Raw genomic sequence first — 57,671 nt, 5'->3', positions numbered from 1 at the left:
AATCCAAAAAGCCAATGCGGCAAATATTGAAATTGAAGCAAATTTTGTTAAGTCGGTGGATTATCCAAATGCAATTTTGGAACGAAATTATGATCTAATATTGTATGGATTTGACTATGGTTATGATAGGGATCCATATGTTTTCTGGCATGGAAGCCAATCGGATGCGATGAATTTGGCGGGTTATAAAGATAAGAGTTCGGATATTCTTTTGGAAGATGCGCGGATGATTTCGGATTCTGTTGCCCGAAATGCTAAATATGATCAGTTTTTTGAATCGGTTAAAAACCAGAATCTGATTGTATTTTTTCCATATTCAAAGTACAATTTTTCAGTAAAATCGAATATACATGGAATAGGGAACATCAGGGCAAATAAACCACAAGACATGTTTGCAAATATTACGCAGTGGTTTATCACCGAAAGGCGTGTGTCAAAATAAGGGCGCGTGGTGGAATGGCAGACACGCAGCGTTCAGAACGCTGTGAGAGCAATCTCGTGGAGGTTCAAGTCCTCTCGCGCCCACCATCCAAAATTTTAAGCGAATATAATTGAGACAGGCAGCACCCTGTCTTTTTGATTCGTCTCGGCTAATAATCATTTAAGATTCGTGTTATTATTTGTAGAGTGAACAATACAGTTATCAAAACATCTGGGCTAACAAAAATATTCGGAACAAAAAAAGTTGTTTCCGGCATTTCTTTTGAGGTTTTAAAAAATACAATTTTTGGCATTCTTGGCCCAAATGGTTCGGGCAAAACGACCACGCTTAGAATGTTGGCGACAATTCTTTCGCCCACCAGTGGCTCAATAGAAATTGAAGGTCTAGACTATATAAATAATGCTCAAGAGATTCGCCAAAATATTGGATACGTGCCGCAAAAAGATGCTCTTTACTTGAACTTGTCGGTTTGGGAAAACGTTGATTTCTTTTTTAGTGCTTATAAATATGACGGCAATAGAAATGAAAGAATCTCCGAAACTCTGAAAATGGTTGATCTTCTTGGTTCTAAAGCTAAGCTTGTAAAAAATTTATCTGGCGGAATGGCTAAAAGATTATCAATCGCTTGTGCGATAGTACATAAACCCCAGATACTTTTTTTTGATGAGGCAACGATGGGGCTCGATCCGGTTGCCCGGGAGAAAATTTGGCAGCTGACTTTTGAATTGAAAAAAACAGCGACAATCATCACCACTACACATTATATGGATGAAGCCCAAACTCTGTGTGATCAATTGATAATTCTGCGCGAAGGAAAAATAATTATTGAGGGAAGTCCAGAACAAATAATTGCAAGGCACAGGGCGAAGAATCTACAGGAAGTACTAGCAAACATTTAGGAGTTTTGTGTTAAAAATTGCACTTTATGAGTTGAAAAAATTTGTAAGAGACAGGCGGTGGTTTCTTCTTTTTCTTACCCAGCCGATAATAGTCGTGATTTTTCTCGGGCTAGTAACTTGGCAGGAGCCAAAAGATATCAGGGTGTCATTATTTAATGTCGACTCGAATAAATATTCTGAAGAAATCGTCCAGAATTTAGAAGATGAGGAGAGGATAAATTTTTCATCCGAATCCAGTGAAAAGGAGGCTTTGGAGGGGGTAAAAAACGATAAATTTCGCTCAGCGGTCATTGTCGATATTGCAGAGGAAGAGAATCTGATTAAAGGGAAAATTCGGATTGTTGAAAATTCAACAGTGCCTGATCTTAGCGGTAGGGTCAAAATGCTTGTGGTCGATGCTGTGGAGGGCTCGCTCGCTGGTTTTGCTGGGCAAAATGTCAAAGTCCAGGCGGAAGGCAATTTACAGAAGCAAATTGAAACAATTATCCATGATCCTGAACAACTCAAACTTGTTACAAAAAATCATACCAGCATAAGCATTGAAGAAGATTCAATCAGGATAGCGGAAGAAAAAAATACCACAAAAAGCCTTAAATATTTTGACTATTTTCTTTCTGCCCTGATGGTTCTTTTGATGATAATCAATGCGATAAACTTATCAACGATTTCAATCACCAGTGAGCGGTCTGAGGGGACATTTGAGCGTTTTTTTGTTACTCCTTATCGTAAATCGCAGATGATTTTCGGAAAGTTTATCGCTTTCTCGTTTGTTGCGATCATTTTGTCGGTATTGGTGATATCAACTTTAAAAATATTTTTTGAAGTTTCTCTTGGTCCGATTTGGTTGGTCGGGATAATTATGTTTATTACTGCTGAAACGGCGATTGCCTTGGGGATTCTGATTTCGGCAGTGACTCATTCTCTGCAAGAATCGATTCAGGTCGGGGTAATAGTGTTCTATTTGACCCTAATTCTAACCCCGTTTTTATTTCAATCTGAGACCATACACCCTTATATCAAAAATATTTCGTTGATTGTGCCATTTACATATTCAATCAGGGCGATGCGCGAAGTTAACTTGCTCAATATGGAGTTTTTTGATGTTTGGCCAAATTTATTAATACTAATTGGTTTTCTTGTTTTGTTTATTTTGCTGGCAATCAACTTCTTGAGGAGAAAAGCCGAATAGTGTATTTACTTCCGTAATAATTTTTGATATACTTTGCTTATAAATTATTAAGCTAGCTTGAATAGATATTTAGATATTCTCGGGCTGGCCGAGAATTTTCATTTTATGGGCGGATGGTGGAATTGGTAGACACGCAGCCTTGAGGTGGCTGTGGGAGCAATCCCGTGGAGGTTCAAGTCCTCTTTCGCCCACCACCCCATATCGTTCATTCGAAGAATGAGCTATGTGGGGTATTGGATAGTTTAAGGACTTGAAAGCCGGAATTCCGACGGGAATGAGGCGGGGTCGAGCACAAAATTAGCAGATTTTAATGCGTGACCAAGTCCTCTTTCGCCCACCAATAATACAAAGAGGCTCTATGCTTTTTGTAAAAACCTATTTAGATAAAAGCACGATAGATGGGATTGGTCTTTTCGCTGGCGAAGATATTAAAAAGGGAACCAAAGTAGTTGACTACAGCCCAAAACTTGATGTGATTCTGACTCAAGAAGAATTCGGAAATTTGAGACCAGGTGAGCAAGAATCATTTCGACATTTTGGCTACTTGTCAAAGCATACTGGCAAATGGCACTCATCCTTCGATAACATTCGCTTCTGTAATCATTCCAAAGATCCCAACGTCAAGATGCAGGGCAATGAGTATTTCGCGATCGAAGATATTAAAGAAGGGCAAGAGATAATATGTGATTACGAAGAATTTGAGAAACTGCGAGTTGATGTGAAATAAGTTTCAAAGGGGCGCTTAGCTCAGTTGGTTAGAGCGACTCGTTTACACCGAGTAGGTCAGGGGTTCGACTCCCTTAGCGCCCACCATTAGACTCGTTTCACTCGAACCAAAGGGTACCCGTTGGTTCTTGTCAAGGAGCCTTAAATAACCAAGGTTTTTATGGATTTTTCGAAAATTTTTAACAGCGATTATTTGTTCAAATCTGCCCCAGCGGAGAGTCGCTTGAACTTGTATTATTTGATAATATTTGTTGCGCTTATTGTATTCGCAATTCTAATTAAATTTTCGAAACAAGATAGGAAAATAAAAAACAGGCAATTCTACATATATTTAACGGGCGGGATATTGGGATTGATTTATGTTTTTGCTCGGCATGAGGGCCTTCCTTATTTATCAGCCAGAATTGTGTTGCTTGTGATCATTGCCGGTCTCCTTGCCTCGTTGACTTATTTAACAATTTGGATGGCAAGGTATATCCCAAAGATGAATAATAAAAAATTTGCCGAGGAAAAATATCAAAAATATTTACCCAAGAGCAAAAAAAGGAAATAAACACACGCCGATCTTGTTCATTTTATTTATAATTAATGTGTTAGTTGGGAGAGTAGATGAAAAAAGTTGTAGCGGATGAAGAATTGGTAGAAGCAGAAGTTAAAAAAGAGAAAAAAGAAAACAAAAAAACAGATGAAAATTCAATGAAAGCGCTCATGGAAGAGATGGGCGACGACATTTTACCATTTGTTGAAGGAGATATGGTTGAAGCCAAAGTTCTTGCTGTTGGAGGAAACAGAATTTGGGTTGATGTGATGGGCCAATCACTTGGTTTTATTCCCGAAAAAGAAATTACCTCAAAAGCCGGTCTTGCTAAGGGCGATGCCGTTTATGCCTCAGTTATCTCCATGGACAACGAAGAGGGTAATGTGGTGCTCTCTATGAAGCGGGCTGACCGGGAAAAATATTGGCTTGAAATGCAACAGAAATTTGAATCTGGAGAACCGGTTGCAATTCAGATTGTTGATGCGAATAAAGGCGGCCTCATGACCGATATTGGCGGGATTCAGGGATTTTTACCAGTGTCTCAACTCTCACCAGCCAATTATCCACGAGTTTCCGGTGGTGATAAAGACGAAATTTTGAATCGATTGCGACAATTTATTGGTACCGAACTTATGGTTAAGGTTATCAATTGCGATAAAGAAAATAATAAACTCATTTTCTCCGAAAAAGCAGTAAGGGCCGAGGAAGTTAAAACTAAAATTGATAAATATAAAGTTGGGGATAAAGTTGCTGGAAAAATCACAGGAATTGTGGACTTCGGCTTGTTTGTGAGTTTGGATCCACAAATTGAAGGACTGGTCCATATTTCCGAAGTGTCATGGAGCAGAGTCTCCGACCTTTCTAAACTTTACAAAGTCGGCGACGAAGTTAAAATTATGATTATTGGGGTAGATGAAGGTAAAATTTCATTATCAATCAAACGTTTACTTCCGGATCCATGGGTAGAAGCCGCCTCCAAATTTAAAGTGGGCAGTGAGGTCAAAGGCACTATTACAAAGATTACACCATTTGGTGCCTTTGTTTCTCTGGGAGATGATATCGATGGTCTTGTCCATGTTTCTGAACTTTCTGACGAACATATCGTTGATCCAGGAGAAGTGGTTGAACTTGGCAAAGAATACACATTCAAGATAATCTCTATCGAGCCAGAAAGCCATAGGTTGGGCTTGAGCTTGAAAGATTTAAAATCAAAAAAATCTGAAAAGAAAGAAGAATCAGGGGAAAAAGCTGAAAAGAACGAACCAGCTGGTGATAAAAAAACCGAGAAAAAAACAAAAGGGAAGAACAAAGAAGAATAATTCCTAAGTTTCTAGTGACTAACTAGGTGGAGGAGCCATGCAAATAACATATTTGGGCAAGGAAAAATTTGAAATTAAGACAAAAGATGCTGTGATAGCATTGTCTGATAACATCAATATTGATGGATTTGAAATCTCAGGTCCGGGTGAATATGAAAGAAAAGGTGTATTTGTTCAGGCAATCAAGCCGAATGGAGATGGTTGCGTTTTTGTACTTCATGCCGAGGCGATGGCGATCTGTTATGGCGGAAGACTAAAGGCAATGATTTCTGATGAAGCGATTAAGGAGATTGGGGATATTGATATTTTAATACTCCCCTTAGGAGAAGATGGCACTCTAGATATGAAAGATGCCAGTGCATTGATTGCTAAGATTGACCCAAGGACTGTTATTCCTATGCTTTACTCTGATATTTCAGAGTTCAAAAAAACCGAGGGAATTGTTGAAGAAGATATTGATACGCTCAAAATTAAAAAACTTGATTTGCCGGACGAAGAGCGAAAGTTTTTTATCTTACGACCCAAACCATAAATTAAATGATTAAAGTTGAACTTGCTCAAAAACTTGGTAAGCTAATCGCCGAGGGATCTAATTTTCTGTTGATCGGGCATGAAAATCCGGATGGAGATGCCCTCGGTGCCTTATCTGCTTTTGCCAGTTATTTGAAAGCGCTCGGGAAGTCTTCTAGGATTGTAGTAGCTACTGATCCCTCTCCAATATTTTCTTTTATTGAAAATTTTAGCGAGATTAGATCAGATTATTTGTCTGGGGATTATGACGCGATCATTCTTTTGGATAATGGTGATTTAAAGAGAACCGGGTTTTACTCTAGAATTCTATCTGCGAAGAAAAATAATGTACCGCTGGTTAATATTGACCACCACATTCAAAATGATATCTGGAAAATTGCAAAAATTAACATCGCGAATCCTGATGCGTCTTCAACCTGTGAGCTTTTGTATGATCTTTTCATACTTTGGGGCGTGGATATTGATCGCGACATGGCAACTTCGCTTTTAACAGGAATTTATTACGATACGGGCGGATTTCAGCACCAAAACACCACAGAGAAGGTTTTGCTAATTGCGTCTGAACTGATGCACAAAGGGGCAAAACTGAAAGAAATTGCAAAAAGTTTAACTCAATCAAGATCAATCTCGACCTTAAAACTTTGGGGAATCGCCTTGTCGAGAATGACTACAAAGAAAAATTTGGGAATTGTATATTCTTTTTTAACTAGAACCGACATCGAAGAGGCGCGAGCGACAGACGAGGAGGTTTCTGGAATTGTAAATTTGATAAACTCAACAGATGGAAACAAGATGGCAATGTTGATTTATGAGACCTCTGATGGTAGATTAAAGGGCAGCCTTCGAACGGAGCGCAATGATATCGATGTGGCACAGATCGCAGGATTATTTGGTGGCGGAGGCCATAAGCGAGCATCAGGATTCTCGATTGAGGGGAAAATCGTGAAGAAAAAAGAAGGTTGGAAAGTTGAGTAGATTAGTGCTTTAAAGTAAAATATTAATATTGATGTGCCCGGATGGCGGAATTGGTAGACGCGTTGGACTTAAAATCCAATGATGGTAAAACATCGTGCCGGTTCGACCCCGGCTCCGGGCACCAGAAATCTGCATTAATTAAAACAAGTGCAGATTTTTGTGTTATTCTTGTGCTGAGCACCGATTCCTACATGGAGGGAATATTATGATGAGGTTCCTGCACCTGATGGGAGGGCTGATGTTTGTTTCGGGCGCAGCTGTCGTCCTGGTAGGCAGCATTTGGAGTGACGGGTCGCGGCAGTGGCTGGAACATCATCTCCTGGGTCCGGTAGTGATGCTCACCATTGGTCTTGCGCTGATCTTTGTTGTCGTCGGAGACGGCAAGAGGGCAGCGACCAAATCCTAGGCGAGCATACGGGGAGGGCTGGGCGGCTCCCGAAAAGTTCGGGAGCCGCCAAGTGATATTTGATTTAAGTCTTATCTTTTCTTTGGGTCTTATCTGTGGTAATATTTTAGTCGATAGTTAGGATTTTGTAGTTTACAGCGGACCAATAGCTAAGACTACTAAGCATGGATAAGAGACTTATTGCAGAGGGGTTCGATGAAAAAAAAGACGAAAGTAAATTTACTTGTAATTATTGGCTTGATTTTAGTCATGCTTGTAGCTGGATTCTTTTATTTGCCGGGGATGTTGGCCGACACGATAGTGCCGCTTAAATACGAGAATTGGATTGTTCAGTATTCTCGTGCTTATGGAGTTGATCCGTCGCTTGTAGCCGCAGTAATTATGCAGGAGTCACGATTTAACCCGACTGCTCAATCAAGCAAGGGCGCAAAAGGGCTTATGCAGTTTATGCCGGGCACTGCGAATACCATGGCAAAAGAAGTGGGTATGACAAATTATGATATTTTTGATCCCGAAACTTCGATCAATTTTGGCGCTGCCCATATTCGCGATCTTTTGGTAAAATACAGCGGTAATATCGACGCGGCTTTGGCAGGATATAATGCGGGAACTGGAAATGCTGACAAATGGATTGCTTTAGGGATTCTCGGTAATATTCCTTTTAAAGAGACAAGAAATTACGTTTACAACGTTAAAAAATATCAGCAAATTTATGCCACAATGTATGCAGACCAACTAGGGCTTCGCGATGATCCAAAATATGCTGTGAAAGTCGAACAAAAAACCACGGATGTTTCCAGCTCTTTCTGGACGATGTTTTTCAAGAATCTGTTTGGTAAGGTCGGAGAAGAAGCATCAACACAGGCGAATTAAATAACTTATGACTGCGAAAGAACTAAGAAAAAAATATCTCGAATTTTTCAAAAAGAAGGGGCACGAGGTGCTTCCTTCTGCTTCTTTGGTGCCGGAAAACGACCCGACGGTTCTTTTCACCACCGCCGGCATGCATCCGTTAATTCCATATATTATGGGCGAGAAGCATCCGGGCGGCAAACGGCTGGCTTCGGTTCAGAAGTGTATACGCACTGGGGATATCGAGTCCGTAGGCGATGAGTCTCATTTCACTTTTTTTGAAATGCTTGGTAATTGGAGTCTGGGTGATTATGGACGCAGAGAAGCAATTGAATGGAGCTATGAATTTCTGACCAAGGAGCTCAACATTGACCCAAAAAATCTAGCCGTCACCTGTTTTGAAGGAATGCCAGGTGTGGACGCTGACTTGGAATCAAAAAAAATTTGGATGGGTTTGGGAATTTCAGAGTCTCGCATCAAGCTTCTGGGAAAAAGCGATAATTTTTGGGGGCCACCCGGAATTGAGGGACCATGCGGGCCAGATACGGAGATGTTTGTCTGGACGGGTGGAGGCAATGCGCCGGAAGAATTTGATCCGGAAAATTCCGGTTGGCTCGAAGTCTGGAATGATGTTTTCATGGAATTTCGAAAAGTTCTGACAGAGAAAGGCAAAGAAGCATTGGCGTCTGGTGGCGAATTCATCGAGGAAGAGCATTTCGAATACGTACCGCTTGATCAGAAAAATGTCGATACCGGCATGGGTCTCGAACGTATGACAGCGTATTTGGAAGGCAAATCAGATGCCTATCAAACGGACTTATTCCGACCGATTATCGAAAAAATTGAAGAACTATCGAACCTAAAATATGGCGATAAATCGGATGAAGAATATATAGCAGAGGACAAACGATGCTGGGTTGACGTAAGAAAAAGCTTTCGTGTTTTGGCCGATCATATAAGGGCGGCGGTATTTATATCGTCAGAAGGAATAATCCCGTCCAATGTTGACCGGGGGTATGTTTTGCGCAGAATCATTCGAAGGGCTGTTCGGTACGGCTGGCTTCTAAATATTAAAGTTTCGTTGATTTCTCTAATTGAAAAAGTGATTGAGATTTATTCGTCAGAATATCCTGAAATTACCCGAGGCGAGATTATCAAAAATATCACTGCGGAAGAGGAAAAATTCGCCAAGACAATTCAGTCCGGTTTGGCAAGGGCGGGCAAGATTTTCGAATCAAAGAAACCAATTTCGCAAGAAGAATACGCAAAGATAATGGTTCTTCCGGATAAAGGAGATATTTTGGGAGATATCTATTCAGGCGATTCTTCCGAAATGGTGAACGAGATCTTCAAAAAACACAATATCAATGCCACAAATAAAGAAATTCACGCAGCCTATTTATCAGGAAAAGAAGCATTCGACTTATACCAAACTTACGGATTCCCACTCGAGCTAATTACTGAACTTTCACAGGAAGAGCATCTTTTTGTTGACAGAGAAGGATTTAGATCCGAGCTCGCAAAACATCAGGAGCTATCCCGTACCGCGTCGGCCGGGATGTTTAAGGGTGGGCTTGCGGATGACAAGGAGGCAACAGCGAAGTTGCACACGGCAGCGCATTTGATGTTGGCAGCGCTTCGCAAGGTACTTGGCGATCATGTGGTACAAAAGGGTTCGAATATTACATCGGAACGTTTGCGATTTGACTTTTCACACTCGGAAAAAATGACGCCGGAGCAAATCTCCAAAGTTGAAAATTTAGTTAACGAACAAATTTCAAAAAATATTCCTGTTGACATGCAGGAAATGAGCCTTGAAGATGCCAAAACTTGTGGGGCAATGGGGGTATTTGAGGCTAAATATGGCGATAATGTTAAAGTCTATACGATTAGTCCCTCGGCTCGCGGTGCTCGCTCGGGATCACGCGAAACTATAGTTTCGCGTGAAATTTGTGGTGGACCGCACGCATCAAATACCGGCGATCTCGGGCATTTCAAAATTACGAAAGAAGAATCATCAAGCGCTGGGGTGCGTAGAATTAAGGCTATTCTAAGCTAAAATTTTTCCATATGAAATACTTGGGCTCATGAGCCTTTTTTTGTTTTACAAACGTTAGCAGCCCGCCCTCGGAAGGGTGGGCTGCAGGCTGGTGAGGTGAGCGTCCGGGTGTCCGGCGGGCGGATTTCCCGCTGGTAGTGATCTCTCTATCTGAAGTTCGGGACTGGCAGCTCTGGCCTCGTGTTGGAAGTGGATCGCCACCAGTGTGCCAATGAGCACTACGATGACAATCACCAGAATCGCGGGGCAGACTCCTTTTCTGTTATCCATCGGCATACATAACCTTCCCGATTGCGGTATCAGACTCGATGACAATATAGCTATTTATGAGCTATTTGGCAATTCTTATGAAAGAATATATAATAATCTTAAGCAGGATCACTGTGTTGTTTTCATATCAAGTTGAGGGGCAAACAAATTGGGACTATTTAACCGCAAAAATAAGAAGAATTATGCTGTTTCGCTCGATATTGGGACTGAATTTGTCAAGGTCCTGATTTTTCGTGTTGAGGATGATAGAGCCTATGTTGTAGGCGTTGGTAAGGAACGCCAGAAGCTTTCCGATATGCAGGGTGGGCGAGTCACAGATATTGCAGGCGTAATTAAAAATTGCGAGAAGGCGCTAGATAAAGCTATTGAGGAAGCAGGTGTCGCACCGCGCCAATGCATTATCGGCATTGCCGGCGAGTTGGTAAAAGGCACAACAACCACTGTTCATTACCGTCGCGAGAACCCACAAGAAAAAATTACCCTTTCCGAACTCCGCGAAATTATTGACCAAGTACAGCGCAAAACTTTTGAAAAAGCCCGTGCGACTTTAGCTTGGGAAACAGGTCATTCTGAGCTTGATGTAAAATTGGTTAACTCAGCCGTTGTGGATGTGCGGATTGATGAATACAAAGTTACCAACCCAATCGGTTTTCAGGGTCGTGATGTTTCGGTAGGAATATTCAATGCTTTCGCACCAATCGTTCATCTGGGTGCATTGCAGACCATTGCTGAAGGGTTGGACCTCGATCTACTAGCAATAACATCCGAGCCATATGCAGTAGCTCGTTGTGTCGGGCTTGAAGAACTTACCGATTTTTCTTCTATTTTTATTGATATTGGCGGTGGGACTACCGATATCGCCGTAGTTCGAGCAGGGGGAGTGGAAGGCACAAGGATGTTTGCAATTGGAGGGCGGGTATTTACCAAATCTATTGCTGATGCGCTTCAAACCGATTTTGAACAAGCAGAAAGCATTAAGCTTCAATATTCGAGCGGAAAAATCAAAGAAGGAAGCGAAAAATCTGAAAAGATCAAAAAAGCGATCGAAAATGATTGTGATGTCTGGCTTGCCGGAGTCGAATTGGCATTGGAAGAATTCTCTAATGTCGATCTTCTACCATCAAGAATTCTTTTATGCGGCGGCGGTTCGATGCTTCCGGAAATAAAAGAATATCTTGAGAAAAAAGCATGGGTGAAGCGCCTGCCATTTGCCCGCCAACCGAAAGTCGATTTTATTAAACCGGGACAAGTTCTGAACGTTAAGGATGAGACGGAAAAATTAGTCGGAGCGCAGGACATTACTCCAATGGCAATGGCGAATTTAGCAATTGATTTTGTCGGCGAAGAAAAGTTGGTAGATGGGATTTTGGATAGAGTGATCGAAGGAATACGATCGTGATTAAGAATAATGTATCATGCTTCATGTATTCCAAACCTTGATACCTGATACATAATACTTGATACAATTAACAGAAACTACGAATATATTAGGCTTCATGTTATATTATTTAGGAAGAATTAATTTTACTCCACATCGATGAACGAAATCATTTATCTAGAACCTGACGACGATATTGCAAGCGTAATTGGCCGGATCAAGGAAATCGATGCCGATGGCGTTTCTTTGATGGTCCCGCGCGGAGGGACAATTGCTCAAAGTATCGTGAACTTGAAGCTTCTGAAGCGCGAAATTGAAAAGCAAAATAAGATTATCTCACTTATTACCGGTGATAAAATATCACGCAATTTAGCTTCGCAAGTCGGCATAACGATTTATTCTTCAGTAAACGAAGCGCGTGCTGCGAAACCAGAAAAGCCCGTCCCGGTAACATCGGAAGAATCTGATTCGGACGAGGGAGTTATTGAAGCTGCATCATCCGAAGAAGCGGCGGCTGGGTTTGTGGTAAACAGATATGACAAAGGCAGTGATGAGCAGGAGGAGCAGAAAAACCTGGAAGATAGCCTGGGTGAAGAAAAAACCGCAGCAAAGGCTGATCCCGCCAAGGCAACTGAACCCAAACCAGAAGGGTTAGAGCGCGAAAAAAAGGACACAGAACCAATCAAGCCCGATAAAAATGAGGAAATTAAAAAAAGTTCCGAAACAATTATTACTTCAAATTCAATGCGCAGAAGGCCGGAAATTTCGCACGGAGAGACGCCTATTTCAAAGCCCAAGAAAATTGGATCAAGGAAAAAGCCACTTTTGATTATTTCGGGAGCATTTCTCATTTTGGCAATAGTGCTTTCGTATGTTTTTTTGCCATACGCAAATATTGATATCAAACTGGCCAGCACGGACTTTGCGAAGGATTTCACATTTTCAGTCGACAAAGCCATTACAGATGTTAATTCTGCCGACTCCTTAATTCCCGGAACCATGCAAGATACGCAGGGTGATCTTTCGAAGGATTTCAACACCACTGGGACGAAAGATGCCGGAACAAAATCTTCTGGTGATATTGTCTTTTATAACGCTTATTCTTCTACCGATACGCAAGCAATTGCAGACGGATCAGTTGTCTCGTCGCAAGGTTTGCAGTTTGTCACCAATGGGGCTGTCACAATACCGGCAGCAACTTCAGCCCTGGTGAATGGAAAAGTAGTCGTAACTCCAGGGCAAGTAAAAGGACATGTCACTGCTCGTGAGTCGGGTGATAAATACAATTTGACTCCGTCGAAATTTACTATCGAGTCATTTTCTGGCGACAAAAGGATGAATATTTATGGCCAAACAACCGCTGCTTTGTCCGGCGGGACAACCAAAACAATTAAAATTGTCTCAGCCGGCGATATTAAAAATGCCACCGATTCTCTAACAAAAGACCTTTTAGCCCAACTTTCAGATCAAATCTCAACAGAAATAGCGAAAGATAATGCCAATTTCCTAAGTACGACCGCATCCGGGGAGCAAGTTGCCCTAGAAGCTTCGGCGAAAGAAGGCGATGAAGCAGAATCATTTAATATGAAACTCACTCTAAAGGTTTCCGGAATTAGTTTTTCCGAGACAGCCCTAAAGAGCATGCTATCCGATAAGGTTGTGAATGAAATTGGGTCAGATCAAATGATTATAAATGATCAGAATACCAAGATTGATTTCAGCGCTGGCTCCTACGACAAAGACAAGGGGGTTGTTGGCATGTCAGCAAAATACAGTACAAAAATCGGCAAAAAAATAAATTCAGGCGATATCAAAAATAATATTAAAAATAAAAAATATGGCACAGCACGAAGTTATATTCTTGGGATTAGTGGCGTAAACGATGTTGATCTTAAAGTTTGGCCGAGTTTCTTAGCGCGAATTCCATTTATTTCCAGCAGAATTAAGGTTACTTTTGGATATCAAGAATAGGCAATCAGAGAGATTTGTGCAGGAATTCATGGTCTAAATTTTTATGAAGTCGAATGGTTTCTTTTGTTTTATTGTGTAGATCTGCGTGACTTTTCTGTGATAGAATTACCTTATGAAAATTTTAGCAATCGATTATGGCGAAAAAAGAATAGGGCTGGCAACCGGAGAAATGTTTTCAAAACCTTTTGGTACGGTTGAAAATATCGGTAATTTAGAAAAAGCCGCCGACAAAATTGCTCAAATTTGTGCTACGGAAGAAATTGAAAAAATCATCATCGGTTTACCAGAATATGATGATGGTGGAGAACCCGAAATTGTCGGCAAAATAAAGAGTTTTGGAAACCTCTTATCGAATAAAACAGAACTTGATTTGGTTTTTGAGCCGGAGAATTTTACTTCGCATGAAGCCGAAAGAATTCTTTCGGAAAAGGGGATTGATTTCCGCCACGACAAGGGAAAAGTTGACGAAATGGCAGCCGCCTTGCTTCTTGAACAATTTTTAGAACACAATAAATGAGCAAATATTTCAAAACAATTCTTCTATACATTTTTTTTGCGTTACTAATATTAGCGCTTTTGGGTATTGTTTATTTCAACTACATAATCAGAACTCCTGTGGGGTTAGACTCAACCAAACAGATTTTTGAGATTCCTGATAAAACTGCCACGATCGACGTGGCAGACAATTTGTTGGACAAAAAATTGATCAAATCAGATTGGGTTTTCGTAATTTATGTCAAACTAACCCACAAAACATTGCGAGCCGGATCATATCTTCTGTCGGAAGATATGTCGATCAAAGATATTGCAACGAAAATTTCATCTGGTGATACTGCGATTAGAAAAATTACAATTCCGGAAGGCTGGCGAGCAGAGCAGATTGCCCAATATCTTTCTGAAAAAAAATATGTTAACTATGCCGATTTTATGGCGCAAGCTTACGGATATGACGGCAAGCTATTTCCGGATACCTATTATATCTCTGTGAAGTCAACGGCTTCAGATATTGTTAGAATAATGAATGATAATTACAATGAACGAACGAAAAGTTTAAATTTAACTGATTCGGATTTAATTTTGGCTTCAATTGTTGAGCGTGAAGCAAAAAAAGACGCCGACAGGCCAATTATTGCCGGAATATTCAAAAATCGATTGAATATTGACATGAAGCTTGAGTCTAACCCCACGGTCCAATATGGGTTTGATTCGATGCAAATAGAAAATGTCGGTACGAATAACGGCGCGTACGATTTCTGGGACTCAACGGATGGTAGGGCGTTTAGCACGATTAATTCTCCTTTTAATACTTATCTATATGCCGGATTGCCGCCGGAGCCAATTTGCAATCCTGGGCTTAAAAGCATTGAAGCGGTAATAAATTATACTCATTCAAATTACTATTATTTTATTACTGACGACGATGGTACCCTTCATCCGGCTGCAACCGCCGCCGAGCACCAGGCGAATGTGAACAAATATCTCCGATAGTACAATTACTCCATAATTCTGCTTCGTGGGGTGCCTCGCGAGGTTTGATTTGCATTTTTGGCAATGTTCATTTATTCTAATTTTAGACACTTTGGATGGGGGTCAATTTTTTGTGTATACACAAAAAATAATTCGAAATTCAAAGATCAAAAATAAAAATGGTAATCAAAAACTATTAATGAAATAAATTCCCTTAATTTTGAGATTTGAATATTTTTTATGAAAAATCCATTAGACATTATTTTTAATCGCTTCTCTCATGATATTGGCATTGATCTTGGCACTGCCAATACTTTGGTGTATGTGAAAGGTGCTGGCATTGTAATTCGTGAACCTTCGGTAGTTGCGATCAATAAAAATACTAAAGCAATACTGGCAGTCGGCGAAGAAGCGAAAAGGATGGTTGGCCGTACTCCATCGCATATTGTGGCGATTCGTCCGCTGGTTGATGGTGTTATTTCTGATTTCGAAGTGACGGAGCAAATGTTAAAATATTTTCTTGATAAGGTTCATCGCGATAAATTTTTTCTTCTACCGCGTCCACGAGTAGTTGTGGGTATCCCATATGGGGTGACTGAAGTTGAGCGAAGAGCTGTTGAAGAAGGAGCTATAAATGCGGGTGCGCGTGAAGTGTATCTGATTGAAGAGCCGATAGCGGCAGCAATTGGGGCAAGGCTTCCGGTACAAGATGCATCCGGCACAATGGTTGTAGATATCGGTGGCGGAACCACTGAAGTCGCAGTAATTTCGCTTGGCGGAATCGTTGCTTCACGTTCTCTTCGCGTAGCCGGAGACGAACTAAACGAAGATATTATTCAATATGCCCGCGATCAGTTTAATTTATTGGTCGGAGAACGCACAGCGGAACAGATAAAAATAAAAATCGGTTCAGTCGTGCCACTTAAAGATAAACTGGAAGCGCGCCTCAGGGGACGCGACTTGGTTTCTGGTCTGCCAAAAGAGATTATTGTAACTGCTGATCAAATGCGGGAAGCAATGAAAAAATCCGTTCGAATGATAATTGATAATATAAAATCAACTATGGAAGAAACCCCACCGGAACTTTTGGCTGATATAATGGATAAAGGTATTATCCTGGCTGGTGGTGGAGCGCTACTTAAGGGAATCGATGCACTGATTGCTGAGGAAACACATACCATTGTCCATATTGCAGATGATCCTCTTACTGCGGTTGTAAGGGGAACCGGTATAGTTTTAGAAGATCTAGACGTCCTTTCCGGCATTTTGTTGCCTGCGGAATTTAGATTGCGTTAGAGGGTTTATGAGGAGGAATAAAAACATTTTAGTGTTTGTTGCGGCGCTGGTAATTCTTCTTGCCATTGTTCCATTTACACGAAAAAAGATCAGTGTTTCGTTTTCGTATGTATTTTCCCCGATGATTGGAGCAATTTCGCATTCTTCTTTTGCAACGCGAGGCTTGTTTCATGGAATAAGTGAAATTTCTGATCTCAAAAAGATTAATGCAGAATTAACCAACAAACTTTCTCAGGCAGAAATTGATAAAAACGAACTAAATGAACTTAAGATTGAGAACGAAACGTTAAAAAAACAACTTGGGTTTGTTGAAGCGCATCAAAATCGAGAGCTTATCCCGGCAAAAATTATCGGCAGGGATCCAATATCTGCGCTGGATTACATTGTTATCGATAAAGGCAGCGATGACGGTGTAGGTTTGGGCCTCGCGATAATTACTGATGGTGCCCTGGTTGGAAAAGTATCCGAAGTCAATGCTAAAAGTTCAAAAGTAATGTTAATAACCTCAAAGGATTCGATAGTGCAGGCAATGTTGCAAGATTCACGCGAGGTAGGGATCCTCACGGGCGGTTTGGCGGGACTTTCTCTTGACAACATTCCCCAAGATATTGCGACCAATAAGGGTGAGATGGTTATAACATCCGGTTTGGGTGGGGATTTAGAACAAGGGCTCATGATTGGCTCTGTTTATGGAGCTACCTCTGGCAGCGCAGACATTTTCAAGACATTGAGCGTACAACCGATTGTTGATTTTTCGAAATTAGAAATAGTGTTTGTATACAAATGACGATACTTACTTACATTTTTTTGGGTATCACAGCACTGATAGCAACACTTCTTGATATTTCGTATTTTTCTTTTCTCTCTGTCGCTGGCTCGTCAATTCTTCTTGTCTTTATAATCCAACTCATTCTTGCGGCGTTGGATCTTAAATATTATTCAATTATCTTTGCGTCATTTGCGGTCTTGTTTTACGCCGGGTTGTCTTCTGTTCCGATTCAATACATCCTCATTTTATTTATAATTATTCCCCTTCTAATTTTTTATCTTAGGCAAAAAATCAGATTTGATTTGACGTATTTCTCATTCTTGTTCATTATTGTTGGCTCATGTGCAGTTTTTCAAATCCTTTTGATAATCCTGGAATTAAATTTTTCAATTCAATCATTTCTATCTGCACTTACTTTTATAGTAGTGAATTCTCTTGCGGGCATTGTTGTTTTCTCAATAGCAAAAATAGTAGCCCAAAAATTAAAACTGGTTAAAGACTGATGGACATATTTGGTAATGCCTCAAATCTCAAAGGGGATAAGAATGTTCGTAGGGTTGAGATCAAAGATGAGCCTGAATTTTCTTTGGTAGAAGAAAATGAAATCGGGTCGCTGAACTTAGAAACGACCAGGCCAAGATTGACAATTTTAAAAATAGTCACGATCGGAATTTTCTTAATAATCGCATCAAAGTTATTTTTATCTCAGATTGTCCAAGGCAAATCGCTCATGGGTTTAGCAGAGGGGAACAGAATCCGTCCTCGGGTTATTTCCGCGACAAGGGGTCTTGTAACTGATTCCAGCGGCAATCCACTTGCAAAAAACGTGCCTACTTTCGATTTGGCTGTGTACCCTTCTGACTTGCCGAAAAAACAGGATGATCGGGACAAGGTATATGCAAAACTTGCAGAAATTTCCGGAGTAGACAAGGATTCGATCAAAAAAACATCTGAGGGAAATGGTCTTTTGTCTTTGGATGAAGTGGTAATCAAACAAAATCTTGGGAGAGAGGAGGCGCTAATTGATGAACAAAAAGTGGCTGGTCTTGAAGGAGCCTTTGTTGCCCAGCGCGCTTCGCGAAATTATGTTAATTTGCCAGGTTTATCTCATATTTTAGGTTATACGGGAAAGGTATCTTCTGATGATCTTTTGGATCATCCGGAATATTTGAATTCAGACTGGACAGGCAAAGCAGGAATTGAAAAAACATATGATGAGTATTTGAAAGGTAAAAATGGTGTGGAACAAATCGAGGTTGATTCGACAGGCCGGATCAACCGCGTGCTGGTTGATAGTGATAACAGGGAACCGGTCTCTGGCGATAATGTACAGCTGTTTCTGGACTCTGGCCTTCAGCAGAAATCTTATGAATTTCTAATGCAAGGAATCGAGCAAGCCAAGCAAAATACCGGAAACACAAACATCGATTCCGGGGTAGTGATTGCAATGAATCCCCAAAATGGAGCAATCCTGTCGTATGTTTCGGTACCATATTACGATAATAATTTGTTTGTAAATGGCATATCTAATTCTGATTATCAAAATCTATTAAACGATCCGGCAAAACCACTTTTGGACCGCGCAGTAAATGGCATTTATCCCCCCGGTTCGATTATTAAAATTGTGATGGCATCGGCTGGCCTTGCGGAGGGCTCGATCAATGTAAATACATCTTTTGACACTCCACCAGCAATTACAATTGGAGAATGGAATTTTCCCGACTGGAAAGACCATGGGGTAACAAATATAATCCGCGCGATTGCAGAATCAAACAATATATTTTTCTATGCTATCGGAGGTGGTTTCGACAAAATTAAGGGCCTTGGGATTGATACAATGAAATTTTGGTGGCAGAAATTTGGCTTAGGTGAAGAAACGGGAATTGATTTGCCATCAGAAGCAAGCGGGCTTTTGCCGGATGAAGCCTGGAAGCAAAAAACTAAAGGAGAAGATTGGTATATTGGCGATACATATCATGCAGCAATCGGGCAGGGCGATTTATTGGTAACGCCGATTCAAATGGCCAGGGCCACAGCCACTATTGCGAATGGTGGAAAATTACTTCATCCGCAATTCGTACAAAAAATTACTGATCCGTCAGGTAATGTTGTTAAAGAATTTAGCCCACGTGTGGAAAATCCTCAAGTTGCACCCCTAAGTGTAATTAAAGCGGTTCAGGAAGGCATGCGAATGACTATCACCGGAGGATCGGCAACAAGCGTATTTGGTTCGAATTTTCCTGTTGCTGTTGCCGGAAAAACTGGAACAGCGCAATTTTTTGGAAACCAGAAGACTCATGCTTGGTTTGAGTGTTATGCCCCATATGATAATCCCTCGATTGCCCTGATAGTTTTGATAGAAGGTGGAGGAGGTGGAAATGAGGTATCCGCTCCGGTCGCAAAGAATATTCTAAATTATTATTTTACGAGATAATCTTTTAAGATAAGAATTATTTTTGCGAAACATTACTATCTATTGACATACAATCAAAGTTCGCATATTATGAAAAAACTAAACAGAAAGATAGCTCATATTGTCCCGTCCTAACCAGCGGGATTCTGTTTATCACTATCTTAAAAATGTGATTGAATTCTGGTAAAATTACAAAGGTTAACAAGGGAGAACCGATGGAAAAAGAAATTTACCTTACGCCAGGGGGCTTGGAAAAATTAAAATCTGAGCTTTCTGGTATTGAAAATATTAAGCTTAAAGAAATTGCGCAAAAAATTGCTGATGCGCGCGATCTTGGCGATTTATCGGAGAATGCCGAATATCATGAAGCGAAAGAACAGCAGTCATTTTTAGCAGGGCGCGCAGCCGAGCTCAAATATAAAATTAAGCACGCAAAAATAATCGAAAAATGTTACAAGAACGGGGTGGTTGCTGTTGGTTGTGCTGTAACCCTGACCTCTGATGGTAATGAGATTAATTTTGAAATTGTCGGTAGCGACGAATCTGATCCTTCAAACGGAAAGATTTCATCGGATTCACCCATTGGGCGGGCACTTATCGGTAGTAAAGTGGGAGAGAGTGTGAAAGTCCAAACCCCGGCCGGCGAGAGGTCATATAAGGTAGTTGAAATTAAATAGGCTTTTTGAAAAATATATTAAACAAAAATCTCTCACTGCGAGAGATTTTTGTTTAATCAGACTCAATATTGTGGTATAAAATAAAAGAGGGATTCAAAGTAACAATTTTTTAAATTAAAACCATATCAGGAACAATCATGGCAAAAGAAATCGGGGCGACCGAGCGTGAAATTATTACAGAAAGAATCAAAAAAATAAAAAAGATCGAAGATCTCGGTTTTCTTGCCTATCCTGAAAAATCAAAAAAATCATACTACAATTCACGAATTAGGGAAATTAAAGAGGAACTTCTTTCCTCGCATCAAGAAATTTCCGTAGCAGGGAGAATTACCGGCTTGCGCGGACATGGCAAATTAATTTTTTCCGATATTTCAGATGAAAGCGGAAAAATTCAGGCAGTTTTCAAGGCTGACAATTTGTCTTCCGAGGAGTTCAAACTTGTTTCCTTGTATGATCTTGGTGACATTGTTGAAGTTTCGGGAAGTTTGTTTCTAACCAATGCGGGAGAATTATCAGTAGAAGTCAAAAAGACAAAAATTCTAACCAAGGCAATACGTCCCTTTCCGGAAAGTTTTTATGGGCTTAAAGATACAGAAACCCGATACCGCGAGAGATATCTTGATCTTGCGATAAATCAGGATGTCAAAGATAAGTTTTATATTCGTTCAAAAGTAATTTCTTCGATTCGTGAATTTTTGGTTGAAAAGGGTTTTTTGGAAGTTGATACTCCAACGCTTCAGCCGATTGCCGGTGGTGCTTCAGCGAAGCCTTTTGTTACGCATTACAATGCGTACGATCGGGATGTTTTTCTTCGAATTGCTCCGGAGTTATATCTAAAACGCCTGTTGGTAGGCGGATTCGAAAAAGTATTTGAATTTGCACGCTGTTTTCGAAACGAAGGTGTGGATGCCACGCATAATCCGGAATTTACAAACCTAGAATTTTACTGGGCTTATTCGGATTATGAAAAATTGATGGATCTGACCGAGGAATTGATCCGCCATGTCATAAAATCCATAAACAATGGCAAGCTTGAGCTTGATATTTATGGCAATAAAATTGATTTTTCAAAACCATTTAAGAAAATTACTTTCAAAGAATTGACAGGGGGTAAAAATACCGACGAGGCTTTCAAGGAAGGGTTGATGAAATTGATTGAGCCAACATTTGTGACGAATCACCCGACCGATCTTATTCCTCTGGCCAAGAGAAATGAAGAAAATCCTGATGTCGTCGATTCTTTTCAGCTTGTTATTGGCGGTTTGGAACTTCTGAAGGCGTTTTCGGAGCTCAATGATCCGGTTGACCAGCGCAAAAGATTTGAGGATCAGATGAAACTTCGGGAAAAAGGTGACGAGGAAGCACAGGAGCTCGATGAAGATTTCTTGAAAGCTATTGAATACGGTATGCCGCCAGCAGCTGGCTGGGGCATGGGAATCGATCGATTTGTGCGCGTATTAACTTCATCTCAAACATTGCGCGAAGTTTTGTTTTTCCCATTTATGCGACCGGAGCTTGTTAAATCCACCGAAAATAAACTAGCCATTGTTGTTTTGAACAAAAATGCAGGCATGAACGAGTGGCAAGAAATGAACACGATTGCACATTTATCAGCTTCATTTGCGGGGAGGGTTGGTAAAGAGATTTTTACAACAAATTCGATTGAGACAAAAGACGGAAAATCGCTTCCATTAAATCCTAAACACGCCATAGTCATTAAGGGTGCTGGCAATAGCGAAGAGTTGGTTGACCTTTTGGAAACCGCGAGAGCAAGAAAGCAATTATCATATGTTTTTACTCGCGAAATGCTGGATTCGACCAACGATAAAAAAATTTCCGAGATCACCGCATCGAAAAATGAGAATGAAATTGAATTTTTGGGCGTTCTAATTTTCGGTGAGCGCAAAGAAGTTGAAGAAATTTCCAAAGCCTTTAAGCTAATAGGATAAATGTGAAAAATGAATTGACTTGTCAAACGGGGCTTAAAGCGGGGATTATCAATGATGAAGTTTTCAATCGGGAAATCAGTCTCTGTCAGAAATTGTCAGCCGAAAATGGTGATGGGTGCGGTTGGGGAAAGTGTCGGCAATGTGGGGTGGTTCCCTTACTGATTAAATTGCATGATGGCAAACTGCTAATTGAAGATAATGAAATCAAAATAAGTCGAAAGAATTTAATAGGCCAAGAATAGGAAGAAATTATGTTAGACATTAAGCTGATCCGGGAGAATCCGGAAGAGATCAAGAAAAAAATTGCGCGCAAAGGTGCGAATCCGAAAATCATCGAAGAGCTTATAATGATTGACAGGAACCGCCGCCGGGTATTATCGGAGCTGGAATCAGCCCAATCTGAGCTCAAGCGCCGATCCAAGGACATTTCTGAGCTTCATGGCCAACAGAAGATTGACGCGGTAAACGACGCCAGTATTTATTCTGATAAAGTCAAAAAACTCAAGCCGGAAGCCGAAGCAGCCGAGGCCGAATTTAAGAAAATTATGCTTGATGTCCCAAACCCTCCGGAAGATGACGTAATCGATGGCGAATCGGACAAAGACAATACGGTCAATCGCAAATGGGGTGAGCCAACCAAATTTGATTTTAAGCCACTTGACCATGTTGCTCTTGGCGATAAATTAGATTTGATTGATACAGAAAGAGCGGCAAAAATTTCCGGTTCCCGATTTTATTTTTTGAAAAATGAACTAGTTGCGCTTGAATTTGCCTTGATTCAGTATGTGATGGAAATTTTGACCAAAGAAAAGTTCACTCCGATGTTACCACCGGTTCTTCTAAATCGTTCAATCATGGAAGGCGCCGGTTATATTCCCGGCGGCGAAGATGAAATTTATCGAACTCAGGATGATACATATCTTGCTGGTACGGCTGAACAGCCCCTTGCAGGCTATCATGCCAACGAAATTATCGATTCCAAAGACTTGCCAATTCGCTACGTCGGTTTCTCAACCTGCTTTAGGCGTGAGGCCGGGAGTCACGGGAAGGATGTCCGCGGCATTTTACGAGTCCACCAATTCGACAAAATTGAAATGTTTTCGTTTGCTTTGCCAAAAGATTCGAAAAAGGAGCATGAATACCTCGTTTCCATTGAGGAAAAAATCATGCAAGGATTGAAAATTCCTTATCAGATTGCCAATATTTGTGCAGGTGATCTCGGTGCGCCGGCGGCGAAAAAATTTGATGTCGAATCCTGGATGCCGGGAGAGAACAACTACCGCGAGACCCATTCTTGCTCAAACTGCACTGATTTCCAAGCCCGCAGGTTAAACATCCGTTATCGCGATAAAGACGGCAAAGTAGAAGTGTTACACACCCTTAATGGAACCGCTCTTGCTATTGGGCGGGCTCTTATCGCTATCATGGAAAATTATCAACAGAAAGATGGCTCGATCAAAGTTCCGGAAGTTCTTAAAAAATACTGCGGTTTTTCTGAAATTAAGCGCTAGATTTCGGCGATTACTCTATTGTTAATTCAGTATTAATTAAGTTTACTATAAGATAATAGAATTAGTTAAAAATTAAAAACTAATTTTTGGGAGAATCCATGAACGTAACGGTACATACCAAAGGGGTGATTGTAACGTCTAAGCAGAAAGCGCTCATTGAGAAAAAAGTGTTGCAGCTGAAAAAGTATGTCAAAGCATTCAGCCCGGTAGATGTGATCGTGACACTTACGGACGAATCTGGTCCGGAGAAAGGCGGGATTGACCAATCTGTATCTATCAAAGCAGCACTCCCAAAAGAAGAAATTTTTATCAAAGAAATCGACGACCGCTTGATGCGCGCATTCGGGTTTGCCTTTAAATCGTTTGAGCGCCGTCTTCGCCGATATGGCCGAATCCGCAGGGAAAAAGAAGATCGAGAAGGAAACAGAATCAAAGGCATTATCAACGCCGTCGGCTCTGTAGGCAGATTGGTCCCAAGAAGAAGGAAGAAGTAGCTTAAATTTAATCGTGCTATTGATTGTTTTTACGCTCGAATCGTGGTATTCTTTGAGTTAAAGCCAGACATAAAAAGATGGAGAGTTATGTCGTTTTTAGATAAATTGGTTGGGAATTCATATCAAAAGGTTATCCGGAAGCTCCGAGCGAAGGTTGATAGAATCTCCGATCTTGAAGCTGAGTTTCAGAAACTGACTGACAAGGAGCTGAGGGACAAAACTGCCGAACTCAAATTACGGTTGGCGGAAGCAGGCGGTGATTTAGAAAGAGAGAAGGAAATTCTCGAAGAAATCACTCCCGAGGCTTTTGCTATTGTCCGCGAAGCGACCAAGCGCGTCTGGAATGAGCGCCAATTTGACGTTCAAATTATCGGTGGGTTGGTACTTCACGAAGGCAATATCGCAGAGATGAAAACCGGAGAGGGAAAAACTATTGTTGCAACCCTACCTCTCTATCTAAATGCTCTCACTGGGCGCGGTGTTCATTTGGTTACGGTCAACGATTATCTCTCAAAATTTAACGGTGAGGGTATGGGAGAGGTTTATAATTTTCTTGGGATGACCGTCGGTGTGATCCAAAGTAATCAAGAGACCTACAGATTTGAAAAGACTAAGTCCTACAAGCACTACTCCGAATGTGATGGATCAAACCTTACTCCTTGTAGCCGCAAGGAGGCCTATGCTTGCGACGTCACCTATGGCACGAACAATGAATTCGGTTTTGATTATTTGCGTGATAACATGGCACCGAGCGTGGAAGCCTGTGTCCAACGCGAACTTTATTTTGCCATCGTCGATGAGGTGGACTCGATTTTGATTGATGAAGCGCGTACTCCGCTTATTATTTCGGCAGCGGCCGAAGAATCTGGCAGCATGTACGCCCAATTTGCATCACTCGTGCCGCGTTTATCCGAAAGCGAGGATTATACGGTTCAAGAAAAGGAGAAATCAGTTTATCTTACCGACGAAGGCATTCGTAAAATGGAAAAGATGCTAGGTGTTGAGAATATATATGAGGTTTCCGGTGGCAACATGGTCCATCATCTCGAGCAAGCACTGAAGGCGCATGCCCTGTTCAAGCGTGATCGAGATTACGTGGTTCGAGAAGGTGAAATTATCATTGTTGATGAGTTTACTGGACGGCTTATGATCGGCCGCAGATACTCCGAGGGCCTGCACCAGGCAATCGAAGCAAAAGAAGGTGTCGAGGTGAAACGCGAATCACAAACCCTGGCAACAATTTCTTTCCAGAACCTGTTTCGAATGTACAAAAAACTTTCGGGCATGACTGGTACAGCAGCGACAGAAGCGGAAGAATTTTTTAAGATTTATACGCTTGATGTTGTCGAAATTCCAACGAACAAGCCCATTGTACGCAAAGATCATGAAGATAAAATTTATAAGACCGAGGCTGGAAAATACGATGCTGTAGTACGGGATGTAAAAGAATGTAAAGAAAAAGGACAACCGGTTCTTATCGGCACGGTTTCGGTTGAAAAAAACGAACTCATTTCAAAGCTTTTGAAAAAAGCCGGTATTAAGCATGAAATATTAAACGCGAAAAATCATGAACGCGAAGCAAAAATTATCACCAAGGCGGGATTAAAGGGCTCAATTACGGTTGCAACCAATATGGCCGGACGAGGTACGGATATTAAGCTCGGCGAAGGCGTACGCGAACTTGGCGGCTTACATGTTATTGGTACGGAGCGCCATGAAGCAAGACGGATCGATAATCAGCTTCGAGGTCGATCTGGACGTCAAGGCGATCCCGGATCTTCGCAATTCTACGTTTCTTTAGAAGATGACCTGATGAGAATTTTTGGCGGCGATCGTATCAAACTTATGATGGATCGGCTTGGACTACCAGAAGATCAGCCTATCGAAAATCGCCTGATTTCTCGATCGATTGAAAGCGCTCAGCGAAAAGTGGAAGGATATAACTTCGACATTCGAAAACATTTGGTTGATTATGACGATGTGATGAATAAGCACCGCGAAGTAATTTACCGAAAAAGGCGTGGGATTCTCGAATTGGCAAAAAATGAAAAAGGCAGCCCTAAAGACGAAATTCTCGGTATAGTTTACAATCAAATTGAAGGAATTATCAATCGCAATATTGATGACAAGGAAAAAACAATTTCTGAACTTAAGGTTATTTTTGGAAATAATGCCAAGATCGAAAATTTGTCATCTGAACATCTTAAGGATTTTGCAAAATCTATATATGACGAAAGAGAGAATAGATATGGTCATGAAGTTATGCGCCAAATCGAGCGCGCAATATACCTTCGGACAATTGACAATTTGTGGGTCGAACATTTGACAACGATGGATGAACTTCGTGAAGGCATCGGCCTTCGAGGTTATGGCCAGAGAGATCCGCTCGTTGAATATAAAGCAGAAGCCTACAGACTTTTTGAGGGTCTAATTGCGGCAATCGAATCCTCGGTCGCCCGCGTTATATATAAAGTCGAAGTTCAAGTCCAGCCCACTGCTCCAATCGTGCGTAGGCCATTAGAATACAAATCACCAGATCCTGATACGATAGGTGACATTGAAAAAGACGAGCCGATGCTTGAGGAAGAAGCAAAACGCACCGAAAAAAGAATCGAGCAATCTTCATCTGGCGGCGTGACGACTACCATCCGTGGCCCGAAAGAGACATCTGTTCACGATCGAATGATGTCGTCTGCAGGAAAACAGCATACGATAAAATCAAATTCAAAGGTGGGGCGCAATGATCCGTGTCCGTGCGGAAGCGGCAAGAAATACAAAAAATGTTGCGGGCGTTGATACTTAGACCATCGATGTATTTTTGTTGTTCACTACCAAATTATGATCTCAAACAAGGAGTAGCACATGCTTTACATTATAGTTATTATTATACCCGACCCTTATCGAAAAAAAATTTCTTCTTTGCAAGAGCAATATAAGGATCCAAATTGGAAGATTACTCTTCCTCCACATATCACGATTATGCCCCCTTCCTCTCTAGTCGATGGAGCTAGCGTGGAAACCTTGAAAAACCAGATTAATGCAACCATTCCTTCGCTCTCTGCTTTTCAAATTAGTACCGGGCCTATCAAGAAGTTTGATAATAAATTTGGGACCATATATCTATCCGTTGAAAATTCTAATGAGATTGTCCGTCTGCACCAAATTATTAAAAATGCGGTTTTACATTCAGTAGAAAAGTTAGATTATTATCCCGATAATTTTATTCCCCACATAACATTATCAGGGGATATTCCCGAAAATGCGCTTTTTGATAAGTACTCCGAAATGAAAGAGATTAATCTTGCATTCGATTTTAATTGCAGCAGCATAGGACTTTTTTGTAAAAATAAATCCGACAATTTATGGACCCAAATAGGCTTATATGATTTTCCGGATCAAACTGGATAGAGCAGAGCTCGCATGATATAATATATAGCGTAATTAAACTAGCCAAAGTGAGGGAAATGACCGAATCGGCCAGACGAAAAACCATGCTCGTGGTTTTAGATGGATGGGGATTATCTCCAGTGACAGATGGCAATGCGACCTATCTTGCTAAAACCCCAATCCTTGATCACATTTATGGAAATTATCCAAAAATCTCGATTACAGCCTCCGGAGTAGAGGTTGGTCTTTCTCGTGGAGAGATGGGAAATTCGGAAGTAGGGCACTTGAATTTAGGCACAGGAAGGGTTGTATGGGAGAGCCTTCCCAGAATTGACCAAGCTATCGAGTCAGGCGAATTTGGGAAAAATGAAGAACTGACAAAAACGCTGGAGAAGGCAAAATCGGGGAAATTGCACCTTATCGGAATTACCAGTTCGGGAGGGGTACATTCTCATGTGAACCACTTGTTTGCCGCTTTAGATGTTGCGAAAAAAATTGGGGTGAAGGATGCTTGTATCCATTTTATTTCAGATGGCAGGGACACACCACCAAAGGCCGCATTAGCAACTGCACAACAAATTGAAGCCAAGCTTAAAACAATCGGTCTTGGGCGAATCTCAACTTTGATCGGTCGCTACTATGCGATGGATAGAGATTCAAGATGGCAACGTACCGAAAAAGCTTATCGCCTGATGACCGAAGGGAAGGGGAAAGAATTTTCTTCGGTTCTTGAGGCGATCAAGGATAGTTATGATAATCAGATATTTGACGAGTTTATTGAGCCTTGCGTAATAGATAAAACTGGTTTGATCGAGCACGGTGACACGATAATTTTCTACAATTTTCGCGTAGATCGCGTTCGCCAACTCCTCGAGGCCTTCTCAAGTTTTGAATTTAATGGTTTTCGCCGAAACAAAATTACGCCGCTTAATATCGCTACAATGACAGAATATGATGCAAGGTATGGCCTACCGGTAATTTTTAAGCCTACAAATCTAAAAAATACCTTTTCTGACATTATTTCCGAGTCTGGGCTTAAGCAATTTCATACTGCTGAGACTGAAAAGTATCCTCATGTGACTTATTTTTTCAATGGTGGGGTAGAAAAGCCGCACAAAAACGAGAATGATATAGTCGTGCCATCTCCAAAAGTGCCAACATATGATAAAAAACCTGAAATGTCGGCTTCTGGCGTGAGCGAAAAAGTTATTTCTGCCCTGTCAGCAAAGGAAGACTTCATACTTGTGAATTTTGCAAACGGGGACATGGTTGGGCACACAGGAATGCTTGGGGCATCGGTAAAAGCATGCGAGGCGATTGACTCTTGTCTTAAAAAAATGCTTTTGAAAGCATCGGAAAATGGATATTTTGTATTTCTTACGGCTGATCATGGAAATTGTGAAAATATGATTGACCCGATCACGGGTGAGGTAAACAAAGAACATACGACCAATCCCGTACCCTTTGTTTCAATGGATTTTTTGAAAAAGCCACTTTTATTTAGTAACGATATTTTATTCAAGCATGAAGATTTGATAAAATATTCTTCTGAAGGACCGACGGGGATTCTTGCCGATGTTGCCTCCACAATTTTATCTGTCATGGAGATTGCAATGCCAGGGGAGATGATCGGTACTGATTTAACAAAATTAATGGGATAATATGCAGGATATTTTGAAACCAAAAATTGATAAAAAGGCAGATTCCGAGACTCAAACAAAAGCGCCTCATGATAAATCCTCAGAGAAGCCTGAAGGACAAGATCTGATGCCTAAACCGCCCAAAGACGTTCCAGAAAATGATTCTGTTGATGAAAAAAAATCAGATCCAGGCAATAAAGCCAAAAAAAATTCACCAGAAGCAGTGATTGAATTTATCAATGTGTGCAAGACTTATCCTGGCAATATTGTTGCAGTGGACGATGTATCCTTCAAAGTTTTTTTAGGTGAATTCATATCTTTGGTTGGGCCATCCGGGGCTGGCAAATCGACCCTGATCAGGCTTTTGACGAGAGAAGAAGATCCGACTTCGGGACGAATTATCGTTGCCGGCCGAGACATCTTGCAGCTTAAAAAAAGGGATTTACCTTATTATCGCAGAAAGGTCGGGGTGATATTTCAAGATTTCAAATTGCTTCCAAAAAAGACCGTATATGAAAATGTCGCTTTTGCTCTAGAGGTGGCTGGGGCGACCAGGGCAGAAATCGAAGACAAAGTACCAAAAATTATTGAAATTGTCGGATTGACTTCGAGAATTAAGGCTCTATCTGAAGAATTATCAGGTGGTGAAAAACAGCGTGTTTCGATCGCAAGAGCGCTTGTGCATAAGCCAAGGCTTTTAATCGCTGATGAGCCCACTGGTAACTTGGACCCTGTAACTACATGGGAAATTATTGAGCTTTTGTTCAAAATCAATCGACAGGGAACTATCGTGCTTCTCGCAACGCACGACAAAGAAGTGGTTGATGCTCTGCAGAGGAGGGTTATCACCATGCGTGACGGAAAAATCGTGGCGGACCAGGCACATGGTAAGTACGTTCTTTAATTTGAAAATCAAAATTCAAAATTACAAGTAAAAAATTATTAAGCATTGAACTAATTTTTACTTTTAACTTTTTAACTGGTTAAGGAAACATATGTTTACCCTCACAATATATCGAATATTTAAAACATCTCTGATTTCACTCTGGCGGAATCGCTGGCTTTCGCTTGCTTCAACCTTGATTATGGTAATTACGCTTATCACGATCTCGATATTTGCGTCGCTTTCTGTGATCACAAATAAAATGGCGGAAAACCTGAAAGACAGGATCGACATGGTCGCCTATATTCAAGATTCTGCAACTGAAGATCAGGTTACTGCGCTTCAAAAAGTCATTCGTGCCAGGCCGGAGGTAACATCGGTAGATTACGTTTCAAAAGAAGAAGCATTGCGAATCTGGCAAGAGAGAAATAAAGACAATGAAAACATCAAAAATATTGTCAATCAGGCCGACAATCCGCTTCCCAGGAGTTTAGAGATTAAAACGGAAGATCCGCAGGATCTGGATAAAATTGACTCTTTTCTTTCCAGCCAGGAATACACTCCGTTGATCAAAGAATTATCTTACCGCAAAAATAAAGATTTAATCGACAAACTTATCAGGATAACTACTTTTGTGAATATCGCTGGTTGGAGCCTTTCTTTGGTTTTTGCCTTGATCTCTGTTTTGGTTATTTACAATACGATCCGCTTAACAATATTTGCACGATCGGAAGAAATAGAAATCATGAAGCTTGTGGGGGCGACGGATTGGTATATCCGCGGTCCATTTATAGTTGATGGTATAGCGTATGGTATCGCTGCCACCATAATTGCGTCTCTGCTTTTGTATTTGGCTTTTCAAATCACAATTCCTGTTGCTAGAAATTATCTCGGCGGTTTTGATATGGGGCAAGGCTATCTTGGGGTCAGTTTCGGATTGGTAATATTTTTGCAATTTGCCGTTGGTGTTATACTTGGCGCTGTATGTTCGATTGTTGCCGTTAAGAAATACCTTAAATAAGCCAAAATTCAAAAGTAAAAAACTTTGAAACATATATTAATATCTTGACCAGTTAAATGATAAGTAGTATAATAATATGTACAGGAAAGAAGAATAAGTGAGGGTTGAAAAAATACAAAAATTTATCACTTGGGGCGCATCGCTAATACTTGGTTTTGCGCTTTTTTTGATTCCTTTGTCCTCATCGGCAACCTCTTTATCCGATTTGCAGAAGCAACAGACGGCCAAACAACAACAGGCGGCGGCTGCTGCAGCAGCTGCAGCTACTGCCCAGAAACAAGCAGACGCGATAAACACACAAATAAATAACCTAAATAGTCAAATCACCTCAACTCAAAATGCAATCGATACTACCGAAAATCAGATTACAGAAACCCAAACCACGATTGATGATCTGGCGAGGCAAATTGAGGAACAGCAAAATAAATTGGATGAAGAAAAAATTAAATTAAATAACATTGTCGTTTCGTGGTATATGGAAGGGGATAATTCAGGCTTGACTTATGCGCTTTTGTCTTCAGGCACGTTATCTGATGCGGTCACCAAACAGCAATATTACGATGCTATCAAACAACAAATTCAGACTGAAACAGAGAAGATTAATGAAATGAAAGACGAGCTTTCAAAACAAAAAGCCGATCAGGACAGCAAAATGGCAGAACTGAAAAGTTTGCGTGACCAGAAAGAAAGTTATTTCAATTCGATAACAGCACAGAAGAGTTATAAAAACACCCTACTTACCGGAACCTTGGCTCAAAAGCAGAGCTATTTAGATCGGGTTGAGGCATTAAAATCAGAAATCCATAATCTTTCTGACGCTATTTATGCATTGCGCCAAAAACTAGGAGCAGGAGAGATCGTAAAAGACCAAGGGTGTGGCGGATACCCGTATTGTTATCTTACACCAGACACTCCAGACCCAGATCCTCCTGGATATGGTTTCTTGGTGAGAGAATGTACATCATATGCATCATGGTATTTTAATGTAATGGAAGGTAAAGCTTGGCATAATACTCGGCCTGGTAATGGAGATGCGGCAAATTGGCCTGTTCTTGCTGGCGACCAAGGATACAGCGTTTCTTCCACCCCCCGTGTCGGCGCAATTATTAGTTGGCAAAAATCTACTTCTATGCCGTACGGTCACGTTGCGATTGTGCAAGCGATAAATGGAGACGGGACGATTGACGTTTCGGAGTATAACTGGTCTAAATTCAAGTATAGCTATCGAGAGAACGTAAATCCTGGACGCTATGGCGGATATAGCTACATTTACTAAACAAAAATTCCCAATTAGCCCATTAGACTTATCAGACTAATTTGGTTACAATTATCTCATGAAAATAAAGAAAAAATGGCCTAAACAAATTTGGGCTAAATGTTTGTTGTATTTTCTTGTCCTGATAATCGTACTATCGGGCGCTTTTATATCGGGATATACCACCGGGAAAAAGGGCATCGATCTTAACATTCCCTTTGTTCCGGCGAGTGTAGTAAATACCGATACCGGTAAGCCGGCAAATGTCGATTTTTCAACTTTTTGGGATGCTTGGAACAAATTGAATCAAGACTCGGTTGATACAATAAATCCCCAAAACCTTGTTTATGGCGCAATTTCAGGCATGCTAAATTCGCTAAATGATCCTTATACCGTGTACTTTACCCCAGAGGAAAACAAAAAATTTCAAGAAGATATGTCCGGACAATTTGAAGGGATCGGCGTGGAGGTTACCGAAGTAAATAACTCCTTAACCATTGTTGCCCCTCTCCCTGACTCTCCGGCGGAGAAAGCCGGAATCAAGGCAAAAGACGTGATAATTTCAGTAGACGGGCAAAATGCTTTTGATCTCGGCTTCCAAGGCACGATTGATAAAATCAGAGGAACAAGCGGCACGGATGTAACATTAGTATTATCGAGGCCTGGACAGGATCAAAATATTACAATCAGGGTTACCAGAGAAAAAATCACGGTTCCATCGGTTACGCTGGAATATAAGACATTGGATGGCAAGAAATTTGCATATGTGACAATCCGACAATTTGGTGATGATACTAATAACCTGTTTGATGGCATTGCGAATGATATTTTAAAAAATAAACCCGATGGAATTGTTCTGGATCTTAGGAACAATCCTGGTGGTTATCTTGATAGTGCAGTCGATGTCGCCAGCTATTTCTTGGATGGCGGAAATGTGGTCTCTGAAGTTGAAAAAGACAACAAGAAGAAGGATTATAAAACCATAAGGCGGGCGACACTCAAGGATTATCCTTTGGCTGTTATGGTGAATGATGGATCGGCTTCAGCGGCTGAGATATTGGCTGGCGCAATTAAGGACAGAGCGCGTGGTGAGATCATCGGTACAACAACTTTTGGCAAGGGAAGCGTACAAATACTGGAGGAGCTAAAAGACGGCTCAGCCATCAAGGTCACGATTGCAAAATGGCTTACGCCGAATGGGAATACGATTGATAAAGTTGGAATTAAGCCGGATTTGGAGATTAAGGCTGACACAAATGCTTCAGACGACAATATTTTATCGGGTGCTTTACAATATTTATTAAAGAAGTAGGTTTATGGAAGTAATTTTTACCAAGAAATTAGAAGGTATAGGGGAGTTGGGAGAGCGCAGGAATGTTAAGCCGGGATTTGCGCGAAATTATCTGATTCCAAAAGGGCTGGCATTTTATGCTACTGATTCACGTGCCAAAAAATTGGAATCAGAATATCTTATAAACAAAGAGAAAGAGGAAGACGAAAGCCGTTCGAAAGATTTGGCGGAATCAATTCAAAATTTAAATTTGAACTTTGTCCTTAAAGCGGAAAAGGGTAAAAAAGCCTATACCGGCATAAATGCCAAGAAAATAGAAGACGAGCTTGCCGAAAAATATCAAATACACGCAGAAAAAGTTAACTTAAAGGGGGCGCTCAAAGACGAAGGGGATCATTCGGTAAAAATCGTTATTGGAGGAAAAGAATTTGAGCTTATGGTTAAAATTGAATTGAAATGAACCGCCAAGGCTTGTTCTTAGGTGCGATTAATCTTATAATATGCATGATTAGCAGTGAGGGGTAATGGACCTAGACGATACAAATACCGCTTCGGGAACCGGAGGCAGTCCCTGGGACGACCCAGTTGATCTTCCCGAAGAAGGAAATAAGCCCAAAATTGTCGGAACATTGGATAATGAAAATGTTTCTAATGAACCGGAGGAAAAACCCGTTCCTTTTAACATTCCCAAGGAGATTGACGAGCAGGTTGGCAAAAAAATTCCTGCTTCGTCTGTTGCTGCCAATGACCAAGCTTCTGTGCCGGCAAATAAACCAAATACTGCACCAGAAGTAGCCTCCAAAAAGGCAACCGAAACAGCCGAAATGGCTAAACCAGAAACTACGCCCGTTGGCCCTCTTTTAGAGCAACCACAACCAAAGATTGATCCTGCTGGAAATCAGATTGTCGAAAATGCAAGCAAGCCCGATGTTACTGAAAATTTGCCCCAAGAAAAATCCTCGCCACCGGTTATTGATTTATCGACGCCTGATGGAAAACAATTGGAAGATGCGGCAATGCCGCCACTGCCTCAACAACCGGTCAATACCCAAAAAACTACAAATAATTCTCTAAGTGATATCAAGCAGCCGGAAATTAATAAGCCGGTTTCTTCGGATATGCCATCTATTAACAAGCCCAAGAAGGCCGGTATATTTGGATTTTTTAAAAAACGCAAACCTTCTTCCGAAAAGCCCGTGGGTGAGCCGGTTTTGCCAACGTTACCGGTAAATCCCAGCCAAGCAAAGACGAATAATACAACGGCTGCTGTTCCGCCATACGCAAAAATGCCTTCTGTTTCCGGTGCGCCTGTGAAACCTATGCAATCGGGTGCTAAGCAGGTGGGTGCAGCTCCCCAGTTTGCCAAAAGCAGTAAACCACCCCTTTTGAAAAGGCCGGCTTTTGTAATTACTTCGTGCGCAATTCTGTTGATTGTGGCGGTCACGTTTTTAACCGAAGCCGGCGTAATGTCATTGGGGCTCGAAAATATTTATGGTGCTATTGGCCTTGAGAACTTGTGGGGTGGCCTGCCAAAAAATCCAGAAAAAGCTCTAGCAATAGCAGTTGCCAACAATCAAAATCATCCGAATTTTAAAATGTCCGGAACCTTGTCTCTGACCGTCAATAAAACAATAAATTCAAACATAACCTCGCCGCTTGTGTCGGCCATTGCCCTTCCTTATGCACTATCTGACAGCGAAATAAGCAATTCAATTTCCGGAGTATTGGCCCAATACGAAAGCTATTATTCTGGTGATTCTTCGACGAGCACGGATTCTACAGCATCCGATATTTATGGTAGTTCGTCATATTCTTCTACACCATCTGTTGACTCCGCAACGGACAATTCAAATTCGGCAAATAATTCTGCCACCAATTCCACAACTAATTTAGGGGACCAGTCTTCTTATCCAAGCTACCAATCACAAGAAACCACAGTAAAGCAGCTGGATTTTACGTTTTCTGGTTCGTCCAACAAAAATGCATTCTCTCTGGACATCACAGTTAAAAAATTAGTAGGATCAGACAGCAAAATTTCTTTGTTGAATTCAGCCAACGATTTATATGTTAAAGCGGGAAGTGATATAAAATTTAACGAAAAAGCAGACCCGAACAAGTGGCTTGATTATAAACTTTCGGCACTGGCAGATAGTGGAAATGCTATGTCCCAATTCTATGCAGCCAAACCAGACCAAGGTTTTTCCATCATTGGTAGCCGTGTTGCTAACGAGAAAATCGGAGGAGTACGATGTTACAATTACCAGATAGACAAACTTGAAATCGGCGGAATATTTGATAAATTAGGGATAAAGAGTGAAATGGTACAAAAAATCGATGGCAATATTTGGATTGGAATTTCAGACCATCTCATACACAAAGCTGACCTGATTATCATCCCATCTATTTCTTCTTCTGTAACACGGGCTGAGATAAATATAGACTTTTCCGGTTACGATGTAGAAAATACCATTACGATACCAAGCCTTGGTGATAAAATAGAAATTGCAACGAGTTCTTCATCATCAAGCTCGGATACTACCCCTGGCAGCACTTACGGGTCTTCAAGCAACGCACAAGCGTCAACGGCAGAAACAAATGACAATTTACGCAGATCAGATCTTGCCAAAATCAAAGGCGGTCTTGAAGCTTATAAGCAAAAATATGGTAAATATCCGATATCTTCGGCCTTGCTTAATATAAATACGGCTGGCAATCTAGTCGAAAAGGCAATTGTGCCAACTTATATCGATGTGATTCCGGCAGATCCAAAATCGTCTGAGGGCTGGTTTTATGGCTATGTATCTGATGGTAAAACATTCCGGCTTTCAGCCCGATTCGAGAATTTAAATGACAAAGAAATAACAAAATCTGGTGACATATACTTGCATTATGTGTATAATAATTGAGAGTTAAGGCATATTGAGTTATGAGTCTGTAGAACGAAGTTCATAAAAAAGGAATATTATGTCGATAGCTGTTTGGATCATAATTATAATCGTAGCAATAATACTTATTGCTTTGATTGCTGGCTACAACAAGCTTGTTACCTTGAAAGTTCGATCCGAAGAGGCGTGGAGTGATATTGATGTTCAGTTGAAACGTAGGTATGACCTGATTCCCAACTTAGTCGAAACAGTCAAAGGTTACGAAAAACATGAAAAAGAAGTTTTTGAAAATGTGACCAAGGCACGTGCAGATGCGCTTAAAGCTGGAAATCTTACGGAAAAGGGTAAGGCGGAAAATCAAATTTCCGAAGCCCTTAAATCAATTTTCGCAATTGCTGAAAACTACCCACAGCTCAAAGCCAATGAAAACTTTGGCAAACTGCAGGACGAGCTTACAGACACAGAAGATAAAATTCAGGCTGCCCGCAGGTTTTACAATGGCAATGTTCGCGAACTAAACATTGCTATCCAAAGTTTCCCCTCGAACATTATTGCTTCGATGTTTGGCTTTAAGTCTAAGGAATTATTTGAAGTTGAGAATGAAGCGGAGAAACAGCCAGCTAAGGTTAATTTTAGCTAAATATTAAATAATTTAAGGGAGTTTGTATGCCAGAAGAAAAACCAGCGCCAAGCAAGAGCGAAGATAATACTCTTGCAATTTTGGCACATGTTTTAGGTATTGTAATCGGGTTTATTGGTCCGCTTGTAATTTATCTTACAAAACCGGAAGAGGGTTATGTCAAAAACCAAGCCAAGGAAGCTTTGAATTTCCAAATTACGGTGCTTATCGGCTATATCATTGGATGGATTTTGACAATAATCTTGATCGGAACTTTGATCGTTTCAGCGGTCGCGATCGTCAACTTGATCTTCTGCATCATGGCTGCTGTTGCCGTATCCAAAGGTGAAGATTACAAATATCCATTTGCAATTCGCTTGATTAAATAATTTTTTGTAATTTAGCGGGAGGCTACCTTGAGAAAGACTAGCATTATGGCTGCTGTTCTTTGTTATCTGCTAATTTTAGTTGTAATTCCACTCTTATTTTATCGTGATGACGATTATGTCTTTTATCACGCAAAGCAAGGGACGGTCCTGCTTCTTTTGTGGGCAGCGGTTCCTTTTGTGCTGGCTATCCCGCTGATAGGTTGGGTTCTCGGCCCGATTTTGGCACTTTTCAACCTTGTAGTTATGATTCTTGGAATAATTGCAGCCCTAAAAGGCCAAATCAAACCTCTTCCTGTTGTTGGCAAAAAAATTGAACACATAATTTTTTAGGTCGTAATGACAATCTATCAAAACATCGATACCAATAAATGGAGGTCGGGAATACTTTTGTTATTCTTCGTTGTTATTGTCATTGCTCTTGGTTTTGTTTTTTCTTATGCTTTCAACTCGCCGGTTATTCTGTACTTCGCGATTGTGATAGCCTTAATTCAAGGGCTTTTGAGTTATTTTTCTGGTGACAAAATTGCATTATCAATATCTGGGGCGCAAAAGCTTAATCGCAAAAGCAATGAGCCATTATTTCGCATTGTTGAAAATCTTACCATTACAGCGGGCCTTCCGATGCCGGAGATTTATATCATTTCCGACGATGCACCGAATGCTTTTGCCACTGGTCGGGATCCTAAACATGCGTCTTTGGCAGTAACTACAGGACTTTTGGATATCCTTGATAAAAACGAATTGGAAGGTGTGATTGCGCACGAATTATCGCATGTTGGCAATTATGACACACGCCTTATGATGATTGTCGTCGTTTTGGTTGGTGTCATTACCTTATTATCAGACTTGTTTCTGCGTTCGCGATGGTTTGGTTTTGGGGGGAGAAATCGTGATTCGGGGGGTGATGGACAGCTTCAGGCGATTCTCTTAATAGTGGCTCTTGTGGCAGCAATCTTGGCTCCGATTGCGGCAACGTTAATTCAGCTGGCAATTTCGAGAAAACGGGAATTCTTGGCCGACTCATCCGGAGCACTTCTGACCCGTTATCCCGAAGGTTTGGCGGGAGCATTAAAAAAGATTGGCGGATATTCACGCCCAATGCGAAAAGTTTCCGGTGCCACCGCTCATCTTTATATTTCTGATCCGTTTGGAAAGAAAGAATCGTATTTTCAAAAAATATTTTCCACCCATCCGCCGATTTCAGAAAGAATTGCTGCGCTTAACAAGATGAGCGTATAATACGGCTATGAAGATAACAAAACATGCCCAATCTTGCTTATTAATAGAAACTTCACATAGCCGAATCCTTGTTGATCCGGGAAAGTTTGTATTTGAAGATGAAAAGCTGTCTCCCAATAGCTTCGACGAAATCGATTTATTAGTAGTTACTCATGAACACCCAGATCACTTTGATTACGAAAATATCAAAGAAATTATTCAAAATAATAGTGGCCTTAAAATATTATCTACAAGTAGTGTAGTAGGGATTATTGCTAACGATTATCCAGACGTTAATGCTAAAGTAATAGGTGATGGTATCGATTGGGAATTTGATGGCTTCAAAATTCGAGGAAGCATCTCAAAGCATGGGCCATTGCCGAATGGTAACAGGCCGCCGGTTGTTAGTGGATTTTTGATTGTGGAAAACGATACCAAAAAAACTTTTTATGATCCGGGCGACACAGTTGTACTAGACCCGACTGCCAAAGCGGAAATCATTGCTGCTCCAATCTGTGGCAAAGTCGTTATGGACATCTCTCAAGCTAAATCAGAGTTGAAAAAATTAATGCCAAAAAATGTAATACCTATTCATTATGACAACTCGGTTTTTCCTGTTAAAGTTAAAGATTTTCAAATAGCTATGGAAAATTCAGGAATAGAGGTTATAACATTGGCTTGGGGTCAAACTTTTGAGTTATGAAAGAAGATGAAGCAAAAAAGCGAATAGAGACACTCAAAAAAGAGCTCGATCTCCATCGATATAAATATTATGTTCTCGATGCGCCAAGCGTATCGGATGCAGTTTATGACTCTCTTTTTCGTGAGCTTGAAAAAAACGAAGAAGAATATCCTGATTTAATCACTCCCGATTCGCCGACGCAGAGAGTGGGAGCGGAGCCTGCAAAAAAATTTGAAAAAGTACGCCATGAAACGAGAATGCTATCTATAAATGATGTCTTTGATTTTGCCGAACTTCGTAAATGGGAAGAACGTTTGGTCAAACAGGGAGCGCGAAAAGCAATAGAATCCGGCGGATATTTTGTCGAGCTTAAGATGGATGGGCTGGCAGTATCTTTGATTTACGAGAATGGAATTTTGACTCGTGGCGCAACCCGTGGAGATGGCACTGTCGGCGAAGATGTAACGCAGAACCTAAGGACCGTCGATAGTATTCCACTAAAATTATCGGAATACGGGAAGCCGAGTGACTATCTTTGCAAGCGGGGAGAGGACGCGTCAACTCATAGAAAATTTGAAGTTCGCGGAGAAGTATTTCTCTCTAAAGCTGATTTTGAAAAACTAAATGAGGATAGAATTCAGGATGGTTTGGCGCCATATGCCAATCCACGAAATATTGCGGCCGGTTCCGTGCGTCAGCTTGATCCAAAAGTGACAGCAGCTCGCGATTTGGATTTCTTGGTTTATGCCGTTCCAACAAAATTGGGTTTACAATATCACCACGAAGAGCACGAGCTTGCCGGCTGTTTCGGATTTAAGGTCAATAAAAACAATAAACATTGTAAGGACATTAAAGAAGTTGAAGAATTTCTCGAAAAGTGGGACAAAGATCGAGAAAATCTGCCATATCAAACCGATGGCGTGGTTGTGGTCCTCGATGACAAGAAGGAATTTGAGCGGCTTGGCGTGGTCGGCAAAGCACCACGGGCAATGGTAGCTTACAAATTCGCAGCAGAAGAAGCAACCAGCGTAATCAAGGATATTATTGTCAATGTTGGCAGGACTGGAAAATTGACGCCAGTTGCAGTGATGAATCCGACACTGGTTGCTGGATCAACTGTTTCCCGCGCAACATTGCACAACGAAGATGAAATCCGGCGTAAGGATATTCGCATTGGAGATACCGTAATTATTCACAAAGCAGGGGATGTAATCCCGGAAGTTGTTGCACCAATCAAAAATATGCGTACGGGCAAAGAAAAAACTTTTCACATGCCCAAGGAATGCCCGGTATGCGGCGGTAAGGTTGAGAGGCGACAGGGCGAAGTTGACTATTACTGCGCAGACAAAAATTGCGTGGTGAGAGAAAGACGGCAACTTGAATTTTTTGTTTCAAAAAATGCCCTCGACATCGATGGACTAGGGCCGAAAATTATCGAGCAGTTAATAAGTGAGGGCTTAATAAAGGATCCTGCAGATCTGTTTGAACTTTCGGAAGGGGATTTGAAACCGCTTGAGAGATTTGCCGAAAAATCAGCCGGCAACCTTGTCGAAGCGATAGAGAAGAGTAAAAAAATATCATTGGAACGATTTTTATATGCTCTTGGCATTCGCCATATTGGGAGCGAAACAGCAGTTGATGTCGCCAGCCAGTTTGGAACACTCGATGCGATCATGTCGGCGCCGAAAGAGAAGTTTGATTCAATGTACGGGGTGGGAGAGAAGGTTGCTGATTCGATTTATAAATATTTTCAAGATGAGCGAAATATTAATTTGATTAAAAAACTTACAAAACTTGGCGTGGAAATCGCACCATATCACTCCCCTGTCCGCTCAAAAAAACTGGATGGAAAATCATTCGTAGTTACAGGCACCCTGGAAACAATGACCCGCGATGATGCCCACAAAAAAATTGTCCAATTTGGCGGCAAAGTTTCTTCGTCCGTAACTTCTAAAACCGATTTTTTAGTAGCGGGAGAAGATCCGGGCTCAAAGTTGGATAAGGCCAGAAGATTGGGGATCAAGGTTATTTCTGAAAAAGATTTTTTAGAAATACTTAAATGAAATTTTGTACTAAAAAACGGGGAACGCGCGAGCCACGGATGGCCCGCGCGAGGTTACTGCGGGGTTGATAGAGTAGGGTTGCCTACCGAACGTAAGGTTGGGGAGCGCCTTTCTCTCGGTACCGAAGTACTTGCCGAAGGCGCTTCAGAAGGAAGTTCCTTTCGCGGCTTGAAAAGCCGTTCCCTCTGATGTATTCCTCCAGTACGTCTGGAGGAACATGGAGTCGCTTGTGCCGTTCTTTCTTCGGCGGGTGTGCTAGAGATACCGAGACGGCTTCTACGACAGGATCCCATTGCCATTGCGTAAAGCCTGGGGTAAGCGATGTCTCGCAGACACAGCCTACCTTCTGGTAAAACGCCTCGGCAGCCTTCTCGTCTTCGCCCGACTTGGTGAGCTTGTGAGCTTTACCATTCGCGCGGTATGCTTGCTTCCATACCGAAGACGGGCGTCGACGCCGACCTGACGAACTTCCCATCAAAATCACCCCGATGCGGAAGTAATACGATCTATTTTAGACTTACCACTTGATATATACCGCTGTCAAAAATATTGCTGTGGATAAAACGCAGAACGACCCCGAATTGAATCGGGGCCGCTCGGCTCTATCCTCCTTCTTGGGCTATTTGCCCGGGATCACTTGCATCGCTGCGATCGTGACTCTGCAGTCAGTGCACACCATCAGCTCGTAAGGCTGGCCCCCTCGGTTGTTCACCAGAATGCGTCCCTCGAACCGGTGGTGGCCACGAGCGAGACATTCATTGAACCTTTCGACGGACCAGGCAGCGATGCCTGCTGGTCTTTTCTCAGGTTTCTCTGTAGCCCCTTCGCCGATTTCGCCTTCCTCGCGGACGATCACGACCCTGCGGGTTGCCGTGTTCCTGTACAGCCGGTAGGCGGTCGAGTTGGATGAGATCGAAGACAGGACCCCGACCAACATCTCGAGCTTGGCCGGATCGGAAAGTGGCAGGTTATCCTGTTCTCGGCCTGCCAAGATTTCCAAGAGCCCGCTCGACCGGTCTCTGATCTCATGGTCCCCATCCTCTCTAAGCAGGAGGACGGCGACGCAGTAGAGACCGCCGAGAACGGCGTCATAGTGCTGGATCGGGATCGCAAGTACGGCACGAAACCCGATCAAGAAGCTGATGCTGTGCTTCCCGTCAGCCCTCGGCTTCTCCCATGGTTTGAACTCTCTAACTTTGTCGATCACGAACATCTCCTCCTGTAGCCTGTATGTCGGTGTATGAGTCCAACTTGGAATATTATAACATAAGGGTAGTTTTGTCAATCGCTCTGATTTATTTTGGTTAGGATATATATCTTCCCTTAATCAAATTTTCCCGATTTAAATATCAAATCATCTAGGAGAACAAAAAATGTGCACAAAATTTTAATGCATTTTTTGTATTTCAGGGTAAAAGATATAAGATGAAATTGGGATGATTTAGTTTTAATTACAAAAGGATTACCATGTGTGGAATAGTTGGAGCGATATCCGAAAAAAATAAGGATTCATTCATGTTGGCAAGCCTTCTTGTTATTGGTCTTCAGAGTATTCAGGGCCGGGGACAAGAATCTGCTGGAATTTCGGTATCAAACGGCAAAAGAATCAAGACATACAAAAAACAAGGACTGGTAAGCGAAATTTTTCGCCAAGAAACTATTACTCCGCTTACCGGCAATATTGCAGTCGGGCAAAATCGTTATTCGACAACCGGAGGATCAGTTATAGAAAATGCCCAGCCAGTTGAAAAAAGAGGAAAATATCATGTTTCAGTTGTTCATAACGGCAATATTGATAGTTCTAAATTACGCCAAGAAATGATAAGCCGCCGAATTAAGTTATCAGGAGATAGCGACACAGAATTAATTGCATCGTTGATTGCGCATTCAAATGAAAAAACTATTGAACAAGCAGTCGCTGAAACTTGTAATCGAATTTGTGGATCCTTTTCTCTTCTTGTTTTAACCGCTAAAAAATTAATCGCTGTACGTGATCCGAAAGGAATCAGGCCTCTTTTTTATGGGAGGGCAAAAACTAACGAAGAAACTATTTTTATGCTTGCTTCTGAAACTTGTGCTCTGGATCAAATGGGTGCAAAAAATATAAAGGAGGTTGGGGCGGGCACTATGCTAGTTTTCTCCAGTGGAAAGATAATATCCAGTAAATATTTGCATGGAGGAAGTAAGGTTAGTTTTTGTGTTTTTGAGAAAATATATTTATCAAGGCCGGATAGTATTTTGAACGGTACTCCGAATGAAATGTTTCGCCATAAATTAGGGAAAATTTTATTTGAAGAAAATCAGATATTAAAAAAGAAGCTAGATATTATTGTTCCAATTCCAGACTCAGGAATCGCATCGGCAATTGGATTTCACAGCGCCTCGGGTGTCTCATATGGCAGGGGAATCATTAAAACACCCCAAGCAAAACGTCTTTTTATTGATCCTTCAAGTTCAGTCAGGATCTCGGGAGTACGTTTGAAATTAAATGTGTTAAAAAAATTAATCAATGGCAAGCGAGTTGGCCTGGTTGATGATTCTATTGTTCGTGGCTCGACATCTAAGGAAATCGTAAAAATGGTACGCGAAGCCGGTGCAAAGGAAATCCGAATAATTGTAGCGAGCCCACCAGTAAAACACCCGTGTTACTATGGCATTGATATGGCAAAAGAAGAGGAATTAATTGCCTCCAAACTTGATTTGCCGGCACTGGAAAAATACCTCGGAGTAGAGGGAGTGCATTATTTGAGCCTAGATGGGCTACATCGAGCTTCTGGTAATACAGGATTTTGTTCAGCTTGTTTTGATAATAAATATCCTGTTGTTTTTGATTGCCAGAGGATTTAAAAATAGCAATTGGTTGCTTGAACCTAGAAACGAATAGTGCTAAGATCGGTTTAGGTTTCTAAGAGCTAATATTTTTTTGTTTATGGCGAAATTATCCAAAACCGATGTTGAATATATTGCCAAATTGGCACGGCTGAATCTTTCCGAACCGGAAAAAGACAAGTTTGCTCGACAGCTCTCTAGCGTTTTAGAATATGTTGACCAGCTGTCCGAAGTAAATACGGAAAATGTCGAACCGACTGCTCAGGTTACCGGACTAACCAATATTTCTCGCGAAGACATAGTTGAAAGATCGGAAATAGGATATGCCGAAATAGAGCTAAATGCACCGGAATTTGAGTCCAAATCTTTCAAAGTTCCAGGCGTTTTTGCTAATGGTGATGAGGAAATCTAAATGCATTCTTTAACTCTAAAACAGGCAATAGACAAGCTTTCAAGCGGAGAAATCACCTCAGCCAGATTAACAGAAGCAATTTTCGAACGGATTGAAAGCGTGGAACCGAAAGTAAAATCATATATTACGATTACAAAAGAATCCGCTCTCAATGAGGCGAAGGAGTCTGACAAGCGCAGAGCTGCTGGCAAAATTTTAAGTGAACTCGACGGGATTCCGATAGCGCTCAAGGATGTGTTTTTAACGAAGGGAATAAAGACAACTGCAGCCTCAAAAATACTCGAAGATTTTATTCCTCCTCACGACGCAACGGTTGTTAAAAAACTTAAGGATGCCGGTTGTATACTTCTCGGGAAAGTGAATACAGATGAATTTACGATGGGCTCATCGACAGAAACCTCGTATTTTGGACCGACGCATAATCCCTGGGATTTGGACCGAGTTCCCGGTGGTTCGTCGGGAGGATCGGCAGCTGCCGTTGCTGCTGACGAGTGCGTTTTTTCACTAGGAACCGATACCGGAGGCTCAATACGCCAGCCATCCAGCTTTTGCTCAACAGTCGGACTTAAGGTAACCTATGGGCTAGTCTCTAGAAACGGAGTGGTAAGCTATGCTTCAAGTTTTGATACTATCGGACCAATTGCCAAAACCGTCGAAGATGCGGCAATTATCTTAAATCATATCGCCGGCAATGATCCGAAGGATTCAACCACGATACAGGAAGCATTACCCGACTATACCTCGTATCTTGCTAAAAATTTGAAAGGGGTAAAAATCGGCGTGCCAAAAGAGTTTTATGGTGAGGGATTAAATCCTGAGGTAGCAGAAATTTTGGAAAACGCGAAACACCAGCTAGAAAAATTGGGTGCGATTGTTGAGGAAACATCATTGCCATCAACTAAATACGCGATTGCGACATACTATATAATCGCAAAATCTGAAGCATCATCAAATCTTTCCAGATATGATGGAATTCGTTATGGCTATAGCGAACTAAAAACTAAAAACGAAAAACTAAAAACTTTGGAAGAAATCTATTTCAATTCCAGAACAGCCGGATTTGGGGATGAAGCAAAGCGTTCGATTATGATGGGTACATATACACTCTCCTCTGGCTATTACGATGCATATTATCTTAAGGCGGCTAAAGTCCGAACGAAAATCAAGAAAGAGTACGAGGAAGTATTACAAAAATATGATGTTCTTTTAACGCCGGTCTCCCCTTTCCCGGCTTTCAAAATCGGGGAGAAGATGGATGATCCGCTCTCGATGTATTTGGCCGATGCCAATACCGTGCCGATAAATCCTGCCGGTGTGCCGGCAATGAGCGTACCTGCCGGGTTTACCAAGTCTGGCCTTCCGGTCGGTATGCAGCTAATCGGCCCAATGCATGGAGAAGGTAAAATCTTTAAAGTCGCCAGTGCATTTGAAAATTCAACAGATCATCATGTTAAAAAGCCAAAACTATGAATACGGAAGAAATTCAAAAATTGATCAGGGAAGAGCATGAAAAAACACTTAGTGAGATTGGCGCAATTTATGACCAAGATCGCAGAACACTCAATCGAACCGTGAAATTGATGGAAGAGGTTGGTGAATTATCCAACGAAATTATGTCGTCAATGAATATGCAGCGCAGTGAAAAAATGTCTGATTATAAAAAAGATAACATTTCCAGTGAAATTGCCGACGTGATAATTACTGCTTTACTTATTGCCGAGAATATTGATATCGATGCTTTTGAATCAGTTAAAAAGAAGATGGGGAAGATCAAAGCAAGGCGTAAAAAGCTACAAAAATAATCCTGATCATTTTTCCAGAGTTAAGAAATTAGTATTTGTTTTGAAGGAACCGATGGGTAAAAAAGCTCGCATAAGAAAAGAGAAAAAAATTGAAGAGATAATAGACAAGAAGGAACTTGTAAAAAAGAAGAGATTTTTAAGTAACCCATGGTCTGAGCCTTGGCACAGAATTGATTTTTGGGTGTATGTGGTTGCGGTTGCGCTTATCATTGTATTTCCTTTTGTTGGCGGGAAAATAAATGCAACTTTAAATCCGCCCGCTAGACACGAAGCACTCATTACGACTTCCCTCGGTGATATTGATCTTAAACTATATGATCAGGATGCGCCAAATACTGTCGCAAATTTCGAAAAATTGGCGGATCAAAAATTTTATGATGGTCTTACGTTTCACCGAGTGATTAAAAGCTTCATGATCCAAAGCGGTGATCCAAAGGGTGATGGAACTGGTGGGCCGGGATATGAATTTAATGATGAAATTAATGACCACAAGATTGTCGCCGGCACGCTTGCGATGGCAAACTCTGGCCCGAATACGAACGGAAGCCAGTTTTTCATTGTCTCTGACCAACCACAGCCTCAGCTCGATGGAAAATATACGGTTTTCGGCGAAGTATTATCCGGGATGGATGTGGTAAAAAGCATTTCCGAAGTAGCTACTGATTCGAATGATAAACCCGTGAGTCCGGTTTATATTAATTCGATAGAGATCAAATAATGGCAAATTATAAAAAAAATCAGCAAACGGTTCCGGAAGTAATAGTTTTAGGATTGTTCCGTGGGTTATGGTGGCTTGTTACTTTGCCATTTCGAAAGAAAGGCAAAGTCAAGCGGGGAATTTCAAACGAGGAGAAAAATTATATCCGCACAAAAAGAAATGAAATTTTAGATCTTGCTAATTCGGACAATAAAATTGAGCTAAAACATGCGGTTTTGGAAGCAGACAAGTTGGTGGATTTCATTTTGAAATTGAAAGGTTGTGAAGGGGAAACGTTTGCTGACAGATTGCGCGCGGCGGAAAAATTTATGGATAGGAATACATATGAATCAGTATGGTACGCGCATAAAATAAGAAATCAGATTGCCCATGACAACGGAGAAATCGGGCGACAAACGTTAGTGTCTGCCACCCAAAAATTTTTAGCTTATATTCAGGAAATATAATTTAATGAGGTTTACATAATGAAATCTGAAGGAATTGGAGCTATCCCTCCAGGTGAAACAGAAAACGCTGTTGAAAAGGTCTCACTTTTTTCAGATCAGTTTCCGCAAATTATACGTGAACATTTACATAGAAACGAAGAAAAAACGATCGATGATATTATTGCCGGTTTAGAGCAATCAAGTCCATTGGTCCGATTGATTATCATTTCAAATATTCTTGGTATTTCTTCACTAGACCCTTATGACCCAAATTCCATCGAACAGGTGAAAGACTATCTTGCTTCCAGTCTTGAGTTAAAGCCCAGTGATCAATATTTGAATTATGCCTCATCCGTGATAAATCAAGGGATCATTCCAAAATACTACCATTCATGGAGAGATATGAGAAATGCCACTTATTTAAGGGATCATGTTGAAGATGCATTGCCCGGATATTTGGCTGGTGAACATGATACACCAAAGACCGTGACCACAGGACAGGGTGATTGGAGAACCAGTTCTGAACAAGCGACACGATACAAAGAAGATAATGTTAACGATTCCGAAGGAAGATAATGCCTAAGTTTAAAACTACAATCGGATTAGAAATTCATGTACAGCTTGCGACGAAAAGCAAAATGTTCTGTGAATGTGACAATAATTCGGAATCTGCCGAGCCAAACTCCAATGTTTGTCCAGTCTGCCTTGGCATGCCAGGCGCGTTGCCTGTTGCGAATAAGCAAGCAATAGAGTGGACTATCAAGACTGGCCTGGCTATGAATTGCAAAATCAATCCCCTTTCAAAATTTGACCGAAAACACTATTTCTACCCGGATTTGCCAAAAGGTTTTCAGGTTAGCCAGTACGATCAACCTTTTTGCATTGGGGGACATCTTGAAATTGACGGGCACAAAATTAGATTAAACCGCATTCATCTCGAGGAAGATGCCGGCAAATTAATACATAAAAATGGTGCAAGTTATGTTGACCTTAACCGCGCCGGCACACCCCTTATGGAAATAGTGACCGAGCCGGACATTACCTCGCCGGCGGAAGCAAAAAAATTTTTGCAGGAACTTGTTCTTCTCGTAAAATATCTCGGAGTTTCCGAGGCATCGATGGAAAAGGGACATTTGCGCTGCGATGCCAATATTGATGTGAAGGATGAAAATGGAAAGATGTCGCCAATAGTTGAACTCAAGAATATTAATTCGTTCAAATTTATTGAAAGGGCGCTTCTGATCGAAGCAAAAAGATTGGAAGACGATTACCAAAATTGGCCGGAAAAAAAATCGAAGATCACTCGAGGTTATGACAGCAAAAAAGATATTACTTTCGAACAACGCCGCAAAGAGGAAGCTGCCGACTATCGATATTTTCCAGAACCTGATTTACCACCGGTCAAAACCCCGAACGATGCGGTTGAAACAATTAAAAAATCTATTGGGCATACACCCGCAACACTCAAAGCACATCTTAATGAATCTGAAATTCCAGAAAACATTGCTGATAAAATTGTCTCAAATATTGATCATGCGACTTATCTTAAGGATGCGGAAAAATTAGAAAAAGCATTGGCTCTCTGGGTGACCGAAGAAGTCAGCCGGGAAATTGCCAACAAAAAGCTCACATATGAAGAGTACAAAAAACGGGTTCCAATAACACATCTTGGTGACCTTCTTTCTTTTATAAAATCAGGAAAAATTTCGTACAACACTGCAAAGAACATTTTCTCTAAAATGGTTGAAAGCGGTACAACTGCAGCTGAAATTATTAAGGCCGAAGGCCTCGAACAAGTTTCCGACGAAGACTCAGTTGGAAAAATTGTTGACAAGATAATTTCAGAGAATCCGGCCGAGGCTGAGCGATATCGAACTGGTGAGAAAAAACTTTTAGGTTTTTTTGTTGGTCTTGTTATGCGCGAAATGGGTGGAAAAGCCAATCCGCAGATCATAAATAAATTAATTACTGAGAGATTGGAGAGCAAATGAATTATATCGTTACGAGATTTTGGGATCCCATCTTGAATTATCTGCCCAAGCTTCCTTTTGTAGTGCTTGGCTTGGTAATAGGTTACATAATTATACGCATTGTGCTTTCGGTTTTAAAAAACACTTTGAAATATACTAAGGTGCCAAAAGCATTATCCGGAATAATTATTTCGATGCTAACAATTATATTCTGGGTATTATTATTTGGAGAAATGGCAAGAGCGCTTGGTTTTACTTCAATCGCAATCACCATCTCAGGATCGCTTCTAGTTCTTGGTTTAGCTTTGGCGAATGGTGCCACAACCTTGACTTCGGATATTATTTCCGGCGTCTTTTTAGCTAAAGATGAAGATTTTGAGGTTGGATTCAGGGTTAAGACCGGTGATGTCGAAGGCGTGATTCAAAAAGTTGACATAAGAAAGGTCCGGATTGTTGCAGATGACGGAAAGTTGCATATCGTGCCAAATGTGAATCTGGATAAAAATGGCTGGGTGGTACTAGAGCGTGAGCTTAAAGATGATGAGTTAAAGCTTAAAAATTTTATTCGCAAAAGCTCTTAATTTTTTAAGGGAATTCTCAGTATATTAGGGGTAGAATTTAATCGTACATTGAACTTACTGAATATCTAAAGTATAATTTTAGTTTGTATATAGAATTAAGTATGGAGGATTGATGTCTCCTCAAGAAATAAAAATAGAAGATAGCAATTTTGGTAGCCCGGAAATGCCAAGTGTTACACCCAAAAGAAAAAGCAAGGCCCTTGTTTTATCAGTATTTGTTGTAATCACAGCGTTTGTTTTGGGAATAATAGGAGGCATGTTTGCAATCGTTGTATTATTTACAAACAATGGCGCAATCGCCAACAAGCTTGGGGTAAAAAATGTTGGCAATCTATCAATTGGAACAACCACCACCCAGAAATTAGTACTACAGGAATCCAATGCGGTGATCGATGCGAGCAAAAAGGTCTCTCCTTCGGTGGTTTCAATCGTATCTAAATCAACTTATCAGAATTTATTTGGCCAAACTGTTCAATCACAGGGCGCCGGAACGGGCTTCATCATCACGAATGACGGATTGATTCTCACTAATAAGCATGTCGTTTCTGATACCAATACCCAATACACCGTTGTTCTGGCCGATGGTAGATCATTTGACGCAACAGTTCAATCACTCGATCCTACGCAGGATTTGGCTGTAGTCAAAATCGACGCTAATAATTTGCCGGTAGTGGAACTTGGCGACTCGGACCAATTGGTTGTTGGGCAATGGGTTGTAGCGGTAGGAAATGCTCTGGGGCAATATCAGAATACTGTTACCCAAGGGGTAATTTCGGGAGTAAATCGATCAGTTCAGGCATCAGATTCCACGGGAACGACATCTGAAGATTTAACCGGGCTTTTACAAACCGATGCCGCGATTAACCCCGGAAATTCTGGTGGGCCGTTAGTCAATTTGGCTGGCCAGGTTATCGGAATAAATACGGCGGTAGCATCAAATGCACAAGGAATCGGTTTTGCTATTCCGATCAATGTAGCAAAAACGGCTATCGACAGCATCAAGGCTACCGGAAAAATTGTTCGTCCGTATCTTGGAGTAAGATATATTCAAATTACCAAAGATATTGCACAACAGAATAATTTGTCCGTTGATTATGGGGCACTCGTAATTCGGGGTAATGGCCTTGGACAAGTTGCTGTTGTGCCAGGATCGCCGGCAGATAAAGCAGGAATTGTTGAAAACGATATTATTCTAGAGATAAACGGAGAAAAAGTTGATGTTGATCATAGCCTTGTAAACCTTATCCAGCAATACAAAATCGGAGACACGATTACACTTCGTATTCTCTCTAAGGGTGATGAAAAAGATGTGAAGGTAGTACTTCAGCAATCACAATAAGATAATCAGAGTAGCGTGCATAATCCTTTACGCAAATTATCACAAGTATATGAAAAATCCGCCCGATGGCGGATTTTTCAATTTCTTGAAATTTTTATCGTGCCGTGCCAATGAGGAATGGATTTTACTTCTTCAAATTTTAAATTTGGAATATTACCAACGTTTTTTTTAATTTTTTCTGGTTGATCGTTGTCAATCTCTAGGAGGGCAATGCCGCTGCGGTTTAATTTTTCCGGCAAAAGCTCAATTAATGAGCTGACAATTTTCAATCCATTCCTTCCTCCGTCGAGTGCGATTTTTGGTTCGGAATCCAGATTTTTATAATTCGATTTTAGGTAAGGCAGATTTGCTAAAATTAAATCGAATTTTTTTGGCAATTTTCCATTCGAAAATAGGTCCGAACGGAAAAATTTAATTTGTTTATTAACCCCATTCTTCTTGGCATTCAGTCTGGCGACTCGCAGTGCTTTATCAGAAATATCACTTGCATACAATTTAGCACGTAGTCCATAGCCCATAGTCCGTAGAGAATTTGCGATTGAAATTATAATGCAGCCGGAACCGGTGCCAATATCGATGATGTTTAATTTGCCTTCGAATTTTTGGACTTTATGCTTTATAAACTCGATTGCTTGCTCGACGATGAGTTCGGTTTCCGGTCGTGGAATGAGGACATTTTTGTTTACCTTAAAATCAAAACCAAAAAATTCTTTATGGCCGAGAATATAGGCGACCGGTTCGCCAGACTTTCGCCGGCGAATACATCGGCGGAATTTTGAATATTGCGAGTTGGTTAAAGGGAAAAGGGGATTTTTCAAAAGATAAACATCATTTTCTTCGATAACCTGCAAAAGCAAAACTTTGGCATCGAGTTCGGCTGTTTTAATGCCTATTGCATTGAGTTCATTTTTGGCGCGCAAAAAAGCGGTTTTAAGATTCATTAGATTCAGATTGTAATTTTCGTGCTTGGTCTTCCGCAATGAGGGCAGTAATTATCGGCTCAATATCACCATCCATAATTTTTGGCAATGAATGCCAGGACATATTGATCCGGTGATCGGTAATGCGATCTTGGGGGAAGTTATAAGTGCGGATTTTTTCCGATCTATCTCCGGTGCCGATCTGCGAACGGCGAGCATCTCCCCTTTCTTTGGATAACCTTTCTTCTTCAGCCGAAAGAAGCCGAGAGCGTAAGATGTTCAGGGCTTTTGCCTTATTTTTCAATTGCGATTTTTCATCTTGGCAGGTAACCACAAGCCCGGTTGGTGTATGCGTGATTCGAACGGCGGAATCAGTTGTATTTACCGATTGGCCGCCAGGGCCGGAGGATCGAAAAACATCGATTCGAAGGTCCTCGGGTTTTATTTCAATATCAGCTTCCTCAGCTTCCGGAAGTACCGCCACGGTAACTGTTGAGGTATGAATTCTGCCGGCTTTTTCAGTTTCTGGTACTCTCTGGACTCGATGAACACCTGATTCGTATTTCATTTTCGAATAGACCTTGTCGCCTTTAATTTCAAATGAAAGGTCCTTAATGCCCCCAATCCCACTCATTGATGAATTTAAAATTTCCATTTTCCAACCCTGGCGCTCAGCGTAGCGAGAGTACATCCGAAAAATCTTAGCAGCGAAAAGCTCTGACTCATCACCACCGGCTGCCGGGCGAATTTCGATGATGACGTTTTTTTTGTCCATTGGATCTTCCGGAACGAGGAGACGCTTCAAATCTTGTTCCAGATTAGATTTTTCCGCTGTTAAATCATCGAGCTCGGACTCTGCGATTTCAGAAAGTTCGGGATCATTATCGCGAATTATTTCTTTATTTTCTTCAATATTTTTTTCAATTTGAAAATAACGCTCGATTTTTTTGGCATCATCTTCGATCTCAGCTTTTTCTTTAGCGACGTGAGCCAATTCCTCGGGATTTGACGATAACGCCGGATCCTTGAGTTTATTATCGAGTTTGTAATAACGATCTAAAATTTTTTGTAGTTTATCGTTCATAAAAATTCTAATAAGACTTATTGGGCTTATGTTAGATAATGAAAAACCAGCTTGAAAATTCTCGCTGGTTTCATTGTATCTCAAATTGAGCTATTTATCTTCAGATTTTTCGTTTTTGGAAGTATTCTCTTTTGGTTCTTCGGTTCTTTTGTTCTTCAGTTCTTTAGTTTCTTTGAACTTCTTGGCTGCTTCCATTCGCTCTTTAAATTTATCGACGCGGCCAGCGGTATCAACCAGTTTTTCTTTGCCGGTAAAGTATGGGTGACAGGCGGAGCAGATTTCTACATGAATCTCTTTTTCGGTTGATCCCATAGTAAAAGTTGCACCACATGCACATGTGACCTTAGCCTCAGGATAATAAGTTGGATGAATGACTTTTTTCATAACGAAATTATATTAACAGAATATTGACTTAAAATCAAGCCTAAAAACGGGAAACCCTCTCTGCGCGAGGCGCAGAGAGGGAAGGGTGGTGGGTACGGAGGGGATTGAACCCCCGGCCTTCTCCTTATCAGGGAGACGCTCTATCCAACTGAGCTACGTACCCTGCCTCCAAAGAGGCAAGCTTAACCGCCCATGGGCGGTTTAATGTTTGGGATGGCGGCAAGATTGGTTACTTGCGATTGCCTCTCGGCAATAAGCTTTCGCTTCGCCACCATTAGGCGGGAGACTGGAGCGGACTCCTTGAACCCTCGCCCCGTCAGGTTTCGATCTCCCGCGAAACCGACAAAAACGACTTTAACAATATTTTTAAATTATGTCAAGGGATTGTTCGGGTTAAATATTGAAATTATCCAAAAAATATGATAATGTCTTAAAAGTAATTAATTGTTAATAAATTCACACGCCTTTCTCATCCGTCTCGTCCTTTGGGCGAGCCGAGATTAAAAAATCCTTTGCCCGTCCCGAAATCTTCGGGCCGAGGTAAATCGTAAGGCGGAGGTTAAAAAGGAGAATCGTTTATGGTTACCACACCAACACTTCGAGAGATGCTCGAAGCAGGCGTTCATTTTGGGCACAAAACCAGTCGTTGGCACCCCAAAATGGACAAATTTATTTTTGGCGCCAAATCTGGTGTCCATGTTATTGATCTGGAAAAAACGCAATCACAGCTTTCCGACGCGATGAATTTTTTAGCTGAAGCGGCCAAAGAAGGGAAAACGGTCCTATTTGTTGGTACCAAAAAACAGGCCCAAGAGATTGTCAAAAAAGGCGCTCAGGATTGTGGTATGCCTTACATTGTTTCTCGTTGGCTGGGTGGAATGTTAACAAATTTCAACACAGTTCAGAAAGCTTTCAAGAAATTGGAAAGAGCCAGATTGATCGTATCGAGCCCAGAATTTGCAGAGATGAAAAAACGCGACAAAGTAAAACTTACAAAAGAAATTGAAAAAGGCGAGAGATTGGTCGGAGGACTTGTCGGCCTTTCCAAACAGCCTGACGTAATCATCCTGGTTGGGGTTCATGATGAAAAAAATGCCATAAAAGAAGCAACTCAATCTGGGGTTACGACAATTGGTATAGTAGATACCAATGCTGATCCGAATCTAGTCGACTATCCTATTCCAGCTAACGACGATGCCACAAAATCCATTGCCCTATTTGTAAATTTATTTGCAAAAACGATCAAAGAAAACAAAGGGGCGGTGGCTAACGATAAAAATTAATTTTTTGGAGGAACATGGCAAATATTACAGCTAAAGAAATTGCAGAACTCAGAGCCAAAACTGGTCTTCCAATGATGGAAGTTAAATCAGCTCTTATTGAAGCTGGTGGGGATGAGGATTTGGCAATCGAGATATTGCGCAAAAAAGGAATGTCAAAGGCAGCTAAAAAAGCAGAACGCGAAACAAAATCGGGGATTATTGAGTGCTACTGCCATGATGCAAAAATCGGGGTGATCCTTGAGGTTCTCACAGAAACTGATTTTGTCGCTAGAAACGATGAATTTAAAACATTCGTTCATGATGTTGCTCTTCATATCGCGGCAATGAATCCAAAATATGTAAATTCCGATGCAGTCCCAGCCGAAGAAGCTGACAGAGAAAAAGCGATTTTCATGGAAGAAGTAAAAGCCTCTGGTAAACCGGAAGAAATAGCGGCCAAAATTGTTGATGGTAAAATGGGAAAGTATTTCGAAGAGATTTGCCTTTTGTCTCAGCCATTTATTAAAGATCCGGACAAAACAATTGGAAATCTTCTCAATGATTTGATTGCCAAAATCGGAGAAAATATAGTTATCTCACGATTTACCCGCTATGAACTCGGCAACTAAAGTGATAAAATTTTATTGAATTAATAAGGAGGCTGATGATTGCAGATATTTTGAAAGATGCCGATGTAAAAATGTCAGCATCTATCGTAAACCTGAAATCCGATCTTACAAAAATTCGCACGGGCCGAGCGCAAGGTTCGTTGGTTGAAGATATTCTAGTTTCGTATTATGGCATGAATACTTCGCTCAAAGAGTTGGCTAGCATTTCTGTTCCTGAAGCAAGCCTAATTCAAATCAAACCCTTTGATCGAAATTCTCTTGGAGATATTGAAACCGCAATCAGAAATGCAGACCTTGGCCTAACTCCAGTAAACGATGGAACGTTTGTCCGCTTGAGTTTGCCACCAATTACAGAAGAACGCAGAATCGAACTTTCCAAACAGGTTAAAAAAACCGGAGAAGAAGCCAAGGTGTCACTTCGCACAATTCGTGGCGATGCTTGGTCGCGTGTTCAGGGCCTTATTAAAAATAATGAAGCGACTGAGGATGATAAATATCAAGCAGAAAAAGATCTGAATGAGCTAATAGAGCGGAAAAATAAAGAAGTTGATTTAATGATCACTGAAAAAGAATCTGAAGTAATGAAGATCTAATTAGATGATATTGACCATTGTAACATTTATTATAATTCTGGCGCTTCTTGTTCTGTCACATGAATTCGGGCATTTTATCGCTGCAAAAAAAGCCGGAGTGAAAGTTGAAGAATTTGCTTTTGGTTTTCCACCGAGACTTTTTTCGATAAAGAAGGGCGAGACGACATATACTATAAATACCTTCTTTTTTCTCGGCGGTTATGTAAAAATGCTCGGTGAGTTGGAGGAGAGTAAAAGCAAGCGCGCACTGGAAAATCAACCGGCTTATAAAAGGTTAATTATCTCTCTTGCTGGAATATTGATGAATATTGTACTGGCATGGGTTCTTTTGGTTGTCGGTTTTTCTGTGGGCATGTCTCCCGTTATCTCTCCTTCGGATCAAGTCCCTGGCAAAAGACTATCTAATCAAATAATCATTGCCGATTTCGAAAATAATTCTCCAGCTAAGTCTGCTGGTTTGGCTGCCGGGGATATAATTAAAGAAATTGATTCTAGCAACACCACTCAAAATGTGGGAAGTTTCTCAGATCTAACCAATTTTACTCAAGCTTATTATGGCCAAAAGGTTACTGTAGTATACGAAAGAGATGGGGCGATAAATAAACAAGAGGTTTCTCTGTCCGGATCTTCCGATGCACCTTTGGGAGTTGGACTGATTGAGAGAAGCATAATCAGAGTACCGCTGTATGATGCTCCCTGGGTTGCGGCTCGCGAAGAATATCGTATCGGTATTTTTACGTTTGAGTTTTTGGGAAATTACTTGCATAATTTATTTACTACAGGACAAGCTGGCGAAGGAGTTGGTGGCCCTGTCGCAATTTATACTTATACCGGTTTGTTTGTAAGAATGGGAATCCTTGCCCTTCTTCAATTTGTTGCATTGCTTTCTATTAATCTGGCAATTTTGAACATCTTGCCCATACCTGCACTTGATGGGGGCAGAATACTTTTTATTTTAATTGAAATGGTTGCTCGTCGGAGATTAATTCGCGAGTATGTCGAAAACATTATTCACTCGGTTGGCTTTGTGTTTTTGCTTCTTCTAATCGCATTGATCACGTATGGTGATATAATACATTTAATAAGAAAGTAGCGGGGAATGAAAAGATCTAAAAGCCTTATCAAAACTTATAAGGAAACTCCGGCTGATTCTGATTCGATAAATGCCTCTCTTTTAGCTCGCGGTGGTTTTGTTGAAAAACACATGGCGGGGGCGTATGCACTTCTTCCGCTTGGTTTCAGTGTTTATTCTAAAATTG

At 41.1% G+C, this 57,671-nt stretch carries 58 protein-coding genes and 5 tRNA genes (2 of these 63 cut by a window edge); 58 read left to right on the top strand and 5 right to left on the bottom strand.

Going from position 1 to position 57,671, the window contains the following annotated elements:
- The 43 genes from WC080_02020 to ligA all read left to right on the top strand — a co-directional run.
- A protein-coding gene (locus WC080_02020; protein MFA7244042.1) for an ABC transporter substrate-binding protein crosses the window boundary here: on the top strand, nucleotides 1-442 show its final stretch. The gene continues 956 nt to the left of window position 1, outside the view; only the last 442 of its 1,398 coding nucleotides appear in the window; the start codon falls outside the window, past its left edge; the stop codon is at nucleotides 440-442.
- Nucleotides 443-528: transfer RNA gene (locus WC080_02015), tRNA-Leu, on the top strand.
- 99 nt (nucleotides 529-627) lie between these two features.
- Nucleotides 628-1,341, top strand: a complete 714-nt coding sequence (locus WC080_02010) for an ABC transporter ATP-binding protein (GenBank protein ID MFA7244041.1) — start codon at nucleotides 628-630, stop codon at nucleotides 1,339-1,341.
- 7 nt (nucleotides 1,342-1,348) lie between these two features.
- Nucleotides 1,349-2,530, top strand: coding sequence for an ABC transporter permease (locus tag WC080_02005; GenBank protein ID MFA7244040.1), 1,182 nt, complete (start codon nucleotides 1,349-1,351; stop codon nucleotides 2,528-2,530).
- Between the two features lie 107 nt (nucleotides 2,531-2,637).
- Nucleotides 2,638-2,724 (top strand) — tRNA-Leu (locus WC080_02000).
- A 164-nt stretch (nucleotides 2,725-2,888) separates the two neighbouring features.
- On the top strand, nucleotides 2,889-3,257 hold the full coding sequence (locus WC080_01995; GenBank protein MFA7244039.1) for an SET domain-containing protein: 369 nt from the start codon (nucleotides 2,889-2,891) through the stop codon (nucleotides 3,255-3,257).
- Between the two features lie 9 nt (nucleotides 3,258-3,266).
- Nucleotides 3,267-3,343: transfer RNA gene (locus WC080_01990), tRNA-Val, on the top strand.
- A gap of 73 nt (nucleotides 3,344-3,416) precedes the next feature.
- A complete protein-coding gene (locus WC080_01985; GenBank protein MFA7244038.1) occupies nucleotides 3,417-3,809 on the top strand; it encodes a DMT family transporter in 393 nt (130 codons plus the stop codon).
- A 56-nt stretch (nucleotides 3,810-3,865) separates the two neighbouring features.
- On the top strand, nucleotides 3,866-5,113 hold the full coding sequence (locus WC080_01980; protein ID MFA7244037.1) for a S1 RNA-binding domain-containing protein: 1,248 nt from the start codon (nucleotides 3,866-3,868) through the stop codon (nucleotides 5,111-5,113).
- A 37-nt stretch (nucleotides 5,114-5,150) separates the two neighbouring features.
- Complete coding sequence (locus tag WC080_01975) at nucleotides 5,151-5,645, top strand: MBL fold metallo-hydrolase (protein ID MFA7244036.1); 495 nt, start codon at nucleotides 5,151-5,153, stop codon at nucleotides 5,643-5,645.
- A 5-nt stretch (nucleotides 5,646-5,650) separates the two neighbouring features.
- Nucleotides 5,651-6,619 (top strand): bifunctional oligoribonuclease/PAP phosphatase NrnA, encoded by a 969-nt coding sequence (locus WC080_01970; protein ID MFA7244035.1) that lies wholly within the window; start codon nucleotides 5,651-5,653, stop codon nucleotides 6,617-6,619.
- Between the two features lie 35 nt (nucleotides 6,620-6,654).
- A tRNA-Leu gene (locus tag WC080_01965) sits at nucleotides 6,655-6,743 on the top strand.
- A gap of 81 nt (nucleotides 6,744-6,824) precedes the next feature.
- Nucleotides 6,825-7,025, top strand: coding sequence for a hypothetical protein (locus tag WC080_01960; GenBank protein MFA7244034.1), 201 nt, complete (start codon nucleotides 6,825-6,827; stop codon nucleotides 7,023-7,025).
- Nucleotides 7,026-7,220: 195 nt separating this feature from the next.
- Complete coding sequence (locus WC080_01955; protein MFA7244033.1) at nucleotides 7,221-7,898, top strand: lytic transglycosylase domain-containing protein; 678 nt, start codon at nucleotides 7,221-7,223, stop codon at nucleotides 7,896-7,898.
- A gap of 7 nt (nucleotides 7,899-7,905) precedes the next feature.
- Nucleotides 7,906-9,936, top strand: a complete 2,031-nt coding sequence (locus tag WC080_01950) for an alanine--tRNA ligase-related protein (protein MFA7244032.1) — start codon at nucleotides 7,906-7,908, stop codon at nucleotides 9,934-9,936.
- A gap of 418 nt (nucleotides 9,937-10,354) precedes the next feature.
- On the top strand, nucleotides 10,355-11,605 hold the full coding sequence (locus tag WC080_01945; GenBank protein MFA7244031.1) for a cell division FtsA domain-containing protein: 1,251 nt from the start codon (nucleotides 10,355-10,357) through the stop codon (nucleotides 11,603-11,605).
- 138 nt (nucleotides 11,606-11,743) lie between these two features.
- Nucleotides 11,744-13,555, top strand: a complete 1,812-nt coding sequence (locus WC080_01940; GenBank protein MFA7244030.1) for a hypothetical protein — start codon at nucleotides 11,744-11,746, stop codon at nucleotides 13,553-13,555.
- A 112-nt stretch (nucleotides 13,556-13,667) separates the two neighbouring features.
- Nucleotides 13,668-14,072, top strand: a complete 405-nt coding sequence (ruvX, locus tag WC080_01935; protein ID MFA7244029.1) for a Holliday junction resolvase RuvX — start codon at nucleotides 13,668-13,670, stop codon at nucleotides 14,070-14,072.
- Nucleotides 14,069-15,043 (top strand): endolytic transglycosylase MltG, encoded by a 975-nt coding sequence (gene mltG / locus WC080_01930; GenBank protein ID MFA7244028.1) that lies wholly within the window; start codon nucleotides 14,069-14,071, stop codon nucleotides 15,041-15,043. Before ruvX ends, mltG begins: the two co-directional genes overlap by 4 nt.
- 219 nt (nucleotides 15,044-15,262) lie before the next feature.
- Entirely contained in the window at nucleotides 15,263-16,318 is a 1,056-nt protein-coding gene (locus tag WC080_01925) for a rod shape-determining protein (GenBank protein MFA7244027.1), read from the top strand.
- A 7-nt stretch (nucleotides 16,319-16,325) separates the two neighbouring features.
- Complete coding sequence (gene mreC, locus WC080_01920) at nucleotides 16,326-17,105, top strand: rod shape-determining protein MreC (protein MFA7244026.1); 780 nt, start codon at nucleotides 16,326-16,328, stop codon at nucleotides 17,103-17,105.
- Nucleotides 17,102-17,590 carry a hypothetical protein gene (locus tag WC080_01915; protein MFA7244025.1) on the top strand — a complete coding sequence of 163 codons (489 nt, stop codon included), beginning with the start codon at nucleotides 17,102-17,104 and terminating at the stop codon, nucleotides 17,588-17,590. The genes mreC and WC080_01915 overlap by 4 nt, the downstream gene beginning before the upstream one ends.
- Entirely contained in the window at nucleotides 17,590-19,521 is a 1,932-nt protein-coding gene (gene mrdA / locus WC080_01910) for a penicillin-binding protein 2 (protein ID MFA7244024.1), read from the top strand. Before WC080_01915 ends, mrdA begins: the two co-directional genes overlap by 1 nt.
- Before the next feature lie 194 nt (nucleotides 19,522-19,715).
- Nucleotides 19,716-20,177: a transcription elongation factor GreA gene (gene greA / locus WC080_01905; protein ID MFA7244023.1), complete on the top strand. Its 462-nt coding sequence runs from the start codon at nucleotides 19,716-19,718 to the stop codon at nucleotides 20,175-20,177.
- Between the two features lie 137 nt (nucleotides 20,178-20,314).
- A complete protein-coding gene (locus WC080_01900) occupies nucleotides 20,315-22,126 on the top strand; it encodes an amino acid--tRNA ligase-related protein (GenBank protein ID MFA7244022.1) in 1,812 nt (603 codons plus the stop codon).
- A gap of 2 nt (nucleotides 22,127-22,128) precedes the next feature.
- Complete coding sequence (locus WC080_01895; protein MFA7244021.1) at nucleotides 22,129-22,368, top strand: hypothetical protein; 240 nt, start codon at nucleotides 22,129-22,131, stop codon at nucleotides 22,366-22,368.
- Nucleotides 22,369-22,377: 9 nt separating this feature from the next.
- Nucleotides 22,378-23,637, top strand: a complete 1,260-nt coding sequence (serS, locus tag WC080_01890; GenBank protein MFA7244020.1) for a serine--tRNA ligase — start codon at nucleotides 22,378-22,380, stop codon at nucleotides 23,635-23,637.
- Between the two features lie 98 nt (nucleotides 23,638-23,735).
- Complete coding sequence (locus WC080_01885; GenBank protein MFA7244019.1) at nucleotides 23,736-24,131, top strand: HPF/RaiA family ribosome-associated protein; 396 nt, start codon at nucleotides 23,736-23,738, stop codon at nucleotides 24,129-24,131.
- 87 nt (nucleotides 24,132-24,218) lie between these two features.
- Nucleotides 24,219-26,927 carry a preprotein translocase subunit SecA gene (secA, locus tag WC080_01880; protein ID MFA7244018.1) on the top strand — a complete coding sequence of 903 codons (2,709 nt, stop codon included), beginning with the start codon at nucleotides 24,219-24,221 and terminating at the stop codon, nucleotides 26,925-26,927.
- A gap of 66 nt (nucleotides 26,928-26,993) precedes the next feature.
- The gene (locus WC080_01875) at nucleotides 26,994-27,539 is read left to right on the top strand and encodes a 2'-5' RNA ligase family protein (GenBank protein MFA7244017.1); all 546 of its coding nucleotides are present in this window, start codon (nucleotides 26,994-26,996) and stop codon (nucleotides 27,537-27,539) included.
- A gap of 56 nt (nucleotides 27,540-27,595) precedes the next feature.
- Nucleotides 27,596-29,179: a 2,3-bisphosphoglycerate-independent phosphoglycerate mutase gene (gpmI, locus tag WC080_01870; GenBank protein ID MFA7244016.1), complete on the top strand. Its 1,584-nt coding sequence runs from the start codon at nucleotides 27,596-27,598 to the stop codon at nucleotides 29,177-29,179.
- A gap of 202 nt (nucleotides 29,180-29,381) precedes the next feature.
- The gene (gene ftsE / locus WC080_01865; protein MFA7244015.1) at nucleotides 29,382-30,062 is read left to right on the top strand and encodes a cell division ATP-binding protein FtsE; all 681 of its coding nucleotides are present in this window, start codon (nucleotides 29,382-29,384) and stop codon (nucleotides 30,060-30,062) included.
- A gap of 91 nt (nucleotides 30,063-30,153) precedes the next feature.
- Entirely contained in the window at nucleotides 30,154-31,062 is a 909-nt protein-coding gene (gene ftsX / locus WC080_01860) for a permease-like cell division protein FtsX (GenBank protein MFA7244014.1), read from the top strand.
- A gap of 97 nt (nucleotides 31,063-31,159) precedes the next feature.
- Nucleotides 31,160-32,338 (top strand): CHAP domain-containing protein, encoded by a 1,179-nt coding sequence (locus WC080_01855; protein ID MFA7244013.1) that lies wholly within the window; start codon nucleotides 31,160-31,162, stop codon nucleotides 32,336-32,338.
- 58 nt (nucleotides 32,339-32,396) lie between these two features.
- Entirely contained in the window at nucleotides 32,397-33,629 is a 1,233-nt protein-coding gene (locus tag WC080_01850) for a S41 family peptidase (protein MFA7244012.1), read from the top strand.
- Between the two features lie 4 nt (nucleotides 33,630-33,633).
- Nucleotides 33,634-34,068 (top strand): 50S ribosomal protein L9, encoded by a 435-nt coding sequence (gene rplI, locus WC080_01845; GenBank protein ID MFA7244011.1) that lies wholly within the window; start codon nucleotides 33,634-33,636, stop codon nucleotides 34,066-34,068.
- Between the two features lie 64 nt (nucleotides 34,069-34,132).
- Nucleotides 34,133-36,514, top strand: a complete 2,382-nt coding sequence (locus tag WC080_01840; protein MFA7244010.1) for a hypothetical protein — start codon at nucleotides 34,133-34,135, stop codon at nucleotides 36,512-36,514.
- A 58-nt stretch (nucleotides 36,515-36,572) separates the two neighbouring features.
- Nucleotides 36,573-37,133 carry a LemA family protein gene (locus WC080_01835; protein MFA7244009.1) on the top strand — a complete coding sequence of 187 codons (561 nt, stop codon included), beginning with the start codon at nucleotides 36,573-36,575 and terminating at the stop codon, nucleotides 37,131-37,133.
- A 26-nt stretch (nucleotides 37,134-37,159) separates the two neighbouring features.
- Nucleotides 37,160-37,501 carry a DUF4870 domain-containing protein gene (locus tag WC080_01830; protein MFA7244008.1) on the top strand — a complete coding sequence of 114 codons (342 nt, stop codon included), beginning with the start codon at nucleotides 37,160-37,162 and terminating at the stop codon, nucleotides 37,499-37,501.
- A 27-nt stretch (nucleotides 37,502-37,528) separates the two neighbouring features.
- Nucleotides 37,529-37,831, top strand: coding sequence for a hypothetical protein (locus tag WC080_01825; GenBank protein ID MFA7244007.1), 303 nt, complete (start codon nucleotides 37,529-37,531; stop codon nucleotides 37,829-37,831).
- A gap of 6 nt (nucleotides 37,832-37,837) precedes the next feature.
- Nucleotides 37,838-38,740 carry a M48 family metallopeptidase gene (locus tag WC080_01820; protein ID MFA7244006.1) on the top strand — a complete coding sequence of 301 codons (903 nt, stop codon included), beginning with the start codon at nucleotides 37,838-37,840 and terminating at the stop codon, nucleotides 38,738-38,740.
- A gap of 7 nt (nucleotides 38,741-38,747) precedes the next feature.
- Nucleotides 38,748-39,422 carry an MBL fold metallo-hydrolase gene (locus tag WC080_01815; protein ID MFA7244005.1) on the top strand — a complete coding sequence of 225 codons (675 nt, stop codon included), beginning with the start codon at nucleotides 38,748-38,750 and terminating at the stop codon, nucleotides 39,420-39,422.
- Complete coding sequence (gene ligA / locus WC080_01810; protein ID MFA7244004.1) at nucleotides 39,419-41,464, top strand: NAD-dependent DNA ligase LigA; 2,046 nt, start codon at nucleotides 39,419-39,421, stop codon at nucleotides 41,462-41,464. Before WC080_01815 ends, ligA begins: the two co-directional genes overlap by 4 nt.
- Nucleotides 41,465-42,083: 619 nt before the next feature.
- Here the strand turns inward: ligA and WC080_01805 are convergent.
- Nucleotides 42,084-42,677 carry a hypothetical protein gene (locus WC080_01805; protein ID MFA7244003.1) on the bottom strand — a complete coding sequence of 198 codons (594 nt, stop codon included), beginning with the start codon at nucleotides 42,675-42,677 and terminating at the stop codon, nucleotides 42,084-42,086.
- A 254-nt stretch (nucleotides 42,678-42,931) separates the two neighbouring features.
- On the opposite strand from WC080_01805, the gene purF reads away from it, so the two are divergent.
- The 10 genes from purF (at nucleotide 42,932) to WC080_01755 (ending at nucleotide 51,540) form a co-directional block, all read left to right on the top strand.
- Complete coding sequence (gene purF / locus WC080_01800; protein ID MFA7244002.1) at nucleotides 42,932-44,311, top strand: amidophosphoribosyltransferase; 1,380 nt, start codon at nucleotides 42,932-42,934, stop codon at nucleotides 44,309-44,311.
- 82 nt (nucleotides 44,312-44,393) lie between these two features.
- Nucleotides 44,394-44,705 (top strand): Asp-tRNA(Asn)/Glu-tRNA(Gln) amidotransferase subunit GatC, encoded by a 312-nt coding sequence (gene gatC, locus WC080_01795; protein ID MFA7244001.1) that lies wholly within the window; start codon nucleotides 44,394-44,396, stop codon nucleotides 44,703-44,705.
- Nucleotides 44,706-46,175 (top strand): Asp-tRNA(Asn)/Glu-tRNA(Gln) amidotransferase subunit GatA, encoded by a 1,470-nt coding sequence (gene gatA, locus WC080_01790; GenBank protein MFA7244000.1) that lies wholly within the window; start codon nucleotides 44,706-44,708, stop codon nucleotides 46,173-46,175.
- Entirely contained in the window at nucleotides 46,172-46,507 is a 336-nt protein-coding gene (locus WC080_01785; GenBank protein ID MFA7243999.1) for a MazG nucleotide pyrophosphohydrolase domain-containing protein, read from the top strand. Before gatA ends, WC080_01785 begins: the two co-directional genes overlap by 4 nt.
- Before the next feature lie 52 nt (nucleotides 46,508-46,559).
- Nucleotides 46,560-47,225, top strand: a complete 666-nt coding sequence (locus WC080_01780) for a peptidylprolyl isomerase (GenBank protein MFA7243998.1) — start codon at nucleotides 46,560-46,562, stop codon at nucleotides 47,223-47,225.
- Nucleotides 47,225-47,671: a hypothetical protein gene (locus tag WC080_01775; protein ID MFA7243997.1), complete on the top strand. Its 447-nt coding sequence runs from the start codon at nucleotides 47,225-47,227 to the stop codon at nucleotides 47,669-47,671. Before WC080_01780 ends, WC080_01775 begins: the two co-directional genes overlap by 1 nt.
- Before the next feature lie 18 nt (nucleotides 47,672-47,689).
- A complete protein-coding gene (locus WC080_01770; protein MFA7243996.1) occupies nucleotides 47,690-48,226 on the top strand; it encodes a hypothetical protein in 537 nt (178 codons plus the stop codon).
- Nucleotides 48,226-49,641, top strand: coding sequence for an Asp-tRNA(Asn)/Glu-tRNA(Gln) amidotransferase subunit GatB (gatB, locus tag WC080_01765; protein MFA7243995.1), 1,416 nt, complete (start codon nucleotides 48,226-48,228; stop codon nucleotides 49,639-49,641). The genes WC080_01770 and gatB overlap by 1 nt, the downstream gene beginning before the upstream one ends.
- A complete protein-coding gene (locus tag WC080_01760; GenBank protein ID MFA7243994.1) occupies nucleotides 49,638-50,201 on the top strand; it encodes a mechanosensitive ion channel domain-containing protein in 564 nt (187 codons plus the stop codon). The genes gatB and WC080_01760 overlap by 4 nt, the downstream gene beginning before the upstream one ends.
- Before the next feature lie 112 nt (nucleotides 50,202-50,313).
- Complete coding sequence (locus WC080_01755; GenBank protein MFA7243993.1) at nucleotides 50,314-51,540, top strand: trypsin-like peptidase domain-containing protein; 1,227 nt, start codon at nucleotides 50,314-50,316, stop codon at nucleotides 51,538-51,540.
- Between the two features lie 77 nt (nucleotides 51,541-51,617).
- Here WC080_01755 and prmC read toward each other — a convergent pair whose 3' ends face one another.
- The 4 genes from prmC to WC080_01735 form a co-directional block, all read right to left on the bottom strand.
- Nucleotides 51,618-52,481 carry a peptide chain release factor N(5)-glutamine methyltransferase gene (gene prmC / locus WC080_01750; protein MFA7243992.1) on the bottom strand — a complete coding sequence of 288 codons (864 nt, stop codon included), beginning with the start codon at nucleotides 52,479-52,481 and terminating at the stop codon, nucleotides 51,618-51,620.
- On the bottom strand, nucleotides 52,471-53,544 hold the full coding sequence (gene prfA, locus WC080_01745; GenBank protein MFA7243991.1) for a peptide chain release factor 1: 1,074 nt from the start codon (nucleotides 53,542-53,544) through the stop codon (nucleotides 52,471-52,473). The genes prmC and prfA overlap by 11 nt, the downstream gene beginning before the upstream one ends.
- 90 nt (nucleotides 53,545-53,634) lie before the next feature.
- Nucleotides 53,635-53,928 carry a 50S ribosomal protein L31 gene (gene rpmE, locus WC080_01740; protein ID MFA7243990.1) on the bottom strand — a complete coding sequence of 98 codons (294 nt, stop codon included), beginning with the start codon at nucleotides 53,926-53,928 and terminating at the stop codon, nucleotides 53,635-53,637.
- Between the two features lie 86 nt (nucleotides 53,929-54,014).
- Nucleotides 54,015-54,091: transfer RNA gene (locus tag WC080_01735), tRNA-Ile, on the bottom strand.
- 415 nt (nucleotides 54,092-54,506) lie between these two features.
- Here WC080_01735 and rpsB point away from each other — a divergent pair.
- The 5 genes in view from rpsB to WC080_01710 are tightly spaced (at most 35 nt apart) and all read left to right on the top strand, a layout consistent with a single transcriptional unit that may run on beyond the window.
- Entirely contained in the window at nucleotides 54,507-55,211 is a 705-nt protein-coding gene (gene rpsB, locus WC080_01730; GenBank protein ID MFA7243989.1) for a 30S ribosomal protein S2, read from the top strand.
- A gap of 14 nt (nucleotides 55,212-55,225) precedes the next feature.
- Nucleotides 55,226-55,819, top strand: a complete 594-nt coding sequence (locus WC080_01725) for a translation elongation factor Ts (GenBank protein ID MFA7243988.1) — start codon at nucleotides 55,226-55,228, stop codon at nucleotides 55,817-55,819.
- 35 nt (nucleotides 55,820-55,854) lie between these two features.
- Nucleotides 55,855-56,412 carry a ribosome recycling factor gene (gene frr / locus WC080_01720; GenBank protein MFA7243987.1) on the top strand — a complete coding sequence of 186 codons (558 nt, stop codon included), beginning with the start codon at nucleotides 55,855-55,857 and terminating at the stop codon, nucleotides 56,410-56,412.
- A gap of 4 nt (nucleotides 56,413-56,416) precedes the next feature.
- Entirely contained in the window at nucleotides 56,417-57,505 is a 1,089-nt protein-coding gene (locus WC080_01715) for a site-2 protease family protein (GenBank protein ID MFA7243986.1), read from the top strand.
- Between the two features lie 6 nt (nucleotides 57,506-57,511).
- Nucleotides 57,512-57,671: the beginning of an aminoacyl--tRNA ligase-related protein gene (locus WC080_01710; GenBank protein MFA7243985.1), read on the top strand. The gene runs 1,079 nt beyond the window's last position; only the first 160 of its 1,239 coding nucleotides appear in the window; it begins with the start codon at nucleotides 57,512-57,514; its stop codon lies beyond the right edge, outside the window.

This window comes from Patescibacteria group bacterium (genome assembly GCA_041674405.1).
GTDB lineage: Bacteria > Patescibacteriota > UBA1384 > XYA2-FULL-43-10 > XYA2-FULL-43-10 > JBAYVT01.
Note: the sequence above shows the minus strand (reverse complement) of the source record. Positions and strands in the feature narration are given on the sequence as shown.

Bases quoted from the DNA above. Each gene is read 5' to 3' on its own strand.
- WC080_01835 (MFA7244009.1), top strand. From the start codon at position 36,573: ATGTCGATAGCTGTTTGGATCATAATTATAATCGTAGCAATAATACTT.
- rpsB (MFA7243989.1), top strand. From the start codon at position 54,507: ATGGTTACCACACCAACACTTCGAGAGATGCTCGAAGCAGGCGTTCAT.
- secA (MFA7244018.1), top strand. From the start codon at position 24,219: ATGTCGTTTTTAGATAAATTGGTTGGGAATTCATATCAAAAGGTTATC.
- WC080_01760 (MFA7243994.1), top strand. From the start codon at position 49,638: ATGAATTATATCGTTACGAGATTTTGGGATCCCATCTTGAATTATCTG.
- rpmE (MFA7243990.1), bottom strand. From the start codon at position 53,928: ATGAAAAAAGTCATTCATCCAACTTATTATCCTGAGGCTAAGGTCACA.
- WC080_01925 (MFA7244027.1), top strand. From the start codon at position 15,263: ATGAAAAATCCATTAGACATTATTTTTAATCGCTTCTCTCATGATATT.
- prfA (MFA7243991.1), bottom strand. From the start codon at position 53,544: ATGAACGATAAACTACAAAAAATTTTAGATCGTTATTACAAACTCGAT.
- greA (MFA7244023.1), top strand. From the start codon at position 19,716: ATGGAAAAAGAAATTTACCTTACGCCAGGGGGCTTGGAAAAATTAAAA.
- serS (MFA7244020.1), top strand. From the start codon at position 22,378: ATGTTAGACATTAAGCTGATCCGGGAGAATCCGGAAGAGATCAAGAAA.
- gatC (MFA7244001.1), top strand. From the start codon at position 44,394: ATGGCGAAATTATCCAAAACCGATGTTGAATATATTGCCAAATTGGCA.
- WC080_01775 (MFA7243997.1), top strand. From the start codon at position 47,225: ATGGCAAATTATAAAAAAAATCAGCAAACGGTTCCGGAAGTAATAGTT.
- mltG (MFA7244028.1), top strand. From the start codon at position 14,069: ATGAGCAAATATTTCAAAACAATTCTTCTATACATTTTTTTTGCGTTA.
- WC080_01980 (MFA7244037.1), top strand. From the start codon at position 3,866: ATGAAAAAAGTTGTAGCGGATGAAGAATTGGTAGAAGCAGAAGTTAAA.
- mrdA (MFA7244024.1), top strand. From the start codon at position 17,590: ATGGACATATTTGGTAATGCCTCAAATCTCAAAGGGGATAAGAATGTT.
- gatA (MFA7244000.1), top strand. From the start codon at position 44,706: ATGCATTCTTTAACTCTAAAACAGGCAATAGACAAGCTTTCAAGCGGA.
- ruvX (MFA7244029.1), top strand. From the start codon at position 13,668: ATGAAAATTTTAGCAATCGATTATGGCGAAAAAAGAATAGGGCTGGCA.
- WC080_01960 (MFA7244034.1), top strand. From the start codon at position 6,825: ATGATGAGGTTCCTGCACCTGATGGGAGGGCTGATGTTTGTTTCGGGC.
- WC080_01805 (MFA7244003.1), bottom strand. From the start codon at position 42,677: ATGTTCGTGATCGACAAAGTTAGAGAGTTCAAACCATGGGAGAAGCCG.
- WC080_01875 (MFA7244017.1), top strand. From the start codon at position 26,994: ATGCTTTACATTATAGTTATTATTATACCCGACCCTTATCGAAAAAAA.
- WC080_01850 (MFA7244012.1), top strand. From the start codon at position 32,397: ATGAAAATAAAGAAAAAATGGCCTAAACAAATTTGGGCTAAATGTTTG.
- ftsX (MFA7244014.1), top strand. From the start codon at position 30,154: ATGTTTACCCTCACAATATATCGAATATTTAAAACATCTCTGATTTCA.
- mreC (MFA7244026.1), top strand. From the start codon at position 16,326: ATGAGGAGGAATAAAAACATTTTAGTGTTTGTTGCGGCGCTGGTAATT.
- WC080_01995 (MFA7244039.1), top strand. From the start codon at position 2,889: ATGCTTTTTGTAAAAACCTATTTAGATAAAAGCACGATAGATGGGATT.
- WC080_01915 (MFA7244025.1), top strand. From the start codon at position 17,102: ATGACGATACTTACTTACATTTTTTTGGGTATCACAGCACTGATAGCA.
- WC080_01885 (MFA7244019.1), top strand. From the start codon at position 23,736: ATGAACGTAACGGTACATACCAAAGGGGTGATTGTAACGTCTAAGCAG.
- WC080_01900 (MFA7244022.1), top strand. From the start codon at position 20,315: ATGGCAAAAGAAATCGGGGCGACCGAGCGTGAAATTATTACAGAAAGA.
- WC080_01840 (MFA7244010.1), top strand. From the start codon at position 34,133: ATGGACCTAGACGATACAAATACCGCTTCGGGAACCGGAGGCAGTCCC.
- WC080_01770 (MFA7243996.1), top strand. From the start codon at position 47,690: ATGAAATCTGAAGGAATTGGAGCTATCCCTCCAGGTGAAACAGAAAAC.
- WC080_01970 (MFA7244035.1), top strand. From the start codon at position 5,651: ATGATTAAAGTTGAACTTGCTCAAAAACTTGGTAAGCTAATCGCCGAG.
- WC080_01950 (MFA7244032.1), top strand. From the start codon at position 7,906: ATGACTGCGAAAGAACTAAGAAAAAAATATCTCGAATTTTTCAAAAAG.
- prmC (MFA7243992.1), bottom strand. From the start codon at position 52,481: ATGAATCTTAAAACCGCTTTTTTGCGCGCCAAAAATGAACTCAATGCA.
- WC080_01940 (MFA7244030.1), top strand. From the start codon at position 11,744: ATGAACGAAATCATTTATCTAGAACCTGACGACGATATTGCAAGCGTA.
- WC080_01985 (MFA7244038.1), top strand. From the start codon at position 3,417: ATGGATTTTTCGAAAATTTTTAACAGCGATTATTTGTTCAAATCTGCC.
- WC080_01780 (MFA7243998.1), top strand. From the start codon at position 46,560: ATGGGTAAAAAAGCTCGCATAAGAAAAGAGAAAAAAATTGAAGAGATA.
- ligA (MFA7244004.1), top strand. From the start codon at position 39,419: ATGAAAGAAGATGAAGCAAAAAAGCGAATAGAGACACTCAAAAAAGAG.
- WC080_01820 (MFA7244006.1), top strand. From the start codon at position 37,838: ATGACAATCTATCAAAACATCGATACCAATAAATGGAGGTCGGGAATA.
- frr (MFA7243987.1), top strand. From the start codon at position 55,855: ATGATTGCAGATATTTTGAAAGATGCCGATGTAAAAATGTCAGCATCT.
- WC080_01725 (MFA7243988.1), top strand. From the start codon at position 55,226: ATGGCAAATATTACAGCTAAAGAAATTGCAGAACTCAGAGCCAAAACT.
- gatB (MFA7243995.1), top strand. From the start codon at position 48,226: ATGCCTAAGTTTAAAACTACAATCGGATTAGAAATTCATGTACAGCTT.
- rplI (MFA7244011.1), top strand. From the start codon at position 33,634: ATGGAAGTAATTTTTACCAAGAAATTAGAAGGTATAGGGGAGTTGGGA.
- WC080_01715 (MFA7243986.1), top strand. From the start codon at position 56,417: ATGATATTGACCATTGTAACATTTATTATAATTCTGGCGCTTCTTGTT.
- WC080_01955 (MFA7244033.1), top strand. From the start codon at position 7,221: ATGAAAAAAAAGACGAAAGTAAATTTACTTGTAATTATTGGCTTGATT.
- gpmI (MFA7244016.1), top strand. From the start codon at position 27,596: ATGACCGAATCGGCCAGACGAAAAACCATGCTCGTGGTTTTAGATGGA.
- purF (MFA7244002.1), top strand. From the start codon at position 42,932: ATGTGTGGAATAGTTGGAGCGATATCCGAAAAAAATAAGGATTCATTC.
- WC080_01785 (MFA7243999.1), top strand. From the start codon at position 46,172: ATGAATACGGAAGAAATTCAAAAATTGATCAGGGAAGAGCATGAAAAA.
- WC080_01975 (MFA7244036.1), top strand. From the start codon at position 5,151: ATGCAAATAACATATTTGGGCAAGGAAAAATTTGAAATTAAGACAAAA.
- WC080_01755 (MFA7243993.1), top strand. From the start codon at position 50,314: ATGTCTCCTCAAGAAATAAAAATAGAAGATAGCAATTTTGGTAGCCCG.
- WC080_01815 (MFA7244005.1), top strand. From the start codon at position 38,748: ATGAAGATAACAAAACATGCCCAATCTTGCTTATTAATAGAAACTTCA.
- WC080_01830 (MFA7244008.1), top strand. From the start codon at position 37,160: ATGCCAGAAGAAAAACCAGCGCCAAGCAAGAGCGAAGATAATACTCTT.